Raw genomic sequence first — 57,671 nt, 5'->3', positions numbered from 1 at the left:
AGGACGTTGACAAGGGTATTTTCGTGCTGACGGAATGTGCGGACAGCGGTGATACGCTGTCTTGTTACAAGCTTGGAAAACTCTATCTGGACGGCAAAATAACTACACAGAATCTGGATAAAGCGGAAAAATATCTGATTGCGGCGGATGAGAACGAGTATGCTTTTTACGCGCTAGGCAAGTTATATCTGACAGAGGAAAAGCGTGATGTGCAGTGTGCCGTTTCGTATTTTGAAAAGTGTTCGAATATGAATACGTGGGCAAGTTACTGGTTGGGAAAAATCTATTTATTTGGCTGTGAAGAAGTTCCGCAGAATCGGGAAAAAGCGTTGCAATTTCTCACATTTTCTGCTGAACGGGGCAACGGATATGCGCAAAATATACTTGATAATATGGAACAGTATCAGTCCGAAATGTTGACAAATACGATTTTCAGCTTGTTTGTAAATCTCAGTAGGTGTCTTTCTGAGGACTACAATCAGAAATTTCAATCCGGCAGAATATCCGTGGATAAAAAGCTTCGCCGAATGATGCAGGAGAAAAAACAGGCACTTGGCATGAAGGAAGAACGCACGCAAACACAGGAGCAGTCTTATTAAGTGCCATATGCCCCGTGTCATGATGCCATGGGAATGTGAAGTAGAAAATAGAAGATAGTTTTATAGCAAAGAGGAAAATATATGAGGCGTACTGTTTTTGATTTCAGTACGCCTTATTTTTTCGTCAATTCCGCCCATTTACGTCACGTTTTTCGGGACAAGATCATGCGGTTTTTGCTATTATTATACCACATTCTGAGGAAATGTAAAGAGGTTTTCCAAATTTTTTTGTGAACAGGGCAACGAAAAGCTGTTTTTCACGTTAGAATCGGACGGTTTCGCCGTCTGAAAAATTGTCAGGAGGTTTTGCTTTATGGCTCGAAAAGGAAGTAATATTTACAAACGCAAAGATGGACGCTACGAAGGTCGTGTACCAATTGGTTATAAAGAAGACGGAAAACTGAAGTACAAATCTGTCTATGACCGCACACTATCTGGTGTGAAAGAAAAAATGACACAGTTCTACACTGTTCGTCAAGAGCGGACAGTTTCCAACTTAAAACTTACGGTTCGGGATGCGGCAGAACAATGGCTTGCAGCGGCAAAGCTGCGTGTGAAGCCGGCAAGCTATGCGAATTACGCAAATATCGTTGCAAAGCACATTCTGCCGACACTGGGCGGCGAATATTTTTCCAGCCTGACCACGCAAAAATTAAACAGCTTTATTCAAAGCAAGATGCAATTCGGTCGGCTGAATGGACAAGGGGGATTGTCAGCAAAGACAGTACGGGATATGATGCGTGTGTATCGCAGTATCGAGCAGTATGCAGTGCAGGAATACAACGTAAAATCTACAAATTTCACTATGCCCAAGGCGGAGAAGAAACAATTGGATGTGCTGAATGCGGCAGAGCGAAGACAGCTGGAACAATATCTTTTGCACAACCTTACCAGAACAAACTTAGGGATTCTGCTGTGTCTGTTCACAGGTTTGCGTGTGGGAGAACTATGCGGCCTGACTTGGGGCGATATTGATTTTGAAAACGGAACGCTTTCCGTGAAAAGAACTGTTCAGCGAATCAACAAGCGTGGCAGTTCCGAGGTGATTATCGGTTCTCCAAAGAGCATAACATCAATTAGAACTGTACCGATTCCGGCATTTTTGCTGGATTTATTATCACAGCAGAAAAAAGATAGCAAGCTGTTTTTGCTTTCTGGCACGGCAAAGCCTGAAGAACCGAGAACGATGCAATATCGCTTTAAGGCGGTTTTGAAAGCTTGTCAGCTGCGGAATGTACCGTTTCATTTGCTTCGACATACCTATGCCACGGTTTGTATTGCAAACGGTTTCGATCCAAAGACACTCAGTGAACTGCTGGGGCACGCGGACGCCAGCATTACTTTGAACCGTTATGTGCATTCTTCCATGCAGATGAAGCGGAGTTATGTAAGCAGACTTTGTTTGTCAGCATAAATTTATTTGCCGTCAGATTCTTGTCAGTATTTGTTTTGAAAGCAACGTGGTTTCTATGTATTTTCTTGTTTTATCCATGTATGGGCGGAATTGACGAAAGCTTGTCCTTTTCTTTTTAAATATTATACCATGCTGGAATTTGTTTATACAGCTTGATTTTTGGTTGATTTTGTGGTATGATTTGTAAAAAGAAAGAGGGGCAGATACAAAATGATTCGGATTGCTATTGTGGATGATGAAAAAGAACAGGTTGTAATGCTCTCAACCTGTGTGTCAGTTTTTTTTCAGGAAAGAAATCTGGAATACCGGATTTTTCCATTTTTTTGTGGTGAAGATCTATTGTCATGTAATATCCCGATCGATGTCGCATTTCTGGATATTCAGATGAATGGCATTAATGGGATTGAAACCGCGCAACGACTGCGTGCCTGGAATAAGTGGGTTGCGCTGATCTATATCACATCCTACGACAGCTATATCCAGAAGGCAATGACAATTCACCCTTTTGCATATCTGACAAAACCGACGGAGAAAGTTGCAATTTTTCAAGTGCTGGATGAGTATCTTAGTTTCCAGCGCAGCATTACAAATGCGATGCCCAAGGAATATTTTCAGCTGTCAACAGAGAACTCCTGTAAATATGTAGAAATGTCTGATATTTATTATTTTTGCTATGTGCAGGATCGCACGGTTCGGGTGCAAATGCGAAAAGAATATTATATCATCAAAGACAGTATCACAAATGTATATGGTATTATAAACCACGATTACTTTCTGATGCCGAATCCGAGTTTTTTGGTAAACATCCAGCATATTCGGGAGATTGACGGAAAAAATAAAAAGCTCGTCATGGAAAATGACGATGTGATTCTGATTTCTCGCAGAAGATATGGAGAAGTATTTGATGCGTTAAATCGTTATATGACAAATGGAGATTTTTAACTATGCAGTATATTTTAGATTGTGTGACTTTACTTTTGAATGTCGTTCTTTGCTTTTATTTATTATATGGGAAATATCCTGTTCGTTCCACCCACATGGTAAAACGAATCTTGCTGATCACAGCAGCAGTGATTTCAAAAGCTTTAATTGTGTATTTACAGATTTCACCACTGAATTTTATCTCAGGATGCTGCATTATTTTGCTAATAATTTGGCTGTTGTTTTCTTGCAATAAAGCTGCTTTATTTATGTATACAGCGTTATTTGCAATGCTCACATTAAGTGCAGATGCACTGGGTGTTATTGTTGTATCAGCATTTCACCAAAATACAATTTCAATAACATTAGGAACTACAGCGCTTGTCTGGCAACATCATATCTGGAACTGGATTCTCCAGATCGTCCTTACAAGAATTGCAAAGATTTTGATTCGTTCCAAGGAACAATTTAAGATCCGGTGGCACGAGGTCATGTTCTATGTGCTGGTGGTGCTGTTTGAAGTTGGGATTTTTGCATATTTTTCTGCTACAGCACAGGAAAAATCCTCCGGTTGGGCTATGCTGTTGTTTTTAGCGGGATTCTTAGGACTGGATTTGTATATTATTTATATATTCCATAAAATTTCTCAAATGCGGGAGAAAGAACGTCAGACTGACCTGATGCAGCAGCATCAGCAGCTCCAGCTGCAAATGTACCGGGAATTACAGAAGCTCTATCAGCAGACATGTGAAACGGCGCACGATATCAACCGTCACATTACAGCCTTACAGGCATGGATCGCGGGAAAATCCACACGGGATGGGGAACAATATCTTTCCGATCTGTCCGCGGCGGCGAAGCAACTACAGCCGAGAATTCGGAATCAGAATGCAATTTTAGAGATAATCCTGAATACAGCCGCTCGGCGCTGTGAACAAGAGGCGATTCAGCTCAGTCTGGAAATTGAGGATTTTCCCATGGAATTTTTGTCCGATATGGATACCACGACAATTTTTTCTAATCTGCTGGATAATGCCATAGATGCGTGTATGGAACTGGATCGTTCGGTAAAACGAATTGAGGTGGTTTTGTGTCAGAAGATGGGACTTCTTGCCCTACGAATGACAAATACTTGTCAGGCAGCAGCGGATCTTTCTCCGCGGCAATGGCATTCCACCAAAAAGGATCATATGGGAATTGGCTTATCCAATGTGCGGAAAACTGTGGAAAAATACCATGGTGTGGTATCCGTCAGGACGAAAGAAGAATTGTTTCAGGTTTCCGTGACGATTCCGATCAAATCTTGAAATGCCGGCAGGAAAGCCGGTATTTTTTTGTCCGTTTGACCATTTGACGTAAAAAAACGACCATTTGACGTAAATCTCTTGTATTTCCAAATCAGGCATGGTATACTGCATGTGCAAGATATCTTGAAATTATGAACAGGAGGTCATGAAAATGCGAGAGAAGAAAAGCTTGAAAAAAAGTTTGCTGACAGGTGTTGCTATGGCTGCAAAGAAAACTTCGCAGATCAGTGCCGGACAGGCTTGTATGTGGTGGGACTATGAACCGAAAATGCCGAAGTCTGTAAAGAAGCTACGTAAATTCTGATGCTGGAACATTTGTCTAAAAGGTTTGCAGGGAAATTAATCTGTGCTGGAATTATTTCCGAAGCAGATGCAGACGTGTACGTGTACGGATTTTTTCAGGGCATGATGCTGCTTCTGAACGTGATAACGACGTTATTGTTGGGCATATTGTTTCAAAAGCTTCTTCTCTGCATGTTGTTAAATGCAGCATACATACCAATTCGGATCAGCGCTGGTGGTCATCATGCAGACAGTCCCTTTCGATGCTATATCAATTCTACCATCATGATTGCGATTTTGCTTGCGGTAATTAAGTGGATTCCAATTAATCCGATTGCATCCGTTATTTTACTTGTGGTTGCAAGTATTGTCATCTGGATTCTGGCTCCGGTGGAAACGGAAAATAATCCATTAGATGATACAGAACAATACGTGTATCGTAAGCGAACAAGAATTGTTCTGGGAATTGAAGCGGCGGCTAGCATATTCTCTTTAATCTTTTTGAAAGAACAGATTGCCGCAACAATTGTACTGGGATTGTCTACAGAAGCATGGATGATTATCATCGGTGTTGCGATGAATCATAAAAGAAAAACAACAACTATATGAACGTAAAATGCAAGGCTTTATATCTATACTTTGGGTATAAAATCTTGCATTTTTTGAAACATGGGTTGTCGAAAAAAGTATATAACATGAAAATTAAAAAGGAGGATATTGATGGCTAAAAAGTTAACACGCACATTAGCCGGAGTCATGTCTCTCATGTTTGTCGGACAAATCATGGTTTTTGGTGACGGTGCATCTCAAGGCATTCTGCACGCGGATACTATCGCTTCTGCAGCAGAAGCAATTGAAGGCATGAAAAATGCTGATCAGTTGGCGGAAGAATTTGAAGAAGCGACAAAGGGACTTGGCGAGGTAGATTATTTTGAGCTGCCGGAATCGGTTGAGCAGAATATCATGACGTATAGCAGCCGAACAGAAGCACAGGTTGAAGCTGAAACTGAGTCTGCATCTGATTTTACATGGGATTTCACTGCAAAATCATATATTCAGTATTTGAAAGAAGCAACAGGCGTTCAGGATACATCTGCCTTAACTATTACCGGTAAAGTACAGAAAGGTACAGTAAACGGTCATGCTGCTTCCGACAATACACCGATTTATGTGCGTATTTTTGACGGAGATTGGAATGAAATTGAAAGCTGGGAGGTTTCCGAAGGCGAAGAATACACTGCAACTGTAACTGGCTCCGGCGTGCATCATGTGAAGTTTGAGTGCGATGGTTATCTGCCGTTTTACCTGAAGGACTTCGGAACAGGTTCGTTCCAGATTGGCTCTGGTGATTCGCTGGATACGGTAACACTTGTGCCCGGTGATACGATATGGAATGAGGACAATGCAAACCAATGGAGCGACGATGTAATCAATAGCAGCGATTTGGCATATGTGCAAAGCTGCTACGGCGCTTATCGTGGTGATCCTGGATTTAATCCAAGTATGGATCATGATGGAGATGGGATTGTAGGCGATGCCGATTGGGATTATTTTTATAGATTGTATGAAGAACTCGATGAAAATGAGTTCTATGATATGAACCAGTTGGATATATATCAATATGACTTGGATAATAACGGAGTTATTAACTACTATGACTTACAGTTAAAACAGAAAGATACAGGTGCAACAGAGGCGGAACTGGCTGATTTTGCCAGCATTGTTAAATCAGCACGGGATTACGAGTCCCCTGCATTTGTCTATAACCATTACTATACAAATGATGGAAAGGTAGATGCAGAGGACTACAATGAAGGCATTGACAAAATAAATGAACAAATTAAATTGAGAGATCGCTCCAGCAATTACTATGAATACATGGATAAGGACAACAGTGGCATCATTGACGATTTCGATATTAATTGGTTTTCAGATGCTCAACCAGAAACCGGAAGTTTGGACTGGGATCATGCATTTAAGAGAAATCTGACAATGCTGTCAGACGGTATGTTCCCCTACAGTTTCAATCTTCATGATACCAATTTTGACCTGAACGGCTGCGCTCTTTATGTTGCAGATTGTATGTCCTTCACAACCGATATGCCGCAATTCTGGTCTGGAAACGGCGCAACATTGGATATTAACGGAGGAGCACTTCTGATTGAGAATAATCTGGTATTTCGTACCGCATCGCCGGATGGCTGGGGTGGTAATACCGGTCAGCTGATGAATCTGAACGGCGGTATGGTTGCCATTGGCAACTGCTTTGATTTTGGTCAGGCAAACTGCTATGATACAATTGAGTTGACCAATAGCGATGATACCTTGATGGTCGGTGGAAACTGGACATACATCACATTGACTGACATGGAAGGCAAATGGACAGCCGGAAATATCTGGTTCCTCGGACCAACATGGGAAGTAAACGAAGCTTCCGGCGATAAGTCTATCTATTCTTCTGGTACACAGACAATTTATTTTGGTTATGCAGGCGGCAAACAGACTGTTCTTTGGGACAACTGTGAAACCTACATTAACAATGAAGATGGTTCGCTGAATACAGAGCGCACGTTTAATTTTGGCTATGTGGATGAAGAAGGTTATTGCCAGGGTATTTATTTCCTGAATGATTTCACAGAAGAAAACTACTGGTTCAGACCATGGTTCCGCCCGTATGATATTCCGGATTACACCCTCTACCGTAAGGGCTGGGAGATTGGCGATGGTGTCCATATTGCAACTGGCAATTACACAAAATCTTTTACAGATTTGAGCGTAACTTCTCCTGGTGTCACTTCCGATTTTGTCCGCACTTACAATTCCATGAGTGATGAGGAAGGCAGCTTTGGTATTGGCTGGGATTTCAATATCGATGTGAGTAAGATCGTAATTCCGGCACAGGGTTACTATCAGGTAGTTCTTCCAGATGGATCTAACACCACATTCAAGGATGATGGAAACGGCGGATTTGAGTGCCTGAATGCACACAGCACCATGACAAAGTCCGGCAATGAATACACCATCACAAATGCCGCTCAGTCTCAGTATCACTTCAATGCAGACGGCGAACTGGATTGGGTCAAGGATGCAGAGGGCAATATTCTGACCATCTCTTCCATGTCCAACAACCAGAGAATTGTAACGGATTCCACAGGCAGAACTTACACGATTACTTACAATGGCAATAAAGAACATTCTCGCATTACAAAAATAGAAGATACCACAGCAGAACGTACTGTCACTTACGAATACAACAATGATTTCCAGTTGGTATCAGCAACCAGCGTTTCTGGCGGTACTGAAACATATGAGTATGATGGGAACGGCAGACTTTGCAAAATCACCAACTGCTACGATGAAATGACAGACCAGATCGTGTACAACGAGAATGGTTCTGTGAACTGGCTGACCAATGCATCTGGTCTGAAACAGGTGTATACCTATGATAAAGTACAGAAACAAACAGGACTGAAAGAGTATGATGGCGATACGCTTATCAAGACTTTTACATATGATTATGATGAAAAATATGCCGTCAAGACAAATACTGTTGAAACTGATGGTCAAACATACGACGTAGATAAAATCACCTATAACATGATTGATGACGAAAACAAGTATGACGAAATGTCTGAAAGCGTTGACATCATGGGTAATACGACAAAGTACGACCGTGATGCGAATGGCAATGTCATCAAGACCACCAATGCAGATGGCACATACACACTTGCCAATTACAATGATAAAAACAGTGTTATTGCAGAAGTTGACGAATCTGGGAATGCAACTATCAAAGCATATGATTCGAATGGAACTCGGCTTTTGAAAGAAGCAACCAGTCTGCATCCATTATCTCAAACTGATATCAATACAGTTACAGCAGACAATTTTGATCCAGTGAAGTATCTTGCAGCGAATGAGGCAAGTTATGCAATCACGAGTCATGAATATTATGCTGATAGTTATGTGAGTGGAATTGCAGGGTTGATTCGTGCTACAACCGACCCCGAAGGTAATGTAACTGAGTATGATTACTACAAGGATGGCGTTGGAAAAGGACTGGTAAAATCCAAGACACTGAAGGATGGAAATACTGTTGTAAATACAGTTTCTTATGAGTATAATGCACAACTTCAAGTGTCAAAGGAAACCACCAGTTTTGACATTTCCAAAAATCTTTATTCTGTAAAGGAATATGAGTACGATAAGTTCAACAATGTTACAGTTACTAGAGATTACGGAACGGGAAGCACACCGGCGACTACCGTTGCAGAATATGATTTGCTGAGCCGCAAAACTGCGGAGTATACACCGAATTATTCTGCGGATAAGAGCCACGGCAGCTTGACAACTTATTATCCGGACGGAAACAAAAAATCAGAAACAAATGCAGAAGGTAATGTTACCTCTTATGTGTATGATGCGTATGGACAGGTAATCAAGAAAACCAATCCAGACGGCACAATGAATCTGACGGCGTATGATGGTCTTCAAAGAGAAAAGGCAACCTATTTCCAAGCAGGCGAAAACGGAATCAAGCAGATTCTTACTGCAACATCCTATGAATTTGCAGGGTACAATTTCGACATTTATACGGCTCTTGATACATCAGCTTCTCACTCCTGTAAGGGACTGAAAACAACCAAAACAACCTACATTACCGAGGACAAACAGGTTATTTCCGAAACGCTGACCGATATCAAGGAACATACAATTTACGAAAAAACAAATGGTGAAACTAAGCGGACTAGTGCATACTATGCCAACGGGCAGCTTGCTCGTCAGACAGATGCATTGGGCAACATCACGAAATATGAATACGGTTATCTGAACAAGGTTACTAAGACTTACACACCGTTCAACACTAAATCAGATGGTTCTGTCAACTACTCTGTAACGGAAAATCAGTATGACAAGAATGGCAATGTAACGCTGGCAAAGCAAACTGTTCAAAAGCAGGATTCGGATACAGTAAAGTATAGTGTAACTGAAAATCAGTACAATGCACAGGGGTTGCTGACACAGGTAACACTCAGCGGAACAGGATCTTCTGAAAAGAATATCACCAAGTATTTCTACAACAATGGCGGTATTCAAACCAAGATGGAAACCGGTCTGAACAGTGCAAATGATTCTGACTACATGACCACGAATTATGAATATGATGCGTGGGGACATTTGGTAAGAACGACTGACAGCACAGGCTATAACTCTGGTGCAACAACCTATGATCTGAATGGCAATGTGCTGACATCAACTGATGCCAACGGCAATGTGACGACCAACACCTATGACGCTCTGAATCGTGTGTTGACAGCAAATACTGTTTGCAGTGATACTTCCAAAAATGTATCGAAATCTTATGTTTACGACAATATGGGAAGAGTGCGGAGTAAAACTGCCAATGGTGTACAGACAAGTTATCAGTACGATTCCTTGGGACGTGTTTATCAGGAACTTAGCCCAAAATCTTTTAAGGGCTATTTCTACGAGGGTGTATCTCAGTATGCGAAGGAGCAGCTGGTTGGTATTAATCATCAAACAATGTATTCCTCCACGCAATATGAATACGATGCTGAAATGCGTATTGCTCAGGTAAAGGAAAGCGGTAATTTGACTGCAACTTATACCTATGATGCAAATGGCAATAAGGTTTCTGAAACACTTGCAAATGGTGTGGTATCGACCTATTCTTATAATGGATGCAACAAGGTGACAAAACTTGTTACCAAGTCTGGAAACTCCGACATATCCAGTTATGAATATTCGTACTATTTAGATGGTTCAGATGCTTGCAAAGTACGCAATGAAAGTGGTATAATAGAGACAACATCCTACGAGTATGATGGGTTGAAACGGCTGACGGAAGAATCAGTTTCCAATGGCACAACAATGGACACCTATGCGTATGAGTATGATGACTACGGCAACCGTTCCAAGATGACGGCTACTGGTACGGAAGAATATGAGACTGTTTATGATTACAATGATGCAAACGGTAATTATACCGCCTTGCTGCAAAAGGAAACCAAGACAGTCGAGGAAACTTCCAGTGCTACAACTGCCAATGGACTGGCAGCCAGCCCCACAGAGCTGATTACCAACTCTACCGCAGACACCGGTACAAAAGAAACGGTATATTCCTATGATGCCAACGGAAATCAGATCACAAAAACCGCAGAGAGTAAGACAGAGATAAATACTTATGACGGTTTGAATCAGCTGATCGGATTTACCGATGGAGAGACAACAGCGAGTTATAAATATAACGCAGATGGACTGCGGACGAGTAAGACAGTCGACGGCAAGACAATCAATCATATCTGGGACGGCAACAAGCAGATTGTTGTGGACATGGATGACAGCGACTGGTACAGCGCTGAGGTTTATGTTCGTGGTACAAATCTGCTGGCGAAATTCAGCAAGCAGAGCGGCAATGTCAAGACGGATTATCAGTACTATACGCAGAATGCCCATGGCGATATTGTGAACCTGACCGATGAAACTGGTGCGGTTGCGAAGTCGTATACGTATGATGCGTTTGGCGTGGAGATAAATCCGGACACAGGAGATGTAAATGTATTCCGATTCTGCGGTGAGTATTTCGATACAGAAACCGGAACAATCTACCTCAGAGCAAGATACTATCAGGCTTCTATTGGACGGTTTATTTCAAGGGATAGTTATACAGGTAAAAATACAGACCCTTTGAGTTTGAATCTTTATACATACTGTTGTAATAATCCTATTTTTTTAATTGATCCAAGTGGAAACAAATATATTCCGGAATGGGCACAAGAATGGAACTCGTCTTATAACATATATAATTATGATGTTTCTAATCCAGCAGAATATCTACCTCCAACAAGTATAGAAGCAATGCCACAGGATGTCTACATGGAATATCCTGATCAATACGGCCCTTATCCTGCTCTTAAAGATTATTATAATGATGATGGAACATATTCATTGTATGATGATCAAAGGGGAAAAATATATGACGGTCCTTTTCATAGTCAAGTATTTGCTTATGAGCAGGAAAGCAGTCCAGTGTTAGGATATTCTCCAGATTCTAATAGTTGGGGGCTAAGTGCTGGTAAACATAGCTTTTCAGCAATGACAGGTGGTTGGGAATGGGAGCACTTTGAACTTTCCTTATTTGATATGGGGACAGCAGAAGCTGCTGCTGGTGTGTCAACAGATGGAATTGAAGCTTCAGCAATGGTATCTTTTTGGTCTCCTTCTGCGACATTGAAACTAGGTGATCTAGACATTACATTAGGTTTAAATTGGATGGCTGCAGGGGCAACATTAACTGCAAGTAAAAAGGGCGTTAAAGTTGGTGTTGCTGATGTGTTTGGAGTAAATCTTGAATTGAGATGGTGATATTTGTGTTGAAAAAGACAAAAATGGCATTTGTTCCGGTAGTAAATTTAATTTTAATGATTGTTTTGATTTTCAAAATCACTTTTTCCGAAATTGACTACAAGAAGAAAATAATAATGGTTATTAAAAGCTTTATGTGCCCTGCTATAGGAATCGTTTTTATTGGATCATTATTTGAGAATGTTACTACTGAAAATATCAAAATGATTTGCAGTGGATTGATTTACATGTACTTGCTCCCATTGATATGTGACCTTATTTTGATTTACCGTTTTAATAAAATGTTGTAAAATCATAGAAATAGCATTAAAAACAGTAAATGATATACAGACTTGCTTCGGAAAGAAACTAAAATATTTGAAAATGATTTCGATGCTGCAACTGCAAATGATTTAGCTAGTAGCTCATTGGATTTGGCAAATGTTTTTTATGAAGATACTGGTGTTGAAAACAATGAGTATGCCTATGATGCCAACGGAAATCAGATCACAAAAACCGCAGAGAGTAAGACAGAGATAAATACTTATGACGGTTTGAATCAGCTGATCGGATTTACCGATGGAGAGACAACAGCGAGTTATAAATATAACGCAGATGGACTGCGGACGAGTAAGACAGTCGACGGCAAGACAATCAATCATATCTGGGACGGCAACAAGCAGATTGTTGTGGACATGGATGACAGCGACTGGTACAGTGCTGAGGTTTATGTTCGTGGTACAAACCTGCTAGCGAAATTCAGCAAGCAGAGTGGTAATGTCAAGACGGATTATCAGTATTATACGCAGAATGCTCACGGCGATGTTGTTAATCTGACGGATTCCACAGGTGCAATTACGAAGTCGTACAAATACGATGCGTTTGGTGTCGAGCAGAATGTCGATGATGCGGATGATAATGCGTTCCGGTACTGCGGTGAATATTTTGATGCAGAAACGGGTACGATTTATCTACGTGCACGGTATTATGATCCGAGTATGGGTAGGTTTATTTCACGAGATAGTTATGCTGGTAAAATCAAAGAGCCGCTGAGTTTAAATTTGTATACATACTGTGAAAATAATCCCATTTTGTATATGGACTCAAGTGGACATAATCCTGCAATTCCTTATTTTGGATATCTTCTCTTAGGCGCTATTTCTATATGTGCATTAACAATTAGTGCTCAGGTTGTAAGCAATCCTCAGACACGTCAATCGCTGACTGATGCATCAAATTCAATTAAATCAAATTTGTTTAATAGCTTAAATACTATAAAATCAGCAACGCAAATTCCTGAAATGGATGGGAAAACATCAAACACTAAGTCAAAATTTTCTACAGCTTATGATTCAACAGCCAACCCCTATCTTTCCAAGTGGTCTGATTCTTTTGAAAAGGCAAAGGAAAATGTTAAAGAAAAAGATATCACAATAACATCAAATAAGAAAAAGTATGACCCTGTTATTTTTCCAGAAAATCCTGATGATTTTAATCCGGTTGGAATGCAAAAATATCCGTATCCAACACCGAATGGGATGATTTATAAATGGGGATATTGTAAACAAACAGCAATATTTGAATGGGATGAGGACTATAAAAATGGATCGCATTATCATTGCATGATGCCAGAATGGAATAACAAACATGATGAAAGTGAAGAATCACATTTTAAGGCAGGCATGGTGATGCCAGAACCATGGGCATCAATGTACAGAGGATATTAATTTTTTATAATAATTTTCATGAGCTGACAAAAAGGAGGTTATGTTGATTTGATAGTTGATTATAGAAATTCGTATTTAATAAACCACATTAGTTTACATGATTTTGAATTTAAAGGGATAAAGCACGATTACGAAAAAAAATATATAGAGTTAGAAATAAAAAAAAAGAGTGCGGAGACAGTCCCATCTTCTTTAAGTTTTCAGGACGTGTTGTATTATGAAATGACTTGCTGCAAGTTTTGGGGAAGTGGTCATCATATAATTTGTTGTAATTTAATGGATACGACAAATATTTATGATAAACTTTTAAGACTTGAACAAGTTGAATATGCAAAATCAAACAGCATCGACAGGAGTCCAATGAATTTATTGGAATTTATAGGAGTGGAAATTTGGCTCAATTCTGGAGATAAATTAAAAGTGATTTGTAAAATCTTTGAATTTGATGATTTCTTGATTTGAAAAGTGTTTGAGTTTTAACTTTTGAGCCATGATTAACTATTTACATTAAGTAAACGGCAAAACGACCAACCACATTTGGGATGCAAACAAGCAGATTGTGGCAGACATGGACGAAAGTGACTGGTACAATGCCGAGGTCTATGTTCGTGGAACAAATCTGCTGGCGAAGTTCAGCAAGCAGAGCGGTAATGTCAAGACGGATTATCAGTATTATACGCAGAATGCGCATGGGGATATTGTTAATCTGACAGATGCTCAGGGTGCGATTACAAAGTCGTACAAGTATGATGCGTTTGGTGTCGAACAGAACATTGATGATTCGGACAGCAATGCGTTCCGTTACTGCGGTGAGTACTATGATGCGGAAACGGGTACGATTTACCTGCGGGCACGGTATTATAACCCGACGATTGGTAGATTTATTAGTCGCGACTCTTATGCTGGCGAGAATACTGATCCACTTAGTCTAAATCGCTACACTTATTGCGCAAATAATCCGATTTTCTATATTGATCCAAGCGGGAAAACATACTATTATTTTTACGGTAAAGATCAGAAAACTGCATATGAAATCAATAGTACTCAAATAAGGCGAATATATGGAGAAGATGTTCAAGGTATTTATGTAAACTCCGATTTAGATTTTTCTAGTGCTTGGAATAGTATAGATATGACATACTCTGATAGTGTAATAATCAATTTACATGGAAATGAAGATGGCGTTGCAAATATGAAGTTGGATGAAATGGATTCAAAAGAAATAGGTTATCTTTATCTTTTGTCTTGCCAATCAGGACATCAAGATGTTGAAAATAATGTAGCATCTCAACTTTTTGATCACTCAAGTATTAATGCACTGGTAGCTTGCGATGGAAAACATTATCGTGAACCTATAGGTGGAACAACAGTCGTTCATTCTGTTCCTGGCGATAATATATTTAGGTTTATAAAAAATGGTAATTTAGGTAACTATAGAGTTTCTCAAGGATTTGTGTTGTATACTGAACATGATAAAGCAACACAAACTAAATCATTGGGACATGTTTTTCCTTCAATAGTAAATATGATCAGTCAAACAAAGAAGGAATATGAGAAATCGGAGAACCATAAAACATTTAGTCACGCATCAACGGGAAATGAGTATTATGACAATTGGCGAAGTCGAACAACAATGCCGTAATATTATAGGTGATTAGAATGCGTAAGGTTATAAAGCGTACGGTTTTTTCTTTGACTATCATTTTTATTATTATAATGGTTAGCATTAAAAGTTGTACTAGGGATATTTACTCCATGAGTCAACTTGAAGAAATTTTGCCAATAAATTTGTGTAGTAATGAAGTAGAATTAAAAGGTAATTTTGTGGAAGATTACGTTGTAGAAACAAGGCTCGTTTTATTCTATGAAATAACTGATTCAGAATTTCAAAATAGAGATTACTATCAGTATAAAATTGACTATAATCCACTTCCTTCATATGATAAAGATAATAAATACAAAGAAGAAATTAAAGATTATCTTTTAAAATTTAATTTAAATAGTGAAGAAATCACTTATGTTAATTTTGTTTTTAGTCAATATCAAGGAATAGAATACGAAATAAGAATCTATGTTTTTTTGAAGAATAACGATGAGTCAGTTTATAGGATTGTATTACTCACTGATATCCCATCTAGATTAAATGTACAATTTTAAAATACAAATTGCCCCCCGATCTTACTGCATATATTTCCGTCAATGAAACTGTAACAACAGACATTGCGAACTTTCTGAACAATGCCAACATATCCTTAAGTTGTTGGCGTTGACTATCTGAAACCCCAATGCACCAAAGAATAAAAGACTCTAAGAGAGGAGTTGAAGTACATGAAAGAAGTTGAAAAACAACTAATCACAAAAATCATAACCCAAGACTTCGGAATCTCCATGCACCTAAAAGGCAGTCACTACATCGAAGAAGCTGCCATTTTGGCACTTCAAGATTCAAGCATTTTTGTAATGCAGATGTATCAAACCATAGCAGAAAAGCACAACAAAAGTGTTGCCAGCATCGAACACACCATACGTTATGCCATTGAAATCACCTATGACAAAAACAAATTGAATCACTTCTTTCCACATTCCTTCGGTCGGCCTTCCAATTCTGAGGTGATCTGGACAATTGCTGAAAACGTCAAAAGGGGCATGTTGATTCACAATATGTGTGCGGTGACTTGTTCAATAAGCGCAAGTTAGCCGCAAATCTGAGGTGAAAGATCAGCTTCTTCAAGCGAATTCTACCGATTGAATCAACTCAAAAGGAAAAACATGACCAACGATCTAACCTTCGGTCAGTTCATTTCTGAACAAAGACAAAAGCATTCTATGGAAAGTCAGGAGCTTGCAAAAGCGCTTGGGATTTCAGGCGCCTATCTTTCTCAATTGGAACGAGGTGTCCGGACGAATCCCAGCACAGAGCTTCTGGACAAAATCGCAATGGTTTTGTGTCTGAACAAAATTGAAACAGAAACGTTGTACGATCTGTATGCAAAGGTAAGCGGGCAAATTAGTCCTGATCTTGCCGTATATGTTTCCTCCAGTGAAACAGTGCGGCAAGCACTGCGGACTGCCCGTGATGCCGATGCAACAGAGGAAGATTGGAAACTATTCATAGAACAGCTGAACAAATGAACAATAATTTTGCGGAGCAATCCGCAAAATTATTGCAGTTGTTTTAGCTAGGTAGTTAAAATTGAGGTGAACGAACAAATGTGAAAGAAAGGCAACATAAATCACAGCATCAGGTACGTTGTCCGTTTTGTAATGGTAGGTTATTTGATATTGTGACAGATGAAAATTTGGCACAGCACTATGTGTCCTGCATGGTTGTAATCAAATGTTGGAAGTGCCGTCAAGAAATCAAAATCATATATTCTGACTTAGTACAGACACCACGTATATAAAATATAGAGTAGGAGTTTGACAAGCAGCTTTTAAAGCTATTGTCAATTCCTACTCTTTTTTGTTTTCGGAGAAACTCCGTTCTGCTTTAAAAGCGGGATGGAGTTTTTTATGCCCTTTTTTCAAGTATGGCAGTGCAGCATTGCCAAGTATCCATAGCCTTCGTTTGATTTAAAACCTTATATATCAAACGGAGGTGAGAAAATGAAGAAAAGCACAGTTCGTATTTATGATACAATTTCAAAAGAATATGTTGACATTGAAGTCAGTGAGGAAGTCTATACATATTACAATAGGTCACAATGGAATATGGATGACAATGATGATTCGTTCTATAAGCATGAAATTCAGTTTTCAGCGTTAATTGGCGGCAATGATGGTACGTTTGAGAATTTCAGAGAATTTAGAATTGAAAACAGCGTTGAAAAAGAGGTGATAAGTAAGCTTTTCACGGAAAAGCTTTATGAATGTCTCAATTTATTATCAGCATCAGATCGTCAACTGATAGAGATGCTGTTTTTTGAGGGGAAAACAGAACGAGAATGCGCAGCATACTATGGCATCAGCCAGAAAAATATCAACAAAAAGAAAAGGAGGATTCTGTGCGATCTGCACAAACTTTTAGAAAGTATAAAATAAAGGGTATCAAATTCCCGACTTCTTCCCCTATACAAGCGAAAGGAGATAAAAATCGAATTTCATGTATCTTGAAAATTGAATACACAGCATCGGGAATACATGAATCCTGCGGGCGGAATAAACCCCGTCAGCCGCAGAAGCCATACGCCACGACCTCAAAAGAGCGAGCGAGAAATATGCAGCTTCCAAATCCGGAATAGCTTTTCGGAACGGCGATGAAACGCAGGAGGATAATGCTACTTCCGTCCAGTCATAGCACCCCTTGGTCGGGGAATCAGGCAATGAGGGCGGCTCCGGGAGATCCTCGGAGGGATGAGATTTCCATGAGACTGATACGCTGTCAGTCGTTTCCGATGTTCCGCCGTGACGGGTGTTAAGAACAAATATCACGGAAAATCGTCTGAGGAATCAGACGAAGGCAAAACGTTAAAGTTATACCGCACTGTTTTTTGCTAAGGCAAATCAAATCTATCAGTGCGGATATAACGCAAGTGCAGGAGCATTTTTTCCTGCATTTGCGTTATATATAATGAATTGGAGTGTGGTAAGTTGAAAGAGAAGTTAAGCTGGAACGAAATCAGAAATCTGATTTTGCATAGAAGAAAAAAATTTCATTACGGCGAAAATTGCCGAAAATGTATCTGGGCAGATACAAGATCGGGAAAAATTTTATGTTCCAGGTACAAATGTGTAAAGGAAAGAGGAAAATGAACAAGTACGGACAAGCCGAATATGCCTATGGGATTCTCCGACAGATTTCAGAGAAACTGCTTGCCGAGGGAATTCTGACAGAAGAACAACTGAAACAGCTGAATGCGCTAAACAAAGAGGGCTGCTTTCGTCAGTTCTGCACAGCTTTAGCGGCGTGATTTCAGTGGGTTTGATGATACCAATTTTCAAGAAAAAGTGGTATTGTATGTAGTGAAAAAATCAGATTGGAGGGAGCAAAGTGAATCCAAACGTAACGGTAATTCAGCCGACAATTACATTGGAACAGGAGCAGAAAATCCGGGCTGCAGCATATTGTAGAGTCAGTTCCGATTCCACAGATCAACTGAATTCGTTCATGACGCAGATGCGGTACTATGAAAATTTCCTTGCTGATAGTAAAACGGAAACATTGATTTCGGTATACGCTGATGAAGGCATAACGGGCACCCGAATGGATAAACGTGAGGAGTTTCAGCGGATGCTCAAAGACTGCCGCAGAGGTAAAATTGATCGTATCATAGCAAAATCAATAAGTCGTTTCGCACGGAATACCAAGGAATGCCTGACCGTTCTGCGGGAACTAAAATCACTTGGAATTACGGTACTTTTTGAGAAGGAAAATATCGATACGGCGAATATTTCAGATGAAATGATGATCACGCTGATGGGTGGTCTTGCGCAGGAAGAGTCGGTATCGATTTCCCAGAATATGCGGTGGGCAAATCGAAAACGCATGGCAGATGGAAGTTATAAAATCTCCTGTCCGCCCTATGGTTTTTCCATCTGCAATGGACGATTGGAAATCAATGAAACAGAAGCAAAAATTGTCAGAAATATTTTCACATGGTACTTAAGCGGCTATGGAATTACGAAAATCGCAAATATACTGAATGATTTGAAAATTCCAAGCAGTATCAGTAAATCGGCGTGGTCATTTTTTAGCGTGAAATATATTTTGACGAACGAGAGATACATTGGCGATGCGGTTTTTCAGAAGACGTATAAAACGACAACTTTGCCATATATGAAGAAAATAAATCATGGAGAGTATGAAAAATATTATGTTTCTGGAATCAATGACGCCATTGTGGATAAGTTAGATTTTGAAAAAGTGCAGGAATTGCTGGCGATTCGGGGACAAAAAGCACAATCTGCATGCTGTGAACATCCGCTGTCCAGAAAGCTTATCTGCGTTTTTTGCGGTGCAACTTTTAAAAGGAAACGCTGTCGTGAAAAATATTACTGGGTATGTAGAACGCACAATGAGAATGCGGAAAAGTGCGGCGGACAGCGGTTGCCAGAATCAAAAATTTATGAAATGTTTATGCGGGTTTACAATAAGCTGAAATCGCAATACAGCATGATTTTTCCTCCTATAATTTCACAGCTTCAGGAGCTGAAAAACCGCAAATTCAGCGGCAATCAGCAGTACATGGAGATTGCAAAGGAAATCGCCAAACTTAAGGAGCAGAATCACGTACTTGCCCGGCTGAAAACAAAAGGATTTCTGGACGAAGCAAAGTACCTTGAGCAAATTGCTGAACTCAATTCCAAGATTAACAAACTCAGCCGTGAACAGCATAAAATCGTGCGCTCCGATGATGAGGACGATATGATAGATCAAATCAAGGATATCGCTTCAATCATTGAAAACGGCATGGAGCTGATGACGGAATTCAATGAGATCATGTTCGAAAGTCTGGTTGAGAAAATTATTGTGATTAACCAGAATGAACTGGAATTCCATCTGTACGGCGGTCTGAAATTTACTGAAAGGCTGGTGTAAAATATATGAAAAACAGAACAATCCCATTTGGCTACATGATGCGGAACGGAGAAATTCAGCCAAAGCCAACGGAAAGTAAAGCCGTGCAGAATATATTTCAGGCTTACTTGAACGGCAGTTCCCTGCTTGCCATTGCAAATTGGATGAGTAGTCAAGGCATTCCTTACAATGGCATCGATTTTGTGTGGAACAAAAACATGATAAAGCGGATTCTGGAAAATGAAAAGTATCTGGGCAGAAACGGCTATCCTGCAATCATTGATGAAGATATGTTTTGCAGAGCAAATATGCGGAAGAAAATTAAATCGACTACAGTCGTCGAGATTTCTGAGGAGCTTCAGGCAATCCGCAGTCTTACATATTGTGCGGAATGCGGTCATCGGATTTCAAGAATCGGCGGCAATACGCACTCTGAAAAATGGGACTGCCGCAATCCGGAATGCTCACGATTCAGCCACAGAATTACAGATCAGATGCTGATTGGAATAATCGTCGCTGTTCTGAATACAGTGATTGCAAATCCCAATTTGCTTGATGCTGATGCAGAAATCAGCAGATATACGCCGAGTATTGAGATAACCCGTCAGCAGAATGAAATCAGCCGCTTGATGGAAACTCCTGATGTTGATTTTGAAAGTGCGAAAGAAGAAATATGCAAGCTTGCAGAACTGAAATATGACTGCTGTACCTACAGCAATAAACCGCAGAAAACAACGCAGTTGCGAGAAGTTCTTGCAAGTCATGAACAACTGAATACGCTTGACATTGGCTTACTGCAATCCTGTATTTCACGGATTCTGGTAAGCCATTTTTGCACCGTTGAAATCGAATTTATCAATGGCGTTGTCATCAAAAATATCATAGAAAGGAAGATGCAAAATGACCACAGCGCCCAATGTCAGGGTAATTCCTGCAAAGCCGCAAACTACGGAAAACAGGGATAAATACCATCAGCTTAGAGTGGCGGCATACTGTCGTGTATCGACGGAACAGGAGGAGCAGCAAAACAGCTACCAGGTTCAGATCGCATATTATACGGATTTGATCAATCGCAAAAAGGAATGGACACTGGCTGGCATATTTGCCGACGAAGGAATTTCCGGCACTCAAGCAAAGAAAAGACCGGAATTTTTGAAAATGATACGGCTGTGTAAAAAGCAGAAAATTGACATTGTGATTACCAAGTCAATATCAAGATTCGCCCGAAACACTGTGGATTGCTTGGAGTATGTGCGGCAATTAAAAGACCTTGGAATCGGCGTCATCTTCGAGAAGGAAAACACATCAACAGCAAAAGTGCCGTAAATTCGCAGTTTACGGCACTTTTAGTTTGATATTGATGTTTAACTGGTGTTTGAATTTATGAAACAATAATAAACAAAATATCACATAAGTCAATATAGGGTATCTCTGCTGAAAATTTATAAATTTCTGAACCATTAGTTACCGCCATGTTTCTTTCATTTTGGTGCCACTTTGATATTCGTAATGATTGCTCTGTCTATGACTGGTTTTTTAAATTCATCTTGTTCCATAATTCCAAGTATATCAAAGGAAACCGAAGCATGAGGTCTTCTGAAACGAGCAATTGAAGCCCCTATTGTTCCTAAATAATACTCCTGATTATCTGACTTGATATATTTTATTATTTTAGGCATATAAATAATAAGAGGTATCTCTTTGTCGTAATATTTAAAAATTGTTTTCACACCAACATTATGTTCTCCCATGCTTTTTCCGTGACAAACCTTTGCATTATCGATATGCAAAGAAACATTAACTTTAGCAATACCATGACAAAGCCTAAAATATGCTTCTTCCAATGAATGATAACAATCATTTTTTTCTAAAGATTGCTTAAGTAACAAAGCTTCAATGCCTGTGCTTAATTTGCTTGAATGATATTTATTGCAATATGCAGGGTTTATTTTTACAAGTGCATCATAAATTTTATGGAACACAACCTGATTGGGATAATAATTATAATTTGCAAATACAGAAATACCGTTTTGATAAAAATATTCCAAAATAGCCGCTGCACAACCAGCACTTCTGCTCTGACCGTATTCGCACTGGCATATGATATTCATACCAATATCGTATGCACGGTAGATGAAGGCGGCAATATCAGGTGCTTCGGGGAAATAAGTATCGTATGTATATCCCTTGCGTCTCAGTACATCAAGGTCAAGGTCGTCCAGTTCGCTGTAAAAAACTGTATTGCAGACACCGCTGTAATCAACGTGGGAGTAGTCCTCGTCGATACGCTTTATCGCCGGATCGTAAAAGCTGATAACAGCAGTATTCTTCGGAAAGTTACCGGCTGCAATAATGAATTCGATGGCTTCTCTTGAATAAACAGATACGTTCATCAATACCTCCGATCATAAATCAAAACGCCAATTCTTCTTATTCTTTTTGATAAAAATTTCAGAAATCCTCATATTCCTGATATTCCTCACAGAATTTATTAAATTCCTCATCAAACTCATCAATTTTGATTTCTAAATCACTTGTTCCTGCATGATGCGGCAATGGAATGTAAAGAACGCCTTCGCTGTAGAAGCCGCCTCTGAATATACAAATATCGTATGTTGATATGGTGTATAGCAATGCTTTTGTGAATAAAATACAAGTCTGGCGTTCCCGTTCCTCTAAAGGTGTTTCATATAGTAATAGGTTCAGGATATCATTCAGATTGTTTATTAGCTGAATATCTTTACGATCCACATCAAAAAGTCCGATGTATCTTTTGAAGTATTTCCAAACATTTTTATAATACGTTTTGAAGCTGTCGAGTTCAAAGTCATCAATTAGATATTTGCCGTTTTCTAAGAGAGTGTTACGTATTTCGGTTCGTCCATGATCAGACGGAAACTGTGCATGGATATATGCCTTAGAAATTACTGCAAAATCTCCCCAGAATGAACGGATGACCAGCCGGCTACGCATTCCGCAGTTAGCTTCCTTCTTAGAAGAAGTCATCATGAAACGCTTACCCGACTCATAGAACCAATTGAAAAGCAAAATCAGCTCATTCTGAATCGCTTTCTTACGTGCAAGCTCCTGAATATCGTCTACCAACAGAACATCTGCCTGCATATACTTTTCACGAAACTGCTCCGCTGTACCGTCGTTTTGAAGAGTATTCACCAGCGAAGTTCGCATTTCTGCTGCTGTGGTGAGGATCACCGTCAACTTAGGCTCATTCTGCTCAATCATGTTTTTGACTGCATAGAGCAGATGCGTTTTGCCGGTTGCTGTACCGCCGAATAACGCTAAAGGCTTGGAATCAGCGTTCTCAGCAAATTTCTTTGCGGCATCAAAGGCTTTGCTGTTGAATTTGGTGACTTCAAAACCATCAAAAGTATACTGTCTGCCTCGTTTGATATACTGCATATTTTGACCCCCGATCAATTATCTTTTATTGTATATGCAGGATAAGCTGAATGGTACGGATATATCTCATTGCCCTTTATCGTATAAGCAGGATAAACTGAATGGTACTCATATATATCATTACCTTTTACCGTATAGGCAGGATAAGCCGAATGGTACGGATAAATATTCATAATAGACCACCTATAAAAACAGCTATATCATGATACCCATGCAAATCGCCTGTGATAAAAATCATATAATCAGCTCCTAATTAAACTTCATTATTTGATTGTAATACTTTGAAATCAAGTCGGCAGTTCAATGGAATTATTTCGGTTTCTCCATATTTGTTTTTAGCAATATTGCATTCTATAATGGGATCAAAATGATAGTAATGATAGTAAAATGGTTCACCGCATTTCGGATAAGAATTCCGATAAAGGAGCATCTCAATATCTACAAGTTGTTCAAGACCGATCCAGTTTCTAAAATCCTGCATAGACGGGCGTTGATCTGTACGATAGTCTATATTTCTGGGAAGTTGACATAAGAAGAGAACCGGAATTTTTCGTTCCTGTGAAAGATCATGCAGTTCTCTTCCAATATCAAAGAGCCAAGCAAGCCGTTTTTTGTGTTCGGATTCAGATTTTATCAACTGCAAGTAATCTATAATGACTAAATCTACATTTCCCAGATTTTGCAGTTTTTCTTTCATCTGTGATACTGTAAGATAATCATTAAGACAATTATCAATAATACGTATGGATGATTTACCTTGTATGTTATAATTGACATATAATTGTTTTTCATACATTTCAAGCGAAAAGTAAACAACATTCTTGTTGTAATGCTCTGCTTCATAAATTGCAATATTCATTGCAAGAGTTGTTTTTCCCACACCCGGACGTGCAGCCAATGCAATGAGAGCAGGTCTGTTCAGATGTGATGTGATTTTTTCTAAGTTTTCTATATGCATATATTTGGTTCTATTCATATGGCGTACACGCATCAATATTTCTCCAAGCCAATTCTTGCCCTCTTTTTCTCTGCATTTTTCACAGGTGCATCTTCCCCAGCGATTTTCATGCCAGTTATTGATCTCCTCCAGATAAGTGTCACCCGTAGACTCTAACATTTCAGCCAACTCCGGTACGGAAAACTTTGCACGAAGAATATCAAACATGATATCATAGGATATTTCGTCCCAGTTTGACGGAAGATTAGGCTCTTTCTTGCCCATTCGTTCGGCTTCGACAGGACTTTTCTGGAGTGTATATTTGATTCTGTCCGCATCCGAAGAACATTTCTGTGCCTGAAATGCTGCCTCTGCATTGGGATACACAAGTCCCTTGTAAGTGAACGGATACTGATAAAAGTTGGAGAGAAAGCGATGTGTATCTTTGAGAAAGCGATATGTATCTCTGAAAGTTGTGATCTGATTCATTGTAATTACTCCTTATAATAATGACTTCTTGTATTGAGAAACCGTTCTTTTCAAATAATCATTCTTCTATTTGCTTGTAATGCGGCATAAGCTGCGTTATGAGGTGAACCGCCGTAGCCGTGGATGTTTAATATTCCCATAAAATTTAATTTCTTAGAGCTTGATTTATTTTTCACTTTTTCCTTTGTAGTTGCAATACTCGCTAATTACACATTTCTCACACCGAGGACTTGCACAACAAATATTCTTTTCACCTTCCGCACAATAAGACCATAAAATAACGTCAATGTACCTTTCGTGTTCAGATGTTGCAACTGCAAAATCATGAATAACCTCATAACACTCTTGAATAGATGCCATTTTTCGGCTTGAAAATCCAAGTCTCTCGCTGCCAAGTATGCGTTGAATATGTCTATCCGGTTTAGGAAGATCAATACCTACACTCGGTAAGTATTCAGAAATAAGCGTGGCGCTCATTTCTTTTAAATTATTATCTAACGTCTTAACTAAGTCATACTTAGTCATTGAATGATAATAGGCATCAATGCTTCCATGTTCCTGCTGCATTTGCCGCAAATATGATATGTTATGCTTTAAGGCATACATTTGAAACTTGATTCTCATGTTACCACATCGAATGCTTTTGACTGACTTTATCAATTGTTCCGGATCGGCATTCATTAGTTTGTCTGCATCATAATTCATGAATATATTCTCAAGTTGACTTAAATGCTGTTTGATTGGTTCATAAGGTCGGTTAGCAGTTAACATTGCAAGTATCATGCATGCAACGTGTTCTGAGATGGAACGAATCTTGCCGTTATCAGAATCTGCCATTGTTTTGTCAATGCCTTTTTTGGTTTGAGGATTATTATGCTGTAATTCAAGAGCCTTTATAATTTTAACATATTCTTTCATTAGAATTTCTCCTTAAAATAATCAAATTCAATGCCAGCCTGAAACCGAACTTCCGCCGACATAAAGTTTTTATTACAGTTTTCACAGCCAAATTATTTTTATCATTGTAATTCAGAAACATTGAACCCTGACCTAAACCAATAAAGAAAGATAATAACGGACAACGATAACCTTGAACACGAACAAAGTCATATTCATAAGGAAGCGTGAGAACTGTAAACGGAATAAGTCTTAGATATTTATCTCGAATTCGACAGTGCTGTTAACCAGATCAAGCACTGTCTGAGCCTTTGCAAGCGTATCGGAAAGTTCGGCATAATACTTGCTGACTTCTTCGATGTCGTAATTAGCATATTTATAGTCGATGATATTGCCACCGCCGGAATAACCTGAGCTGACACGCACTTTCGGCATTGCATCTCTCATTTTAGAGAGGGTCGTACATTTCGCATTAAGCTGAGGAAGATATACAAGCATCTCGTCGATCGTAATATTAAAATCCGGAATAATCGTTGTTGTGTTGAACACGTTTATTGCGTGTTTTACTTTGCGGATCTTACACTCAACCTCTGCCTGAGCATCACGCATTTCCTTGAAATTGTACTCAGGACGTACAGATTCGACATCCTCCTGAATTGCGGCTACAAAGCTGCAGGAGTTTGCCTCTTTGAGCTGTAATGCTCTCAGTTCATCGTTGAACTGACGCAGCAATTTTGCTGCCTGTGCGGATGTTACTAACATAAGCATTTTCTCCTTAATAGATAGCATAATTTGACTGAAAATGTTTTTACCTCAACGCTCCCCACTTCTCATGTGCAGAGCATCCGCCGTTTGCCTGTCTTGTTTGCTGCCACGCACCTGACTTCTGATTCATGCACTTGCCTGTTGTCATTGGACTGCTGACCTCAAGTCTTGAGCCAAAATGATCGCAGATTTTCCGTTCGCCAGACCAGCAGGAACAGGTGGCACAATATTTTGAATCGCAAGTGTACTGATACATAAGCATACCTCCTCACTCTTTCTCTTTATGTTTCCATTATAGCACACAAAAATCTCAATTCCGAAGATTCGGGTGAAAATCCGAAAATTCTCCCTTTTGCACAAAAGAATGATGTCGTAAATGTGCAACACGACCAACGGACGGTATCAGCTGAACGTTCCCTTCCGTTTGTAATTCTATTATATCACGGTCGATGTACCAAAAAAGGGATACTTATGTTTCATATTTTTCAAGAGCGTTTCGCAGTGTTTCAGCAATCTGTTTGCGTAAACTTGCAGGCGATAAGACCTCAACAGCATCAGCAAACTGCACCGCCCAGTGAAGCATAGCAGATTCGCTTGCATAAACGTGTACTTTCATCATATCATCAGGCAACTCTTCTATATTGAGTTCAGTGCCGAAGCTGTCTGCAACATCGTTCATCATATATTGCTTACACTGGAACGTAATATGTGTGGGAACTCCACTCCAAAGATTGGGATGTGATTTGATATACTCCGATAGTCTGATACCTGTTTCAAAGCCTTTCAGCATACGAAGTGATCTGGAAAGCACATCTGTTTTACGGCAGTCCTTGATACGATCAATACGAAAATGTGTCAGATCATGGTATTCCGGCAGGTTGCAGATTAAATAAGAATGTCCGTTTTTTGATATGATCTGATAGGGATTGACGGTATACTGCTTTTCTTTCCCATTACTGTCACGCCTGATATTCGATTCACCATCAATACCACAGTCGGAATAATGAAATGTGACCTGTGTTCCCTCAGCAATGGCACTGCCGATTTCTTCAAGTGTCAGTATGATTTCCCTGTTTTCAATCCTGCCGTATATATCCATATCGATCTTGGATATTTCAGAATGAAAATACTTGCTCGACAGTCCCTCAATACGGCGGATCAAACTGATACGATCTTTTTTCGACAGACCGTCCGTCAGCAGGACACTATCTATCAGCAGACGAAGTTCGCCGTTTAGGAACTTGTGATCGTAATATATATTTGTCAATATTGATTCATCGCTGTTGCTGCCATATTCGATTGGATATTTGCATTGCACAAGTTTGATAATATTGCGGCTGATAGTTTTGCGGTCTACTTTCATTCCATATTCCGATTCCAATAATTCTTGTAAATCGTGCTGGGATAACCTGTGATCTTTATCAGAATGTTTCTTTAAAATATGCAAGATGTCAAGTATAATCATCTTCTTCGGCTGCATATCGATCATAAGCAATTCACCTCAAATTCGTTGGTTCTATGTCTGTATTATACATCAAATTGATAAAATTTGCAAGTGAAACCCTATATATCGTTTATCTTATATATTAATTTTAATAAAATATGCATCTTGTGTATTGCTTTGATAATAAATTTATAACTCTCCTACACACCATTGCTATTATCCCAAACCTGATTTATAATGTACCTACCAAATTCAAGGAGGTACAATTCAAATGAAAATCAATCTGCAAAACAGAACACGCAGGGAACTTGCCGACCATATCGGAGAAATCCTTGGAACAATTCCACGTTATCTGGGAGTCCCAACCTGTAACTATCAGATTGGCGACTGCATTCTGGAACGTGACGGAACGCTGACGATTTCCGATAATATTGATGCTATGACACTTCTCAATCATCTGAAAGAGCGTGGTTGGGAGAGCGGAGAAACAGACACAGATCGTTTTACAATCTCTGTTCCGAGAAATACACTTTCGGACGAGAAACTGACAATGCTTGAGAAAATCATTGCAGGCAAAGCAAGTCTGCTGAAAAAAGCAATCGGAACAGATACGCTTACAGTCAAAACCAGTGTGGAGAAAATCAGCTTTCCATGGTTTCCTTATACGCAGGATTCTGATGAAATCAGAGCCTATACAGAACTTGTCACCAAGCTGTGTGAAATGACAAACAGACAGAAAAGAGTGGGAACAGTTAAGGGAACCGACAATGAAAAATACACCTTTCGCTGTTTTTTACTACGGCTTGGTATGATCGGTACTGAATATAAAATTACCCGTAAGATTCTTTTGCGAAATCTTACGGGTAATTCTGCGTTTAGACATATAGACTAATAGAATAAAAAACGCTTTTAATTCAGTTTAAACAGCTTGACTGCCTCTGAACGCACCAGCTTGCCGTCAATGCGTTCCGAAGCAGCTAAACCAAGACAGCTTTCCTGTGCGTAAAGCTCGTTTAGAGGGCGTACAGCAAGGGGTTGACGCTCAATAAGCCAATAATAAGAAAGGTCTCCGAAGACAATTGTGCTGTCGTTAATGTAGTTGCTGATGACAACAGTATGGCTGAAAATCGTATCGTCCGTGCTTCTCCAGAGAAAATTTCCGGCACTGTCTTTCAGCATACGAAGTGTCATAGCAGTTTCGTCATTCATCACCCATACCGCATTTTTGCGATACTGCTTGTCCAGACTGAAGAACAATTCAATAACTGCATCTGCTGTGAGTGTACTTGCTGTAACACCAATTTCAGCAGAATGGAGCAATCCCTTTGGTTTAGTCTGCCCGATACCATTCAGGCATATATTTTCTTCCGCTCTACCGAAACAGTGACCGATTTCCCTGTAAACATAGCCTGCAAGGTCAAAACGTGTATCATCAACGAAGCTGCATGGAATCTTTCCTAACATTGCCAGTTTGTGTGAACGGCAGCGGAGACATGGATAACGCATTTCATGCGGAGAGGGATAAGACTGGTTCTCATCAATGATTTCAGGTTCCGGCATAACATCCATACATACCACAGTTCCTTCTTCAATTTCCGTGTGAATCACTGTTCCGAAACGGCGGAACAAATTTTCATGAGCAAGATGTTCTGTATAATCTCCCTTGAAACTATACGGTAATGGATAGCTGTTGTTTTTCAGCTTTGCAAGTTTGAGATTGTAATCGTCAACATCACCGAGTTGATTGGTTCTCAGGCGATTTTCAAATGCAACTCTGTAATAATCTTTTATCAGTAACATAGCGTGATTTCTCCTTTTGTTATTTTCAGTTTACTTTTAGACAATTTCGGTTCATAACAGGGTTAATACCATGTTTGAATATGTGTTTTTGTTTGTACTGCTGCCAGACGGTCAGCAGATGAATCGTTTTTAGCGATTTTTATGCCCCCTCGGGGTGGCTTAGGAATGCTGCAACCATGCTTTTCGCAGAAGTCTATCGCTTCTTTTCTGGTAGCAAAGAAACAGGTTGAGAACCTCTGTATAACGCACCAATTCATCGGAGAATCGGTCTTTTTCTTTAATATCAGTACAGGTTCTCCTTTCAATGTTTCCATGATAATGTGACAGTCATAGGCAGCATTAGATAAATCGGACGGTTTTAATAACATACTGCACCTCCTTTTCTCTTTGGTGGATATTCGGATGATAAACTGCTCATTTTAACCACACCCTTTCATACCTGCACTAATTACACCTTACCTACATCAAACCTACACCACACTTTTCTGCTATTCTGCGTGGTTTCAGTGTTTTTGGTGTAGTTGGTGTAGTTTTTCCTGAAATCTCTTTTCCTAAAATAAACCTTGTACTTTGTACCTATGTCAGATACAAGGTTCAAAGTTTTTTTCAGAATCTAAGAAGTTGCCAGAACCTACACCAATTACACCAAAGAGCAGAATTGTGGCTAAAATACGAGATTTTACAAGGTGTAGTTATGGTGTAAGTTGGGTGTAGTTGGTGTAGGCTTTCACCACAGAATTTCATCAAACCCATAGATTCTGCAATACTGCTGTTTGGTATCTACAGAAAGTGTATAGTTTCGGTATATGATTCCTGCCTTGGAACGGACAGTCAGATTTGAATAAGACGTATTTAAATACTCGGAAATGATGTTTCTGAACTCCTTTGCTGATTTGGCATAGCCACTGTTGTTATCCTGACACCACGCCTTGTAGACATCATAAATTTTACCAACTGTGGCTTTATCAGAAATCTTGTTTCTCTGCACCATGCACTCATTCCAGAAACTGACGACTGTATTATTATCACTCATATACTGCTCCCTTGCAACGGTTACAGACTTTGGCTCGAAAAAACGGTAACCATTACGAATAACGTTTTGAATTGCCAGAACTGCTTTGCGGACAATTCCCTCACGCTCTGCATACAGTTTATCCAGGAGTTGCTTGTCCTGTTTTTCAGGAGGTATTACATTTTTGCATTCCACCACCATAATTCTGTCATATACCCATTTACCATCATCACCGCCGAACTTCGGCAGACGATTCATACAGAACCATAGCAAACCATCATAGGTAAATTCAAATGCCTGCTGCCCCTTGAATTCTGCAAACAGACTGTCACCGCCAGTTATTTTCTTGAATGTTTTCAGTTCATCTACAGAGAGAAAACTCATATCGGAACTGCCTGCAAGTCTTGTTCCATAAATCGCACCCGTACCAAAACGGGCTTCGATTTCTTTGAGGTCAATACCGATAAAGTTCCCTTTGCCAATCAGACGCTCCGTTAAAGATTTCAGAACGGATTTACCTGTATCACCTGCACCAACAAGGAACAGAGATTTCTTCATTCTGTAACCCTTGATATTGGAGAGAACCACGCCCATAAATTCCAGTAAAAGCTGCTGTACATCACGATCGCCGTTTGTCAGCGTATGAAGATAGCGGTCGAAATTCGGTGTGGGGATCAACTCCTCTGTATAGTTGCAGGGAATCTGAATGGTTGTTAGAACATCGGGGGTATATGGAATCAAATGAACATCTGTGGCAGTCACAACAAGCAACCCATTCTGAAAATTGATGATGTCCTCACGGGCATTCAATGCGGATTCAGATATATAGTCGAGGTCTGTTGTCAGAATTGCGTATGTTTCATGTACTGCCCCCATACTGACAACATCTTCATCGTATTTTGCAATGATATTTTTTATCACGGCTTTGAACATATCGGGAGCGTAATACACATAAACGCCTTGCTCATAGACATATACACGCACACCTTCTTTGCCATTGTCACGGACGAGAATATATTTCACTCTTGTTTTTACTGCCTTTGCAAGCTTTGTCGCAGAGATACGAGGAATCCCCTTTTCGCTATAGGATATCCAATCAGGATGTGGCATGACACTCTTATGAAATTGTTCTCCACAAGCTTCTATTGCTCTTTGTATCGTCATTTCACGATAATCAGCTCTGTCCCATTTCTGACGATACAGAGCAGACTGACGGAATAGCGTATCAATCATTTCAGGATGATTTCCTGCACGAAAAGCAAGCATCGTGCAGAGAGCAAGGTCAGCTTCTGACTGACTGCCGTAATCGCTGAAATCTCCTTTATCAAATAGCTTGATAAACTTTGCACCATTCTTCTGTTTACGGAGGTTGCAGATGATATCAAAAGTTTCCCTGTCACCATCACGCTTGGCACTGTAATTTCTCGGTTGACTTCTTCGCATATCTTTATCAAGTGTTGTCAGTACAGCTTCGGTGCAATCACAAAGTGGGACATCATGCACAACATTGCCTGTAAATGTTGCAAAGCGGTTTGTCAGACCACCGAAATACAATTCAATCCCATTGTTCGGATTTTTCATATAGAATTGTCTGTCAAGTTTCTGTTTGCCGTCTTTATCTTGTGCCATAGGCAGCCTTGTCATATCAGCAATACCATAGATATGTAATCCATTTCCGCTCGGAGAAATCTCTGCATAGGAACTGAAGCGTTTCAGCATCATCTGTACGAATGGATTTGTCAGTTCCTGATGGTCGACATCAAGGAAGAAATACCCCTCCGGAATCACAAAGCCAATGCCATCAGCTTTCATGTGTTGCTTTGCCAATATGGCTTCATCATATGTTACCCATGTTTTTTGATACTCGCTGTTTGTACCTGTCGCACCGCCTCCGGCTGCAACAGGTTTTTTTGTTTTCTTTCCCTTAACTTCAATATAATTCCAGCAAAGCCAGATCTTCATTTGTTTCAACTTGAGCAAAATACACCCCTCCTTTCATCTTGAACAATATGATTAATTCCAAAAATCGTTCTCTTCCTGCTTTGCCACATTCGCCTCTAATGCCTGCAATTCCTCACACAGCTTATCATAATTGATAAGTGCTTTTTTACCAATGAAAATTGCCGGTAATTTTCCTGCTTTCAGCATTATTCGGAGAGCGTGTTCAGACATCAGCCCTGTTCCGGCAATTTCACGGATAGTCATCATTGTCGGTTGTTTCTGCATTTCTTTCATTGTAAAATTCCTCCGTTTCATCTTGACAAGTTTCGTTTCATCTGATATAATAATTATATCACAAGCAAAACAGAATGTCAATGAAAGCGAAATCAATTTAGAGAAGTTCAAGTAAATCGAAAATCAAAGGAGAAAATCATATGGCTGAACAAGTAACCGGATATGAGGGAACGTTCCCAACGATATTGAGAGAATTGCTCGAATGCCATCCAAAAACAGGCGAGAAAACCACACTCAAGGCTTTAGGCGAATATGTCGGCATCCGTCAGCAAACCATCAGTCTGTATAAAAATGGAACAACACAGCCGACACCGGAGAACCTGATCCGAATTGCAGAGTATTTTCATGTATCTGTTGACTATCTGCTCACAGGTATCAGCTCGGAAAATAAGGCTCTGCATGAGGAATTGGGCTTATCAGAGAGTGCAATCACGCTCATGAAATATGCAAAAAATACAGAGGGCTTTGAAAGTACCGCACCACTGATCAAACTTTTGGATTCACTGCTTAGTGACAAGGATTTCTACGCATTTTTGGAGGAACTGGAGTTCAAATCCACACAGGTCAGAAATGTGTTAAATGGGAAATTCGATAAAAGTAAAGTGGGCAATTTTAATATAGAAGGATATTTCATCTGGGATTTGCAGAAGTTTGTGGAAGAATTTATTCTGAAACAGTTGCAGAAGCGTGGCTTACAAATTGAGGACAGTACTGTTTCCGAAGAATAATCTGCACAAATTTCTCAGTGATATTTCTACCGGATAATCCACAATATTACTTGACTTTCAGCCGATTCAGAGCGAATATAGAGTAAGGCAACATCTGAAAGGAGGCTACAAAATGCCAAGTATTAAGAAACGAGGAAAATCTTTTCGTATCATGGTGTCAAGGGGCTATGATATGGCGGGGAAACAGATACGCAAGACCACCACATTTACACCGCCTGACGGAGTAACTGAGGGTAAGGCAGAAAAACTGGCGAGAGCATATGCCTATGAATTTGAGCAGCGATGCAGGGGCATGACGAATCTTGATGAAAATATTCGCTTTCATGAGTTATTTGACTGGTACTACGATCAGATTGCACCTCATAAGCTGAAAGAATATACACTGGAATCCAGCCGTTATATTCTCGAAACTTATGTGCTGCCATACATCGGAAACATGAAGCTGAAAGACATCAACACAGCAAGAATTGACGCACTGTTCAATGAACTGCATCGCCACGGCAGTAAGCGTGAAATGTACATTTTAAAGGATACTTCTTTGCTTGCTCACGGCTATCGCAGACCGCTTTCCCGAAAATCTGGAGTAAATATGAATACGCTGCGGGATATGGCGAATGGTAAGGCTGTGATGCGTTCTACAGCAGAAAAAGTTTCAAAGGCTTGTGGCAAGACGCTGAAACAGACATTCACACTTGCGGAAAGTAGTGGCGGTTTGGAGGACGGCACAATTGCAAGGGTACGCACTGCACTTTCTCCGATTTTTTCAACGGCTGTCAAGAAAGAATTGTTGCTGAAAAATCCAGTTATGAATGCCACCACACCAAAGGACACAGATACAAAGGAACGAGCGTATCTGAATGCAGAACAATGCAAAGAACTTCTGACTATCATCAATGAATTCAGTAATCCACAGCTTACAAGGCTTATCAGAGTGCTGCTGTTCACAGGAATGCGAGTAGGTGAAATCACAGGACTGCACTGGGCAGATGTGGATTTTGAAAATTCCACGCTGACAGTCAAATATAGTCTTTATCGTAGCAAAGGGCAGTACAAGCTTGGTACTCCGAAAACGAAAAGCAGTGCAAGAGTAATTTCACTACCGCCACAGGTTATGGAAACACTGGCAGAGCAGATGGAATGGCAGGAGCATAGAAAGCAGGATATCGGAAATCGATGGATTGACAGGGGTACGGTTTTCACAGGCGAGTACGGAGAGTACATGAATTCCACTTATGTAAATACAACATTTAAAGAACTGCTGAAAAAACATGATTTTCCTAATATTCATATTCATGACCTTCGTCATGCAAACGCTTCACTCCTTATCAATATGGGAGTTCCGGTTAAGGTGATTTCGGAACATTTAGGACATTGTGATACTCGCACAACGGAAAATATCTACGCTCATATTTTTGCAGAAACAAGAGCGAAAGCTTCCGATGCCATTAGTCAGGCACTTGGAACAGTCAATTGAATATATGAACAAACGCCATGCTGATTCGGACACAGAAATCCGTTCAGCATGGCGTTTATTTGGTGTTTGAACCCACAAAATGAGGGGATACGATATGCAGCGATACACATTTTTGGACATACGAATTTGGCGTAAACTCGGCACTTTTCAACGATACAATACGTTATGATAGCGATGGGGTGGTGTTTGAAAAGGAAAACATCAACACAATGACCATGACAAGTGAATTTATGATTGCTCTGTACGGCTCATTTGCTCAGGCGGAGAGTGAGTCCATCAGTAAGAATGTCAGCTGGGGCAAGCAAAAAGCTTATGCAGAAGGCAAGGTGGCGTTTCAATATTCCAAGCTTCTGGGATATCAGAAAGGTGCAGATGGCAAGCCGGAAATTGTTCCTGATGAAGCGGAAACAGTCCATTTGATATACGAATTATTTCTGGACGGATTGAGCTTCACAAGGATAAAGAATGCTCTTGAATCTAAAGGGAAACTGACTGCCATGGGCAATCAGATCTGGAGCGAATCCAACATCAAAAGCATTCTGAAAAATGAAAAATATGTGGGCGATGTGCTTCTGCAAAAAACATTTACTGCTGACTGCATTACCAAAAAGGTTGTGAAAAATAACGGTGAACGTCCCATGTATCTGGTGACAAAACATCATGCGCCAATCATTGATAGGGACACGTTCAACCGTGTTCAACAAGAACTTGCAAGGCGTTCCAGTAAGCGTAAAATCAGCGATAAAACGACTACCGAGCAAGGAAAATATTCCAGTAAATACGCGCTTTCCGAACTTTTGATATGTGGCAATTGCGGCACGCCATATCGTCGGTGTACATGGACGGCTGGCGGTAAAAAGCAGATTGTCTGGCGATGTATCAGCCGTCTGGATCATGGGAAAAAGTATTGTTCCGAATCGCCGACCATTCATGAGGACAAGTTGCATAGAGCGATTCTGAAAGCAGTGAACGAATATCTCGGCTGTGGAGATGAGATTGCTAAAATTTTGAAAGCAAATATCGGCTCGGTTCTAGAGTGCAAAAACCAACAGGAAATTTTGAATCTGGAACAGCGGCTGAAGGATTTAGATAAAGCCCGAAACGACTTGATATCGCTGATTACTGGCGGCGGATGTGATGAGAATAAGCTGGACTGCGAGTTTGAAAAAATTCATGCAGAGGAACAAGAGATAAATGAAAAGCTTTCGGAACTCCGAAAGAATGCAGAGATTTCAACGGATACGCAGAATAAAATCGATTCTGCCATGGAAATGCTGGCACATGAAAACTTTCAGGTTGAAGTGTTTGACAATGTGATTGTCCGCAAGCTGATTGATTGCGTGAAAGTGCTGTCGAAAGAGAAATTACTGATCGTTTTCAAGGGCGGCGTGGAAGTAAAAGCACAGATGGAAAAATAACGAAATATCAAGAAAAACGGCTTGCATTGCAGGTCGTTTTTTCATGGGAGATGAGAATTTGTCAGGAAATTTTGACGGGATTAAAACGCAAAAATTTGGCGTGGAAATTGAGTGTACCGGATTGACGAGAAACGCAGCCGCAAGGGCAATCGGCAGAGTATTTGACAGCGTGCCGGAGCACTTTGGCGGCAGTTACGATAAGTATCATATTTGTGATAGCAAGGACAGAAAATGGGCAGTTGTTTATGATTCCAGCATTCGGCGTGTGGACAAAAACGGCGGTAATGCGTCAAGAGAGTATGCCGTGGAAATCGTCACACCGGTGCTGGAATATAGCGATATTCCACTGTTGCAGGAAATTGTCCGGGCGGTCAGAAGCGCTGACGGTGTGACCGGAGCACAGTACAATTGCGGTATTCACATTCATGTAGACGGTGCACCTTATACGGCGCAGAGTTTGCGAAACTTGGTGAACATTTTTGCCAGCAAGGAAAACTTCTTGTTTGATATGCTTCAGGTATCGCCTATGAGAGAAACTTACTGCCAGAAGGTGGACAGAGATTTTCTGGAAATGCTGAACAAAGAGAAACCTAAAACTATCGAAGCAATCCAGAAATTGTGGTATAGAGGCGATATGGATGAGGTGCATCATCATTACAGTTCCACTCGCTATAAAGCTTGTAATTTACATAGTTTTTTTGCTAATGGGCATTGGAAGATGAGAGCCTGCAATAGTTCATTGCACGCCGGAGTTATTAGATCTTATGTGACTCTTGCGCTTGCCATTTCCAATGCTGCGCTGACGAAAAAATTCTGTTCGCCGCACATTTCAGAGAGCGATAATCTGAGGTACAGTGCAAGGGTTTGGCTGATTAATCTTGGACTGAACGGTGAGGAATTCCGCAATTGCCGCAAGCACCTGATTTCGCATCTGGACGGATGTATTTCATGGCGGCATCCCGAAGATGCAATTGCTCAGCGAGAACGGCTGAAAGAAGAGCGTATCGCAGCTCATGAGCATCCTGTAAGCGAAGTTCTGGAGCAATGTGAGAGTTTACCCGATGAAGTGGAGCAAGCCGCTGTGGACGATTTTGAGGAAGATTACGAGCAAGAAGAATTTGAGGAAAGTATGGACTTTTCCATATCAATGTAAAGGAGCTTTTTATGGCGAAAAAATTATATGCAGCTTACGGCAGCAACATCAATTTGGAACAAATGGCATATAGGTGCCCGCATTCAACAGTTGCAGGAACAGCCATGCTAAAGGGCTATGAGTTGCAGTTCAGGCATCATGCCACGATTGAACCGAATGAGGAAAGTGAAGTTCCTGTGCTTTTATGGGAGCTTGATTCGCAGGATGAAAAATTTTTAGATCGTTACGAAGGCGAGCCGAAGTATTATCGCAAGGAGAATATTTCTCTTGAACTTAACGGAGAAACTGTTGAAGCGATGGTTTACATCATGAACGGAGATACGCCGCTTGAAGCTCCCACAGAGCAGTACTACGGCATAATAAAGCAAGGCTACAAGGAAAACGGACTGGACACAAGATATCTGGAAACTGCGTTTGAAGAAGCGGTTCTAGCGGAAAATATGGAGTTTGAATCTAAATTCGGAATGGAGATATTTTGATGCTGTATCATGGATTTTATGTAAAAATTACGCCCTTGAAAAATATTCAGAGGGAGAGAAAAGACGGGAGTATCAGTGATTGCAACGGATTTCAGATTGAAATTTTCTCCAACCAATCGGAAGAAGTGACCGTGGATGTGTTTACTGCTGCGGTAGGATTTGAGATACTGAAAAATTCTGTTTGCGATGCAGAACAGTTTGCGATGGATGTCATTGAGTCGGAGGAAAAGGAATATTTGAGGTTAATCGATGAATATATATTAGAAAATAGTTGAAATTGACCATTTAACGTAAAAAAATGACCATTTAGTGCAAAATGGTTGATTTTTCTGATTTTTTATGGTACATTGAGTATATAAAAAGTCTGATTCATACCAATTTTGACATTTTATGCTATAATTTTATTTACAGCTAATTGTTTTCAAAACAACCAAATACTTGATTTCGATTTTGTGCATTAATACATAATTGATAGAATTTTTTAAAAACCGTAACTTTTTTGACTGTTTTTAGGATTATATATTATATGTTATAGAGAGCCATTGACATATTGACAAAGAAGAACCCACACGTTTTTACGTCTTCTTGAAATAGATCTTAAATAGAATTATTATGGTAAAATATGGTGAAAATTGACCAAACAATGCTGAAAAACGACCATTTAGTGCAAAAGTATTGATTTTTTTGTTTTTATGATACATTAAGTGTGTGAAAAAAGTATTTTATGCTAAAATTATACTAGAATGGCTATATTTAGCAAAATAGACAAATATTTGATTCCAATTTTGTTTATTGCTACAAACTTTATAGAGCTTTAGGTAACCGGACGAGTTTTAATTCGAAATATTGCTTATAACAGATAAATGTCTGTTAATATACAATTAAATTAAGGAGAATTTAAAATGAAATCACAAAAATTAGCAGCAATCCTTGCGGTTACAGTCCTAGGGACATGCAGTATGACTTTCGCTGAAAATCCCATAATAAGAATGAATTCTATTGAGGTATCGGCAGCTGATGTAGAGGCAACCTATATAGGTTCTGGATATCAATTAAATTATAAAACGGTGGATAATAACATTGAGATAACCAATTTTACAAAGACATCCAGTGCATCATCTGTAAGTGTTGTAATTCCAAGTAAAATCAATGGATGTAGTGTAACATCAATTGGTGCATACGCATTCAGTGGAAAAGATATATCCTCTGTTATAATACCTGATACGGTTGTTTCTTTAGGAAATTATTCTTTCTATAATTGCTCAAAATTAAAAACGGTGACGTTATCTAAAAATTTGAGTTCAGAAAAATCAGGCGGTTACCTGTTTTATAAAAGTAAAAATATTGAAATTGTAAATGTTCCCGAAAACATGGCAGATCCTTCGTTCGTTGATCACTTTAATTATTATACTAATACTGTGGTACAAGGTTCATCAGTTACTTCAGCGTATAAGCTGGACTATAAAATCTCAGATCATCAGATTGAAATTACTAGTTTTACAAAAACTACGAGTGCATCAGCTGTAGGAGTTATAATTCCAAGTACTATTAATGGGTATAATGTAACATCAATTGGAAAATTTGCTTTTTACTGTTGCGATGGAATATCGTCTATTGTAATGCCGGATACTGTAATTTCATTGGGTGATTATTCATTTTCTACTTGTTCGAACTTAAAAACGGTAACATTATCCAGAAATTTGAGTTCAGAAAAATCTGGTGGTTATTTATTTTATAATAGCACTAGTATCGAAACTGTATATGTTCCTGAAAATATGATAGATCAGACGTTCATCGACCACTTTAATTACCATCTTGATACTGTAATTAAAGGCTCTGTAAACAATTCACAATACAGATTGGATTATGAGATTCCTATAAAAGATCGCAATGCAACAATAACAAAATATAATGCAAACGCTAATGCCAGTGATAATGTAACAGTTACAATCCCAGATACAATTTTAGGAAGAAATGTTACCAAAATTGCAACAGGAGCATTTAGCAGTTCTAATGTATATCAGGTAATCATGTCCAATAATATTACAACCCTGGAAAGTTGGTCGTTTAATGGTTGTGCCAATTTGAAGAAATTAACAGTCTCTAAAAACGTTTCATGTGCGCAGAGCGGAGGATATTTATTTACTGGATGTAATAATCTTACTGATATTACGGTTCCTGCTGATATGGCAGATAGAGAATTCATTTCTCATTTTCAATACTGTATAGGCGGTGCGAAATTAATTAAACCAGATGTGGATGCCAAAGTAACCCAAGTATACAATAATTTGAAAAGTAAATCTGCAAATGTGAATTGGAATATTAGTGGACTATCTGGCAATGCAAAAGAAAATGCGAAATATGAAGTTGCAAAATATATTCACAGCCAGTTGGCGTCCAATCTCATTCGGTATGATGCTTCTTATTCTATGCCTCAAACAGCATATGCACTTGTTTCTGGAAAAGGTGCTTGTGCCGGTATGTCAAGATCTTATATTTTGCTTTTACTAAAATCAGGTTTTACAAAGGATGACGTTCAGCTTATCAGCGCTCCTGGGCATGCATTAGTAGGTATAAAGTTATATAATCAATGGTACTTTGTGGAATGCACAAATTCAAACCCAGAATCATTTGCTATGACATATCAAAATGAATGGTATAATGGGACTCCTGAAGGGCAGTATGATGGTTATATTATTCCTGGTACATATAGTTACTATTGTGATGCAGATGGTACAAGAGTTGTTAGTCAAGAGAGTGAGGCTTATTTAGCGCAGTGTTATAAGTCCAATTATAACAGGGGCGATGTGAATATGGATGGTGTTACAAACAGTTCAGATCTTTCCATATTAAACAATTATCTGAATGGTGGAAATTCAAGTATTAATCTTGTGAACGCTGATGTTAACTATGATGGCAAAATTGATAGCAATGATTACAATTCTCTAAATGATATAGTATCAGGGAAATTCACTTTTGCAGATATGATCAAAAAGGTATATGGCAGGATAATATAATCTACTGCACGTTTTTAAATTGACATTATGAAAGGAAAGCATTATGAACAAAGAAAACAATATGGAACTTAAATCGGAATATGTGGAAGTTGAGGTGTTAGGATATGGACTGCCTTTGTATAATGCAATAGGTAGTTCAGGAGATAAAGTGATATACGAAGGAATTGAGTACGATTCAACGATGATTAATGCATGGGAAGTGTTAACTGGCTCCAGTACAATACAAATTGGCGGACAATGCTGCAATCAGCATTGCACATCAAGCCATCCAGATGATCTCGTTGGAGCGCATGTTGTCTTATCACAGCCTACACAGGCTTTGCAGCCCGATGAGGAATTTTATATAGTTCCATTATGCAGAGGTTGTAACAGCAGCGGACCAGGAAAAAATATACAATTGAGGTGTGCGGTAAAAGCGGCTAGAATGAGTTGGATCGGAAAATGAATGGAGGTAATTCATATGAAAAATTTACAAGTAACAGAAAAGGTACAGTTATCCGTGGGATTGAAATTTACATTTATGGGAGTAGATCTGAGTTCCTATTACAAAAAGACAGCAGACGGCTATCAGATTTTCCTGGCACCTGCGAATGTTTCCAATGACGTACAGCTTACACTGAAGGAAATGATTGGTCAGTTTAACGGCATGGCAGGCGAAGGCGCTCTTTCTGAAGATGATGTTAAGAGCAAGATTGCAGAAGAGGAAGATCCTCAGGTTGTGAATGCAATTGATTTTGATTCTGTCAAGTTCTGCTTGAAAATGCTCTTCTTGAATATTGAATCAAAGAAAAACGGCGAAACGGAAGAAAAGACAGTCGAATACGCACTTTCACTGCAAATCAATGCAGAAGGTTTGATTCCAAAGGAAATCAAGATATTCCAGATCGACAGTTTAAGCTTCAATATCTGGAATACGCAGCGTCAGACTGTGCTGGAAAAAATGGCATTGATAACACCTGATTCATTTTAATTGATGAAAAAATCCGATATGGTGAATTCAATGGAAGAAAAAACATTTTCCATGAGCGTTGGTGTTCGTGGAACGATACTGGGCTATGAAGCAGCGGCATCATACAGTGTACTGCATGGCGAAAGCTGTTTTCAAGGGAATTTGAATATCAACAATGCTGATATGACTGCAATCGTTGCATTGATTGATTCTAAGCTGTCTGATGAATTACACACACTTCTTCCGGATTTTCTGACACATAGATCTGCTGAATTGCGTTTCAGTTATGCTTATGATCATGAGATGTTTTTTGTGGATATGCAGTCGTTCCGTGTTACAGCGATTCGATTAAAAAATTCAGATGGAAGTTACTCTGGCAGCGGATTCTTATGTGAAATTTCAGAACAAGAGAGTTCAGGGTTCGTTGCAGAACTTATCGCAAATGCCAAGCGTCTGATTGGCATTGATAATTTTTATCTGTATATTTCCAAAGGATTGCAGCCGGTCAATATTGGCAGGCTGTTAGAAACTTTTCATAATACGGAAACATTGCTGCCTCCTTCCAGATTCTACGAAAAAAACAGTTTTTGTTTGTATTCCGAATATTACTTTTCACAGGAATGCAATGGGCTGCTGGACCTGTTTTTTCATGAGCTGCTTGGTATAGAAAATCTGTCCTTTTTCGCGGGAAAAGGACAGCAAGGCGCATATTTTGTACTTTCCGTCCCACAGATCTCTAATGACATTATCAGCATACAAGAATTATTTCTGGAACTGGATACTGGTAAAGCTGACACGATCTTTCAGGCCTCCGGGATGTTTCAGTTAATGGCAATTTCCGAAATGTCTTTTTGCGTTGACTGTAAATTATCTTCCAGTTCACTGATGCTGTCGGCATCTGCCATTCCGAAAGAACCAATCAATCTTTTCGGTGCATTTTACCTCGGAAACACTTCTCTTACAATTGGATATAACAAGGGGTTGACATTTGGCATTGTCGGTGAAATTTATTTAAGAAAGTTGTATCTATTTGCGGCGATGCAGTTTTCATACGATGGAATCTTAAAACCGCAATTATTATGTTTTGCTACCAGTCGACTTTCCATATCGGATTTGATTGAAAACATCACGGGTCTTTTGATTCCAGGTATCAAAGCACTTGATATTATTTCTATCGACTACTTTGATTTTGAATGTAGAAATAAATTTCAGATGGAATGGTTTGAAAAGACTGATTTATCGCAGATTGCAGCATTTTTTAATGATAATATTACGGCATCTCAGCTTTCGATTGATGTAAATACAATTTCTATAGGACGAATACCGCAGGATGATGGATATGCGCTTGTGGATAAATATAGAATGCGTCATTATTATGTGGATGCAGACGGTGTTTTGTATCTGCGTCCACAATTTTATTATTCAGATGTGGCAGAACCCTTCACAATTGGTAACGGCATGGTTGTCAGTGCGGGAATATTCTTTTGTGCAAAAATTTGTGTGTTTCAATTGTCTTTGAAAGTTTTGTTTTCATTCCGTCAGCAGGAAGGTGCACTGGCGTTTGGCATGCTGTCGGATATTGATTTGGGAATAATCAAAATTACATCCTCTGATTTTCAACAGGAAAATCCTATCCCAATTCCGGAAAACAGCGTTCTGTCACAATTTCTGGATACGACAGCGAAAGGCGTTGCATTTTATCTGCAAGCATCTCAAAATGATGTGTCATTTTATTTTGACGGTAAAATATCAATAGCTGGATTGACGGAAAAACAGGCACAATTGTATTATCAAAAAGGCTTGATCATTATCAATCTGGAAAGTACATTCTGGGGCATGACAACGCATCTTTCTTTGAATGTGAACTATCAGAGTTTTCAATCGTTGAACTTTGATTTTCAGTTTTCTTTTGATACATACAAATTAGAAGAAACACTGACAAAGGTAAAAGATCGATTGAATCATGCGATCGAAGTTTGCAGAAAGAAAATTAATGACGCAACGCAATCACTGGAAGATGCAAAAACAAAGGTACGGAAATTGTACGATGAAATCTCATACCTGGATCATCAGATAGATGCATGCAGGAATAGACTCCGCAATATGGGATGGTTCAAAAAAATATTTTATGCGCCGATTATCGGATGTGAAATAGCAGGATATGAAATTGCAAAAGGAGTGCTTTATGCATCTATTTATGTTGCAGAAGCAGCACTTTCAGTGGCTCAGGCAGCAGTGCAGTTTGCCGGAATGCTCGGTGAAGGGGTACTTCAGCTTGTAAAGGGTGTCATCACATCGGTTGCATCCTTGTTCTTCATTCGCAGATTAGCAGCAAGATTATCAGCGAATCCAAGTGAATTGTATATGCAGTTAAGTATTGACTTTGTTGCGCTTGGAAAGGAATACAGTCATGAATGGTCAGTACAGAAAACGTTGATGCAGGATTCGGCGAAGGGAAGAGAGGTCATTTCTGACAACATGATGGAGAAAATAGAACCAGATGTAAAGGATCTGGAAAACGGCGTTGTATCTAATGTTTATCTAAAAGAGCGCTACAGGAATTGTGTTCAGTATCATGATCAGAAGTTTGATATATCTGAAGCGGCTCATGTATTGGAGCGAAATACAGAAATGATGCATTTTGTTCAGGATGCTTATATGCAGGAATTTGGAGAATCTTTGCCTGATTTCGATGAAATGGATAATCGGCTTCTTGAAAATATCGGAGTGATAGAATCCAATATCAATATTGCAGAAAGGTCTGCTTCTCTAAACGAGTTGAAAGAAACAGTAAATCAGCTTCGTGATATATCGGAAAACAGAAATAATCGAGTTTCTTATGAAGATCAATTGAAGATAGATACTGCGAAGGATGCTGTAGAGAAGTATGAAGAGGCGGTAAAGTTATCTGATGAAATGCAAAAGCTTTTAGCACAGATAACTGTATCAAGACGTTCTGTGCAAATGCATCATTTGGAACGAATGAATCATTCTCAGCAGCGAATGCGTAACCGAGGAGTGAAGCAGGAACGTTATGAAAGTAATATGTATTCATATGCAAAGATAGTAAAAGAAAAGCTTGAAGCTGTGTATGGCGTGCTTTCTGATGATGATTATATCAATCCCTGTAAGGATGAGCAGATTTGGAATACGATTGTACAGGCAGAGGATTATTTCAGAGTAAATAGTTGATTAGTTGAGCATATGTGATTATTTGATTTTATCAGCATAAATATTAAATAATTCTATGCACTGCTTCAGAATTTGTTTGTAGCTATGATCTTTTTTAGAATTTTAGGACTATATGTTTATGAGGATGCTTTTGAAAGCGTTTGATGGCACATGTTTTTACAACTGAAGATAATTGTATATTATTTTGCGTTAACCCTTATCTTATTTCTTGGATGCTTGACAGAAAGAATTTCTTTTTGTTTTGCCATAGCAACATGGGTATAAATTTGTGTGGTTGTGATGGAACTGTGCCCCAATAGCTTCTGTATGTAACGAATGTCAACATCCTCGTCAAGAAGCAAAGTGGCAAATGAATGACGAAACATGTGCGGCGTGATATGTATATCATACCCTGTCATAGCTGTGTATTTTCGAATGATTTCACGAACTGATTGCTCAGTGAGACGATGATGCAGTTTGTTGACAAAGAAGAATCCACACGTCTTTATGTCCTCTTGAAATAGGTCATAATAAGATTGAAGCGCCCTTAAAACATCGGTATTTTCAATCTGTATCATCCGTTCTTTAGAACCTTTTCCGAAAATTTTGATGGTGTGATTCGTCAAATCTACAGATGTGGGTGTCAGATTGCAAATTTCAGATACCCTGGCTCCGGTTGCAAAGAGAATTTCAAGAATTGCAATGTCACGAGTCGTGCAGCGTTTTTGATAATCTGTTTCAGCCTGTGAAAATGAATTGTAAGCACACGTTAGCAGACTGTTGATTATATTGAGGGGGATCGTTTTGGGAAGAATTGTAGGTTCTTGAAAGGAAACATCAATTTTGTTGAATGGATTGATTTCAATTACGTCTTCAATTAAAAGATAATGAGTAAACGCTTTGATGGAAGCGATTTTTCGCTTTACCGTCTTGGGCTTGAATCGTTCGTGAAGTATGTCGATGTATCGGCAAATCATCTCTTTGGAAAATGTGTTGTCTGTATATTCAGAGAATTGCCTAAGATCGATTCTGTAAGCCTTAATGGTTTTTTCATTCAGAGCTTTTCTGGACATGCAGTAGTTAAGAAATCGTTCTATTTGCAGGTTTAAGTTTATCATGATAGCTACTCCTTCGTTTGGGAATAATTCTATTATATATTGTAATACGCTTTTTGTCGAATAGTGTCGATGAATTTCTTGGAAAAATCTGCGAGATTATGTTGATTTTGAAGAAAAATGGGTGTATAATAGTATTATCAAAACTCAACGCAGGATAACTTCAAATTATCATGTGTTAATTTTCTCTTTATGATGATTCACATAAAATAGGAAGGTGGTTGGTAATGAGAATCCTGGTAAATAATATTAAAAGCACAAATTCAACACTATTAGTAAGGCAACTAAAAAGAATAAGAAGCTTCCCTGTTGATGTATGGGGAACTGACATATCCGCAGCTGGGCATATCGCATCAAGCAATTTTGTTGATCGATATTTTCAAGCGCCTAACATAAACAATGAAAAGGAATACTTGCAATTCATCAATGAATTATCAGATAAGCACAAGATAGATTATCTTTTTGTATCAACAGATAAGGAAGTGCGGTTTCTTAATCGCCACAAAGATGAAATAACAATACCGTTCGATAATTGCCCTTCGGATACAATTAATATATTCCAAGACAAACTAGAAGCAAATAGATCCATTGAAAAAATGGGAATTAAAGTACCAACTATTTATGATTCACTTTTTGGAAAAGATAAAGTGATATTTCGCAAAAGATGCTCCGTTTCAAGTCAGGGAATCTATATTGTTGATCTTTCGAAAGCGTCACATATTGAAAATCATTTTCATACAGATTGGTTTGCTCAGAAATATGAAACAGGTACAACATATGTAGTAGATATATTTGCCGATAAAAATGGAAGTCCCAAATTGATATTGCCCCGAAAATCACTTGAAAAACAAATGGGATCAGCTTTTCGCAGCCAAATAGTGAAACATGACAAGCTTATACAAATATGCAAACAAATCTATTCAAAATATAGGATACCGGGTCTATCTAATGTAGAGTTTATTGAGAATGATAGCGGCATTTATTTCATTGAAATCAATCTTAGAATAGGTGGTTCAGCAAGCGAAGGAATGATTGCTTCTTTTAATTACATAGAACAATATCTGGACCACTTTGTAAACGGGGCAAATCTTGAAAGCCTGGAATACTATATGAATTGTGTAGCATGGGACTCAATAGTCAGCAGATATTATGATGAGGTATTATTTAATGCTTCTCTTGACTCCTGACTTCAAAAATCAAACAGCCAGAAAGATAAATAACAGATATGGTATGGCTTTTTAATTCTTGGAATTAGGTGACGTGTCTTGAATGTTATCCCATCAATTCTCGCTTTAATGCAAGAACATTCCCCCTTCAGATTGACTGCTTGCTGGTAGTACATATCAGCCTGATCAATCATTCCTGCTTTTCTATATGCAATGGACAAATTATAATAAGCAGTACAGTGCATCAATTTACTTGGTTCTTTATTAATAAGCTCCAATGCTTGGTTTTTAAGAAGATCTAATCTGACAAAAGCATTATTCTCATAACACCACGCCAATTTGTTGATTATTACAGATAATTTATCGTAAGTCGAAACACTGTGTTGATCAGCAATGTTTAGATAATCCCAGACGGTACAATCAAATTCACCTGATAATAACAAATAGCCAGCCCAATTATTATAAATGCATGAAATGCCTTGATTTGAATTTTCCAGTAGTCTTTTAGCCTGCTTTATATTTTCTATCGCTTTTTTGTGCTTTCCAATGCTTGAAAGAAGCTTTGAATAGGTGATATACGATTTGCCTGCTTGAATATTATCGCCTTTTAGCTGAAAAAGTTTTATGCTTTTCTTAGCATTTTTAACAGCCTGCGATGGTTTAGTATAAATGTTTGTCAACCGTAAATAAAAGGCATATTCATCAGAATGCTTAAACCCTGGTATTTGGTTCAGTTCAATGTCAATATCGGTGCATGCCCTTTTGTCATTAAGTGCTATAAAGCTATTCAAAACAAGCAATTTCAACTTAATCCATGTATGGCTGAACTTTTCTATTCTAGACATAACGTTTTTATACTCCTGAATAACAATTTCGTGGTGATCTAATATAGAGAGAAACAATAGCTTAAACAGAAGTAGGTCATCATCTGATATAATATCAATGCTTCTTTCCATTAGTTTAATACACGAATAGCCTTCTTCATACAAAGATGCAATACGACATATCCTTAAGATTTGAAAATAAATTTTTTTAAATCTAGGAATATTGTCTTTTGTGCATTCTATCAATTTATTTAGATAATGCCATGTGCTGTCTCTTGATATATTTCTTAATGTATTTGTCTGAAAATCTGTAAGCAGCCCCATGATTTTTTCCGGATTATTGACCGAATAGATTTTAACTAGAATTTGCCAAGCAGCCTCTTTACTAACAACAGTCACTGTACCCTCATAAACCTTTGCGTAAAAAAGGCTCAAACGCTTATATACATCCTTGTCAATATCAACAAAATCAGAAAGGTTTTCTTTATATGCATCAAGAATACTTGCATGCATAAAAGAGATTTGTTCATTATCTCCATTTGTTTTGGTACAAATAACTTGGTTTGTAACCAGTTCAAGAAATAATTTATCCAGGTCATTTTCAGAATTTGAAAATTCGCTAGTCCAGATATTGTAAAAGACTTTTTTATTTATGCGTCCGCTATGATAATACAAAATTGAAACGATATATTGTGACTCTTGGCTTAAGTTTTTCAAGTTTAATAAAGTTGGCGAGGTCAATTCACCATTCTCTGTATGATCATCATACATTCTTGCATAATCAATAAGATCCCAAAGGTTTCCTTCAGAATAATCCTTATAATGTTTTTTCGCATTGATAACAAAGTGGATATCAGGGGAATGAACATTAAGCTGGGCTTCAAGGAGATCCGCAATATACTCGTCACGCATTTTTTCCAACCTACATAAATGTACATCTACTTCGGCAATTGATATTTCCCGTTGCAAATTTTTCACTGAATCCAGAGAATAGCCATCAGAAATAGTATATTCCAAAATGAATCCTTGATTTTTATATTTCGTTTCATTTATCCATTCAATGAGATATTTAAGAGATGTATTATCTATATTTTGAATATTATCAATTATCAAAAGAATATGACTTTTTTTAAACAGATAGTGGATATAGTCCGATTTTATGCACCTTGCAACAGGAGATATATTGTTTATTATAGAATGCAAACTAAAATCGCCTGTTTTTAATATCCTTTTTAATCCTATGCCACTCGATTTTTTTATAGATTCTTTCAATGAATTGGCTGAAATGAATTGATCGATGCTTTGGTCGATAAATACTTCTTTCAAAATTCTATTTTTATTGCTTGTTAAATAATTTTCAAAAGAAAAGTTTGAGTGTCCCTGCGCTTTGAAAAATTTCATTAAAGCTGTAAAAATCAATTCTAGGTATTCACCTTCCGAAACATTGTAATTTACATTTTGAGGCATAGTTTTAACATTTATAATATTCCAGTCAGCAAAAAAGTGATTTTTAGCTAATTTTGCAGAAAATGATGACTTTCCATATCCTGTTTCGGCGTATACAATATGTACTTGGGTACATTCAGCATGATGAAATAAATCAATTATTTGAGCAATATCTTTTTCACGATCAACTATCCTTGAGGTTGCTGCAAAACTTTTAATTTTCATTATACACTCCTATAAAATAAAAGAAATGAGGAATAATTATGGATTTAGGAATTCTAAAAGCAATTGGAAACACTCCTATGGTAGAGGTATCTGTTGGTGACACACATTTGATGGCAAAACTCGAATGCATGAATCCGTTCGGTAGCATGAAAGACCGAGCCGCAAAATCAACACTATTATCTTTATTATGTACAAACACGATCAATAAAGATACAACCATCGTTGAGTCTTCATCAGGCAACTTTGCTATTGCTTTATCAGGCGTATGTTCTGCCCTAGGGTTAAAGTGCTTATGTGTAGTGGATTCTAATATTACAAATGCGAATCTGCAAATAATAAAACAGTTTGGGAGCACAATTCATCAAATTGATATACCCGAAAAAAACCAATCTAATCAGGAGAAAAGAATAGAAACTGTAAAAAAGTTATTGCAAACTAATAATAATATGTACTGGACAAACCAATATAACAATCGATTAATACAAGAATCCTATTTTTCTCTTGCGGAAGAAATCCTAAGTCAATATCCTCAAACTGAAACGATCTACATTCCGGTGAGTACCTGTGGTACAATTTCAGGCGTATCAACTTGGATAAAAAAACAAAATCCCCAAATAGAGATAATAGCCGTAGATTCATATGGATCTCAGATTTTTGGAGAGAGGATTGCCAGAAATAGATTTACCGGAATGGGTTCAAGAATCAAACCTGGAAATTTAGGTAATGCAATTATTGATAAAGTTGTTAGGGTATCTGATTTGGAATGTATAATAAATTGTCACAAACTGCTTGAACAAGGTCTTTTTATCGGCGCATCAAGCGGTGCCGTTTTAGCAGCAATAAATAAAACAAAGGAATTTAATAGAAATATTGTTGCTATTTTCCCCGATCGCGGAGACAGATATCTTGATAATCTTTATAACAATGAATGGCTAAAGGAAAATATGCCTCAACTAATGAGCGAAGATTATAATTCTAATCACAGAGTATGATGTTTTTGCTTTTTTACACGATAATTTGAAGTTATCTAATGTTGATCTTATATGCGAATAATATGTGAAAATTTTTAATTGTTTCATCAATCTTGTATGATCAAGAATTAATGAAAATAATATAATTAAGGAGACTAATATGTTTACAGGATATAATTTGAAATTAAACGAAGATTTTTTTGACAACGAGCTAATGAGCTTTGATGAATATAAAATAATTGGTGAAAGTCATCTAAATAGTAAGGTTTTTGAATATAAAAACGATTTGAATCGTTATATCCGTAAAAGAACAATTAATGGAAGTGAATTACAGGACGATAATTTTCCTATTATTGATGCAGATGTTTTTATATCTCATTCTAGCAATGACGTGAGTCTTGCAAACGCTTTAGCAGGATGGATTCATAAAGAGTTCAAGCTAAAAGTCTTTATTGATTCAAATGTGTGGGGGTATTCACAAAAATTATTGGAAGATATCAATTCTGATTTTTGCAACAAGAAAAAAGATGAAAATTATGGATTTACATATGATCACAATGCTTGCAACAATGTTTCTCAACATGTAAATATAATGTTGTCAGTTGCATTACAAAAAATGATAGACAGAGTTGAATGTGTAATATTGTTGAACACTGACAATTCAATAGAAGTTTTTGATGATATAAACAAAACAATGAATATTACATACTCTCCTTGGATTTATTCTGAAATTGTATGCACACAAATTGTAAGAAAAAAGCCATTACTGTATTATAGGAAATATGCTGAGTTTTTTCACGCAAATGAAAGCGTGATACCTGAATATGCATTAATAGATTTAAAAATTTCATATAATATATCTTTGATACATTTGACTGATTTGGATAAAGAAGATTTAATGAAGTGGAATGAAAATTTTAAATGTAATTGTTATGAAAAGTATCAAGACTACCCTTTAGATGCTTTATATTGTTTCAAGCATCCTAAGGAGCTTGAAAATACAAAGACCTTGTTTCGCTATTTTAGTTGTGATTACATTGAATATTTTAAATCCGTTGTTGATGGAAATGTTGATTCCCAATATATGTATGAATTGTTTGAACGAGTATTTTTATGTGAATATGAAAAAAATAACTGTTCAATTTGTAAAGGTGAAAGATGTAAATGCATTTATAAACAAAGAGGTTTAAATGAGTAAAAGCGAATGAAGAAAGATTTTACATAAGTAAAATAAGTAATTGGATGTGCTGGTCATAGTCATATTGTTAATGCAGATGGTGTAAAAAAGAATTTGAAATAGCAGTTAAGAAGGGAAGAAGGATTATTCCCGTTGGAAGTACTGGATATATGGCAAAGGATTGTTGGATGAAGTTAAATCACAGCCGACAAAATATGTATACTTACAAAAATGTTATGTCCATATTGAAAAAGTAGCAAAGGGTAATGAATTTATTGACTTATTAATAAAATATTCAGTGAGCAGCAAATTATTTATGATTTATAAAATTTATAAAGGACAGGTGAGTGTTATGAGACAGGTATTTTTTAGCTTTGAATATAATAAGGACGTTTGGAGAGCATCGCAAATAAGAAAGATGAATGTTGTAAGTAAAAGTTCCACCTTTTCTGATAATGACTGGGAAACTGTTAAATCCAAAAGTGAAGCTTCAATAAAAAAGTGGATTAATGAGCAGATGGCCATGCGCTCATGCATTGTGGTTCTAATTGGTAAAACCACTTCAACAAGAAAATGGGTGAAATATGAAATAGAGAAGGCATATGAATTGAAAAAAGGTATCGTTGGAATATACATTCATGGTTTGAAAAACGAAAACGGCGATCAAACTGAAAAAGGAAGTAATCCATTTTATAATGTATTTACTAATAATGGTGAAAGACTTTCCAAGTATGTGACTTGTTATGATCCACCGTATAAATCAAGTAAATTTGTATATGATGATATATCAAATAACATTGATGATCTTATTGAAAATGCAATAGAAAACAAACCACCACAGTAATAAAATATTATTTTTCTGTGCGTTAAGAACTTGTTCTCATAGAGAAAATATGATATAATAAAGATATAACAAGCGAAAATAAAATAATAGGTTATCAAGTGATTTTAATGATAAACTGCTCTAGTCAAGTATCTTTGTAACACCATTTCTTAAATAATGATTCACTGTAATGAACCTCAAGGGGTGGTTTGTAATCATTATAAGAATGCGGATGGTACATATGCAATTCTTCAACTGCAGTATAGATTTCCTCTTGTGTATGATGATAATGATGACAGATAAATTCAAGACTGAACTTCCAAATGTGTAAATAATGACATCTTATACAAATTACCAACAACCGGCTTTGCCATTATATCTACAAGAATATAAAAGACAACAATAAATGAACGCACATGCGGACTTGACTTTTACATTCTTGTAGAATTCTGGCAATCAAGCGGTTGTTGGCAGTATTATGGTCGAATTAATAAAATATATTTCATAATCATACACTTTATTTTGTTGATAAAGCTAATTTTTGGCCTAGCAAAATCGCTTGTTTATTGGCATCATATCATTTTGCTAGGGGCAATTGTAATATAATTAGGAGTCAAATACATGAGTATTTATATTATAAATCCATCATTTATAATGAAAAATCATAGTAAAGCTCATTGCTTTGTAAAGGAGCTCAAAGAACAGTTTGATAAGTACGATATATCTTATTCTATGGTGAATAATGCAGCTAAGTATTTATCTAAGATTGAAAATGATAGTATAATAATAATTTTTAATGATGAGTCAGTTTCAACAGATGAAAATTTAAAAAAGCTGTTATATTTGGCTAAGAACAAAAAAGCGACCATATATCCGATTGCTATGGATAAGGAAACAAGAAAGCCGTTAGAGATTATTGCCGATAAGCAAAGCTATGATGTTTGGGAACAGCTCAGATGCAGAGATTTAAGTGATGATTACCTTCCATTGGCAGCTCGTTGCTTTGCACGAAAAGTTATTGCGAACATAATGCCGACTATGTATAGTGAAAGTGGTCTTATTTTTATAAGCCATAGACGTTTGGATGGTGAAGAAATTACAGCACAGCTCTGTGATACTCTTAGTGTTCAGTTCAAGGCGTGTGAAACATTTCGTGATGTTACTTCTGTAAAAGTTGGTGAAGAAGCACAAAGTGAAATAGATAAAGCAATGTCAGAAAGTGATGCATTTATCTTTATTCATACACCTGAGTCTGCCGATTCTAAGTGGATACAGAAAGAATTGAGATATGCTATTCTGAGAAACATTCCTGTTTTATGGGTGCAGATAGAAAATGCCGATATTCATAAATTAAAATTTGTTCCTTCAGAAAAGCCACACTTGAGTTATTCTTTAGATGAATTTAAAGATATCAAAAGATTAACTGAAATTACTGATGAAATTATGGAAAGAACATTTGACTTGATTATGACTAAATCAAATGTAGTGTTTGATTGTCATAATGCGTTGGAAGAAATGTTTGAAGATAAAATAAAGTGTATTGATAGCGAAAAAATGATCTTTAATATTGATGTAAAACGAAAAGGGTATAGATATCCACAACGAGATATAAATCAATATGTTCAGTTATTTGGCAGAACACCTACTTTATCAGATAAAGAAAATTTAAAAAAATACTTGAATAGAATGAATGATCATTACGATTCATCTGTTATTTTAACAGATAAAGTATTCACAAAGGAAGAAAGCGATAAAATAATTATTGAAACATATGAGGATTTTATGTTTCATTGGGGTAATTATCTTCAAAAGCCTGTTAGCAATAGAAATAGTGAAATAATTATTTCTGGAGCTTTTTCAGATGGTGAGGAAATATATAAGCAAACGCTTACGGATGCTCTTGTGATTTTTGCAAAATCAATTTTAAAATCCGGATATATTTTAACATTTGGTTCTCACCCTACCTTTCAAGAGTTGTTTTTTGAAATATCGAAGTTGATTTATCCTGAAAATTGTAAAGAGCATTTAAAAATGTATATATCAAAGTGGTTTGAGGATAAATATCTATATTCAAAAGAATATTATAATGAAAGTACTACTTTTAATGAAACAGAAAAGAATAATTCATTAAGTAAAAGCTTGACCACAATGAGAAAGCATATGATACAACGGAAAGAAGTTTCAGCTCTAATTTGTATGGGCGGTAAAATTAAGAAAAATAAAGCTGATGAAGGAATTCGTGAAGAAATAGCATTAGCTATTGAGAATGGAATACCAGTATTTGTAGTAGGCTCTGTTGGAGGATGTTCTTCTATCGTTGCTTCTGAATATAAGGCTAATGGTTGGCAGGGTTTAAACGATGCTCCTTTAGTAATGAATAATGAATTTGCAGAAAGCCTTGATTATGTTATGTTATCAAAGCAATTGTTAGATTACTTGAATGAAAAACAATGAGTTCATCACATAAATTTTTATTTTATGGATTAAAAAAACTTGTACCGATATGTTTATTATAGTATGGAGGTAAAAAGTATGTTTGTCACTTTTGATACAAAAATTGGAAATAAGGAAATGTTTAATGACTTCTTGACATCAGGCAAAGGTATATTTAGCAAGAATCAAAAAGATGTTCATAATACACTGGAAGAATACTTATTGAATGATGAAATAATTGATGGAGATGCAATATCGCAAGATTGGTTTCCAAATATAAATTCAAATATTTTTATATCTCATTCACACTTGGATGAAGAATATGTAATTGCATTTGCCGGTTGCAGATAATATTAAAAACACTGAAAGCACTTTATCTTCATGGATTTATTCAGAGGTTGAAATGACAAGATATCTGCGTGAAAAAAAACCGCAAAGAAAAGGTTATAGGTATCCAATAAATGCGGGTTTTCAACTTGAACATTCAGAATTGAAAATCAAATATCAAATTAATAAAGAACATATGAAAAAAATTAATGATAAAAGTTTAGAAGTATGGTTAACAAGCTGTTCAGACCATGAGCATCCCTTAGATACCTTATATAAGCAAGTTAATAAGATAGAGGAAAATGAGTATGGAAAGTAAAATAGAACATTTAAAAATGATACAAGGCATCATTACAAGAATGAATACGAATTCATTTCAAATAAAGGGATGGACGATAACATTGGTATCAGCACTATTAGCACTTTATGCTAATAGCAGAAAAGTTACATACATTTTTATAGCTCTTATTCCTGTATTAATCTTCTGGTTTTTAGATTCATATTATTTACAACAAGAACGTAAATTTAGAGAGTTGTATAAAGAAATTGTAAACACCGCCCATTATGGAACGGATATAAAAGAGTTTGAAATGCTAATAGATAAATACAAAGATTGTAAATGTTGTCTAGTTAAAACAATGACTTCTATAACGATTTTGCCGCTTTATTTGCTATTATCATTGGGATTGATTATTGGTGGATTTATTTTAAAATAGAAAGGAAACATGTATGGGAAGAAAAATATTTATATCATATAAATATGCCGATAATGACGTTGAAAATATTACTGATGATCCTGGAAAATGGTGGACTTGTACTGTTAGGGATTATGTTGATGTGATTGAAGAAACACTTAAATCTAAAACCGATCATATTTACAAAGGTGAATCAGATGGAGAAGATTTATCACAGCTCAAAGATTCAACTATTTGGGAAAAACTGAAAAATAGAATTCGTGATAGCACGTTAACAATTATAATGCTGTCAAAAGGAATGCGAGAAAAATTTAAAGAGGAAAAATATCAATGGATTCCGCAGGAAATATCATATTCCTTGAAAGAAGTTTCTAGGAAAGATAAAAATGAAAACCCAGTCAAGAGTAAAACAAATGCACTTTTAGCGGTTATTTTGCCTGATATAAATGGTATGTATGATTATTTTACATACAAAAAAACATGTTGTAGTAGTGGATGTCAATTTTATGATAGTAATTCAAGCTTGATTTTTAGTATAATGAGTGGAAATATGTTCAATCATAAAAATCCTTATGCGAATAGCTGTGATGTTGGTCATACAATATATCATGGAGATTGTAATTATATGTTGTGCGTGAAATGGTCAGATTTTGTTGATGATATGGAATCATATATTGATAAGGCGTATGAGATACAAGATAATCAAGATAATTATAATATTCAAAAGGAAATTTAATATTTTTACTTTATGTTAGAGTTGCTAACTTTGAACTTATAATTTTCAAGAAATGGATACTTACTCTGTTCATCTATTTCATAGTCACAAGACAATTTACAAAGAGGACTGCCAAATATGGCAGTCCTCTTTGCTTTTTTATATAATCTTTACAGAATTTATTTTTTCTTCTCTATAAATATATCTGCTAAAATAAAACTGAGCCAGCTGAGG

The 57,671-nt window shown here is 37.7% G+C and carries 49 protein-coding genes and 2 pseudogenes (1 of these 51 running past the window's edge); 39 read left to right on the top strand and 12 right to left on the bottom strand.

What is annotated here, in order from left to right:
• The 18 genes and pseudogenes from mobP3 to RUMCAL_RS05060 form a co-directional block, all read left to right on the top strand.
• On the top strand, nt 1–599 hold the 3' portion of the coding sequence (gene mobP3, locus RUMCAL_RS05140) for a MobP3 family relaxase (RefSeq protein ID WP_021681546.1). Its footprint begins 1,645 nt before the window's first position; only the last 599 of its 2,244 coding nucleotides appear in the window; its start codon lies off the left edge, out of view; its stop codon occupies nt 597–599.
• Between the two features lie 313 nt (nt 600–912).
• Entirely contained in the window at nt 913–2,013 is a 1,101-nt protein-coding gene (locus RUMCAL_RS05135; RefSeq protein WP_021681545.1) for a tyrosine-type recombinase/integrase, read from the top strand.
• Between the two features lie 210 nt (nt 2,014–2,223).
• Nucleotides 2,224–2,955 (top strand): LytR/AlgR family response regulator transcription factor, encoded by a 732-nt coding sequence (locus tag RUMCAL_RS14440; RefSeq protein ID WP_021681544.1) that lies wholly within the window; start codon nt 2,224–2,226, stop codon nt 2,953–2,955.
• Nucleotides 2,956–2,957: 2 nt separating this feature from the next.
• Nucleotides 2,958–4,241: a sensor histidine kinase gene (locus RUMCAL_RS05125; protein WP_040647093.1), complete on the top strand. Its 1,284-nt coding sequence runs from the start codon at nt 2,958–2,960 to the stop codon at nt 4,239–4,241.
• Between the two features lie 151 nt (nt 4,242–4,392).
• A complete protein-coding gene (locus RUMCAL_RS14985) occupies nt 4,393–4,545 on the top strand; it encodes a cyclic lactone autoinducer peptide (protein ID WP_169725985.1) in 153 nt (50 codons plus the stop codon).
• Nucleotides 4,545–5,132: an accessory gene regulator B family protein gene (locus tag RUMCAL_RS05120; RefSeq protein WP_021681540.1), complete on the top strand. Its 588-nt coding sequence runs from the start codon at nt 4,545–4,547 to the stop codon at nt 5,130–5,132. Before RUMCAL_RS14985 ends, RUMCAL_RS05120 begins: the two co-directional genes overlap by 1 nt.
• 111 nt (nt 5,133–5,243) lie before the next feature.
• The gene (locus RUMCAL_RS05115) at nt 5,244–11,909 is read left to right on the top strand and encodes an RHS repeat-associated core domain-containing protein (RefSeq protein ID WP_021681538.1); all 6,666 of its coding nucleotides are present in this window, start codon (nt 5,244–5,246) and stop codon (nt 11,907–11,909) included.
• Nucleotides 11,910–12,241: 332 nt separating this feature from the next.
• Nucleotides 12,242–13,615, top strand: coding sequence for an RHS repeat domain-containing protein (locus tag RUMCAL_RS05105; RefSeq protein WP_021681536.1), 1,374 nt, complete (start codon nt 12,242–12,244; stop codon nt 13,613–13,615).
• A 48-nt stretch (nt 13,616–13,663) separates the two neighbouring features.
• Entirely contained in the window at nt 13,664–14,077 is a 414-nt protein-coding gene (locus tag RUMCAL_RS05100) for a hypothetical protein (RefSeq protein WP_021681535.1), read from the top strand.
• Between the two features lie 106 nt (nt 14,078–14,183).
• The gene (locus RUMCAL_RS05095; RefSeq protein ID WP_021681534.1) at nt 14,184–15,257 is read left to right on the top strand and encodes an RHS repeat-associated core domain-containing protein; all 1,074 of its coding nucleotides are present in this window, start codon (nt 14,184–14,186) and stop codon (nt 15,255–15,257) included.
• Nucleotides 15,258–15,370: 113 nt separating this feature from the next.
• Entirely contained in the window at nt 15,371–15,772 is a 402-nt protein-coding gene (locus tag RUMCAL_RS05090) for a hypothetical protein (RefSeq protein ID WP_156902425.1), read from the top strand.
• A 171-nt stretch (nt 15,773–15,943) separates the two neighbouring features.
• Nucleotides 15,944–16,312, top strand: coding sequence for a sporulation initiation factor Spo0A C-terminal domain-containing protein (locus RUMCAL_RS05085; RefSeq protein WP_021681532.1), 369 nt, complete (start codon nt 15,944–15,946; stop codon nt 16,310–16,312).
• A gap of 72 nt (nt 16,313–16,384) precedes the next feature.
• Nucleotides 16,385–16,747 carry a helix-turn-helix domain-containing protein gene (locus RUMCAL_RS05080; RefSeq protein ID WP_021681531.1) on the top strand — a complete coding sequence of 121 codons (363 nt, stop codon included), beginning with the start codon at nt 16,385–16,387 and terminating at the stop codon, nt 16,745–16,747.
• Between the two features lie 474 nt (nt 16,748–17,221).
• A complete protein-coding gene (locus tag RUMCAL_RS05075; RefSeq protein ID WP_021681530.1) occupies nt 17,222–17,656 on the top strand; it encodes an RNA polymerase sigma factor in 435 nt (144 codons plus the stop codon).
• A gap of 707 nt (nt 17,657–18,363) precedes the next feature.
• Nucleotides 18,364–18,525 (top strand): hypothetical protein, encoded by a 162-nt coding sequence (locus tag RUMCAL_RS15395; protein ID WP_156902423.1) that lies wholly within the window; start codon nt 18,364–18,366, stop codon nt 18,523–18,525.
• Between the two features lie 80 nt (nt 18,526–18,605).
• Complete coding sequence (locus RUMCAL_RS05070) at nt 18,606–20,153, top strand: recombinase family protein (protein WP_021681527.1); 1,548 nt, start codon at nt 18,606–18,608, stop codon at nt 20,151–20,153.
• Between the two features lie 5 nt (nt 20,154–20,158).
• Nucleotides 20,159–21,097, top strand: coding sequence for a recombinase family protein (locus RUMCAL_RS14435; protein WP_021681526.1), 939 nt, complete (start codon nt 20,159–20,161; stop codon nt 21,095–21,097).
• A pseudogene (locus tag RUMCAL_RS05060) lies at nt 21,033–21,449 on the top strand (recombinase family protein); the annotation flags it as partial. The gene RUMCAL_RS14435 and the pseudogene RUMCAL_RS05060, both read left to right, overlap by 65 nt.
• Before the next feature lie 164 nt (nt 21,450–21,613).
• Here RUMCAL_RS05060 and RUMCAL_RS16210 read toward each other — a convergent pair.
• The 6 genes from RUMCAL_RS16210 to RUMCAL_RS05030 form a co-directional block, all read right to left on the bottom strand.
• Nucleotides 21,614–22,525: a hypothetical protein gene (locus tag RUMCAL_RS16210; RefSeq protein ID WP_021681524.1), complete on the bottom strand. Its 912-nt coding sequence runs from the start codon at nt 22,523–22,525 to the stop codon at nt 21,614–21,616.
• Between the two features lie 58 nt (nt 22,526–22,583).
• Nucleotides 22,584–23,552 (bottom strand): DnaA ATPase domain-containing protein, encoded by a 969-nt coding sequence (locus tag RUMCAL_RS05050; protein WP_021681523.1) that lies wholly within the window; start codon nt 23,550–23,552, stop codon nt 22,584–22,586.
• A 253-nt stretch (nt 23,553–23,805) separates the two neighbouring features.
• Nucleotides 23,806–24,978 carry a DnaB-like helicase C-terminal domain-containing protein gene (locus RUMCAL_RS05045; protein ID WP_021681522.1) on the bottom strand — a complete coding sequence of 391 codons (1,173 nt, stop codon included), beginning with the start codon at nt 24,976–24,978 and terminating at the stop codon, nt 23,806–23,808.
• Nucleotides 24,979–25,143: 165 nt separating this feature from the next.
• A complete protein-coding gene (locus RUMCAL_RS05040) occupies nt 25,144–25,896 on the bottom strand; it encodes a hypothetical protein (RefSeq protein WP_021681521.1) in 753 nt (250 codons plus the stop codon).
• A 231-nt stretch (nt 25,897–26,127) separates the two neighbouring features.
• Complete coding sequence (locus RUMCAL_RS05035) at nt 26,128–26,637, bottom strand: hypothetical protein (protein WP_040647091.1); 510 nt, start codon at nt 26,635–26,637, stop codon at nt 26,128–26,130.
• A 472-nt stretch (nt 26,638–27,109) separates the two neighbouring features.
• Nucleotides 27,110–28,129: a helix-turn-helix transcriptional regulator gene (locus tag RUMCAL_RS05030; RefSeq protein ID WP_021681518.1), complete on the bottom strand. Its 1,020-nt coding sequence runs from the start codon at nt 28,127–28,129 to the stop codon at nt 27,110–27,112.
• Between the two features lie 226 nt (nt 28,130–28,355).
• On the opposite strand from RUMCAL_RS05030, the gene RUMCAL_RS05025 reads away from it, so the two are divergent.
• The gene (locus RUMCAL_RS05025) at nt 28,356–28,976 is read left to right on the top strand and encodes a hypothetical protein (RefSeq protein WP_021681517.1); all 621 of its coding nucleotides are present in this window, start codon (nt 28,356–28,358) and stop codon (nt 28,974–28,976) included.
• Nucleotides 28,977–28,993: 17 nt separating this feature from the next.
• Here RUMCAL_RS05025 and RUMCAL_RS14430 read toward each other — a convergent pair whose 3' ends face one another.
• The 4 genes from RUMCAL_RS14430 to RUMCAL_RS05005 form a co-directional block, all read right to left on the bottom strand.
• On the bottom strand, nt 28,994–29,884 hold the full coding sequence (locus tag RUMCAL_RS14430; RefSeq protein WP_021681516.1) for a phage major capsid protein: 891 nt from the start codon (nt 29,882–29,884) through the stop codon (nt 28,994–28,996).
• 62 nt (nt 29,885–29,946) lie between these two features.
• The gene (locus RUMCAL_RS05015) at nt 29,947–30,252 is read right to left on the bottom strand and encodes a hypothetical protein (protein ID WP_021681515.1); all 306 of its coding nucleotides are present in this window, start codon (nt 30,250–30,252) and stop codon (nt 29,947–29,949) included.
• A gap of 359 nt (nt 30,253–30,611) precedes the next feature.
• Nucleotides 30,612–32,876 (bottom strand): phage/plasmid primase, P4 family, encoded by a 2,265-nt coding sequence (locus tag RUMCAL_RS05010; protein WP_084194346.1) that lies wholly within the window; start codon nt 32,874–32,876, stop codon nt 30,612–30,614.
• Nucleotides 32,877–32,909: 33 nt separating this feature from the next.
• Nucleotides 32,910–33,131: a hypothetical protein gene (locus RUMCAL_RS05005; protein ID WP_040647089.1), complete on the bottom strand. Its 222-nt coding sequence runs from the start codon at nt 33,129–33,131 to the stop codon at nt 32,910–32,912.
• 140 nt (nt 33,132–33,271) lie between these two features.
• On the opposite strand from RUMCAL_RS05005, the gene RUMCAL_RS14425 reads away from it, so the two are divergent.
• The 10 genes from RUMCAL_RS14425 (at nt 33,272) to RUMCAL_RS04955 (ending at nt 45,541) form a co-directional block, all read left to right on the top strand.
• Nucleotides 33,272–33,859, top strand: a complete 588-nt coding sequence (locus RUMCAL_RS14425) for a helix-turn-helix domain-containing protein (protein WP_021681512.1) — start codon at nt 33,272–33,274, stop codon at nt 33,857–33,859.
• Between the two features lie 112 nt (nt 33,860–33,971).
• On the top strand, nt 33,972–35,333 hold the full coding sequence (locus RUMCAL_RS14420) for a tyrosine-type recombinase/integrase (protein WP_021681511.1): 1,362 nt from the start codon (nt 33,972–33,974) through the stop codon (nt 35,331–35,333).
• A 179-nt stretch (nt 35,334–35,512) separates the two neighbouring features.
• A complete protein-coding gene (locus tag RUMCAL_RS04990) occupies nt 35,513–36,751 on the top strand; it encodes a recombinase family protein (protein ID WP_021681510.1) in 1,239 nt (412 codons plus the stop codon).
• 43 nt (nt 36,752–36,794) lie between these two features.
• A complete protein-coding gene (locus RUMCAL_RS04985; RefSeq protein WP_021681509.1) occupies nt 36,795–37,904 on the top strand; it encodes an amidoligase family protein in 1,110 nt (369 codons plus the stop codon).
• A gap of 11 nt (nt 37,905–37,915) precedes the next feature.
• Nucleotides 37,916–38,383, top strand: coding sequence for a gamma-glutamylcyclotransferase family protein (locus RUMCAL_RS04980; RefSeq protein ID WP_021681508.1), 468 nt, complete (start codon nt 37,916–37,918; stop codon nt 38,381–38,383).
• Nucleotides 38,383–38,658, top strand: coding sequence for a hypothetical protein (locus tag RUMCAL_RS04975; RefSeq protein ID WP_021681507.1), 276 nt, complete (start codon nt 38,383–38,385; stop codon nt 38,656–38,658). Before RUMCAL_RS04980 ends, RUMCAL_RS04975 begins: the two co-directional genes overlap by 1 nt.
• 627 nt (nt 38,659–39,285) lie before the next feature.
• The gene (locus RUMCAL_RS04970; protein ID WP_040647087.1) at nt 39,286–41,400 is read left to right on the top strand and encodes a leucine-rich repeat protein; all 2,115 of its coding nucleotides are present in this window, start codon (nt 39,286–39,288) and stop codon (nt 41,398–41,400) included.
• Nucleotides 41,401–41,443: 43 nt separating this feature from the next.
• Complete coding sequence (locus RUMCAL_RS04965; RefSeq protein WP_021681505.1) at nt 41,444–41,845, top strand: hypothetical protein; 402 nt, start codon at nt 41,444–41,446, stop codon at nt 41,843–41,845.
• A gap of 15 nt (nt 41,846–41,860) precedes the next feature.
• Nucleotides 41,861–42,370, top strand: coding sequence for a hypothetical protein (locus RUMCAL_RS04960; protein WP_040647086.1), 510 nt, complete (start codon nt 41,861–41,863; stop codon nt 42,368–42,370).
• Between the two features lie 30 nt (nt 42,371–42,400).
• A complete protein-coding gene (locus RUMCAL_RS04955; protein ID WP_156902422.1) occupies nt 42,401–45,541 on the top strand; it encodes a hypothetical protein in 3,141 nt (1,046 codons plus the stop codon).
• A 179-nt stretch (nt 45,542–45,720) separates the two neighbouring features.
• Here the strand turns inward: RUMCAL_RS04955 and RUMCAL_RS04950 are convergent, their stop codons facing one another.
• Nucleotides 45,721–46,638: a tyrosine-type recombinase/integrase gene (locus tag RUMCAL_RS04950; protein WP_021681502.1), complete on the bottom strand. Its 918-nt coding sequence runs from the start codon at nt 46,636–46,638 to the stop codon at nt 45,721–45,723.
• Nucleotides 46,639–46,862: 224 nt separating this feature from the next.
• Here RUMCAL_RS04950 and RUMCAL_RS04945 point away from each other — a divergent pair, with 224 nt between their 5' ends.
• Entirely contained in the window at nt 46,863–47,822 is a 960-nt protein-coding gene (locus RUMCAL_RS04945) for an ATP-grasp domain-containing protein (RefSeq protein WP_021681501.1), read from the top strand.
• 2 nt (nt 47,823–47,824) lie between these two features.
• On the opposite strand, the gene RUMCAL_RS04940 is transcribed toward RUMCAL_RS04945, so the two are convergent.
• Complete coding sequence (locus RUMCAL_RS04940; protein WP_021681500.1) at nt 47,825–50,296, bottom strand: tetratricopeptide repeat protein; 2,472 nt, start codon at nt 50,294–50,296, stop codon at nt 47,825–47,827.
• A 38-nt stretch (nt 50,297–50,334) separates the two neighbouring features.
• Here RUMCAL_RS04940 and RUMCAL_RS04935 point away from each other — a divergent pair, with 38 nt between their 5' ends.
• The 9 genes and pseudogenes from RUMCAL_RS04935 (at nt 50,335) to RUMCAL_RS04900 (ending at nt 57,458) form a co-directional block, all read left to right on the top strand.
• Nucleotides 50,335–51,288, top strand: a complete 954-nt coding sequence (locus tag RUMCAL_RS04935; protein WP_021681499.1) for a pyridoxal-phosphate dependent enzyme — start codon at nt 50,335–50,337, stop codon at nt 51,286–51,288.
• Nucleotides 51,289–51,427: 139 nt separating this feature from the next.
• The gene (locus RUMCAL_RS14415; RefSeq protein WP_021681498.1) at nt 51,428–52,465 is read left to right on the top strand and encodes a hypothetical protein; all 1,038 of its coding nucleotides are present in this window, start codon (nt 51,428–51,430) and stop codon (nt 52,463–52,465) included.
• A gap of 98 nt (nt 52,466–52,563) precedes the next feature.
• Nucleotides 52,564–52,614, top strand: a pseudogene (locus RUMCAL_RS16845) (hypothetical protein); the annotation flags it as partial.
• A 14-nt stretch (nt 52,615–52,628) separates the two neighbouring features.
• The gene (locus tag RUMCAL_RS04925) at nt 52,629–53,288 is read left to right on the top strand and encodes a TIR domain-containing protein (protein ID WP_341349360.1); all 660 of its coding nucleotides are present in this window, start codon (nt 52,629–52,631) and stop codon (nt 53,286–53,288) included.
• 600 nt (nt 53,289–53,888) lie between these two features.
• A complete protein-coding gene (locus RUMCAL_RS04920; protein ID WP_040647084.1) occupies nt 53,889–55,721 on the top strand; it encodes a TIR domain-containing protein in 1,833 nt (610 codons plus the stop codon).
• 78 nt (nt 55,722–55,799) lie between these two features.
• A complete protein-coding gene (locus RUMCAL_RS04915) occupies nt 55,800–56,051 on the top strand; it encodes a hypothetical protein (RefSeq protein ID WP_040647083.1) in 252 nt (83 codons plus the stop codon).
• Nucleotides 56,029–56,346: a hypothetical protein gene (locus tag RUMCAL_RS04910; protein ID WP_169725984.1), complete on the top strand. Its 318-nt coding sequence runs from the start codon at nt 56,029–56,031 to the stop codon at nt 56,344–56,346. Before RUMCAL_RS04915 ends, RUMCAL_RS04910 begins: the two co-directional genes overlap by 23 nt.
• Nucleotides 56,336–56,743 (top strand): hypothetical protein, encoded by a 408-nt coding sequence (locus RUMCAL_RS14410; protein WP_021681492.1) that lies wholly within the window; start codon nt 56,336–56,338, stop codon nt 56,741–56,743. The genes RUMCAL_RS04910 and RUMCAL_RS14410 overlap by 11 nt, the downstream gene beginning before the upstream one ends.
• Nucleotides 56,744–56,756: 13 nt before the next feature.
• Nucleotides 56,757–57,458, top strand: a complete 702-nt coding sequence (locus tag RUMCAL_RS04900; RefSeq protein WP_021681491.1) for a TIR domain-containing protein — start codon at nt 56,757–56,759, stop codon at nt 57,456–57,458.
• The last annotated feature ends 213 nt before the right edge of the window (nt 57,459–57,671 follow it).

Source organism: Ruminococcus callidus ATCC 27760 (genome assembly GCF_000468015.1).
GTDB classification, from domain to species: domain Bacteria; phylum Bacillota; class Clostridia; order Oscillospirales; family Ruminococcaceae; genus Ruminococcus_C; species Ruminococcus_C callidus.
This window is presented reverse-complemented; position numbering and strand designations above follow the sequence as displayed.

Bases quoted from the DNA above. Each gene is read 5' to 3' on its own strand.
- RUMCAL_RS05135 (WP_021681545.1), top strand. From the start codon at position 913: ATGGCTCGAAAAGGAAGTAATATTTACAAACGCAAAGATGGACGCTAC.
- RUMCAL_RS14440 (WP_021681544.1), top strand. From the start codon at position 2,224: ATGATTCGGATTGCTATTGTGGATGATGAAAAAGAACAGGTTGTAATG.
- RUMCAL_RS05125 (WP_040647093.1), top strand. From the start codon at position 2,958: ATGCAGTATATTTTAGATTGTGTGACTTTACTTTTGAATGTCGTTCTT.
- RUMCAL_RS14985 (WP_169725985.1), top strand. From the start codon at position 4,393: ATGCGAGAGAAGAAAAGCTTGAAAAAAAGTTTGCTGACAGGTGTTGCT.
- RUMCAL_RS05120 (WP_021681540.1), top strand. From the start codon at position 4,545: ATGCTGGAACATTTGTCTAAAAGGTTTGCAGGGAAATTAATCTGTGCT.
- RUMCAL_RS05115 (WP_021681538.1), top strand. From the start codon at position 5,244: ATGGCTAAAAAGTTAACACGCACATTAGCCGGAGTCATGTCTCTCATG.
- RUMCAL_RS05095 (WP_021681534.1), top strand. From the start codon at position 14,184: ATGGACGAAAGTGACTGGTACAATGCCGAGGTCTATGTTCGTGGAACA.
- RUMCAL_RS05090 (WP_156902425.1), top strand. From the start codon at position 15,371: ATGAGTCAACTTGAAGAAATTTTGCCAATAAATTTGTGTAGTAATGAA.
- RUMCAL_RS05085 (WP_021681532.1), top strand. From the start codon at position 15,944: ATGAAAGAAGTTGAAAAACAACTAATCACAAAAATCATAACCCAAGAC.
- RUMCAL_RS05080 (WP_021681531.1), top strand. From the start codon at position 16,385: ATGACCAACGATCTAACCTTCGGTCAGTTCATTTCTGAACAAAGACAA.
- RUMCAL_RS05075 (WP_021681530.1), top strand. From the start codon at position 17,222: ATGAAGAAAAGCACAGTTCGTATTTATGATACAATTTCAAAAGAATAT.
- RUMCAL_RS15395 (WP_156902423.1), top strand. From the start codon at position 18,364: ATGAACAAGTACGGACAAGCCGAATATGCCTATGGGATTCTCCGACAG.
- RUMCAL_RS14435 (WP_021681526.1), top strand. From the start codon at position 20,159: ATGAAAAACAGAACAATCCCATTTGGCTACATGATGCGGAACGGAGAA.
- RUMCAL_RS16210 (WP_021681524.1), bottom strand. From the start codon at position 22,525: ATGAACGTATCTGTTTATTCAAGAGAAGCCATCGAATTCATTATTGCA.
- RUMCAL_RS05050 (WP_021681523.1), bottom strand. From the start codon at position 23,552: ATGCAGTATATCAAACGAGGCAGACAGTATACTTTTGATGGTTTTGAA.
- RUMCAL_RS05045 (WP_021681522.1), bottom strand. From the start codon at position 24,978: ATGAATCAGATCACAACTTTCAGAGATACATATCGCTTTCTCAAAGAT.
- RUMCAL_RS05040 (WP_021681521.1), bottom strand. From the start codon at position 25,896: ATGAAAGAATATGTTAAAATTATAAAGGCTCTTGAATTACAGCATAAT.
- RUMCAL_RS05035 (WP_040647091.1), bottom strand. From the start codon at position 26,637: ATGTTAGTAACATCCGCACAGGCAGCAAAATTGCTGCGTCAGTTCAAC.
- RUMCAL_RS05030 (WP_021681518.1), bottom strand. From the start codon at position 28,129: ATGATCGATATGCAGCCGAAGAAGATGATTATACTTGACATCTTGCAT.
- RUMCAL_RS05025 (WP_021681517.1), top strand. From the start codon at position 28,356: ATGAAAATCAATCTGCAAAACAGAACACGCAGGGAACTTGCCGACCAT.
- RUMCAL_RS14430 (WP_021681516.1), bottom strand. From the start codon at position 29,884: ATGTTACTGATAAAAGATTATTACAGAGTTGCATTTGAAAATCGCCTG.
- RUMCAL_RS05015 (WP_021681515.1), bottom strand. From the start codon at position 30,252: ATGTTATTAAAACCGTCCGATTTATCTAATGCTGCCTATGACTGTCAC.
- RUMCAL_RS05005 (WP_040647089.1), bottom strand. From the start codon at position 33,131: ATGAAAGAAATGCAGAAACAACCGACAATGATGACTATCCGTGAAATT.
- RUMCAL_RS14425 (WP_021681512.1), top strand. From the start codon at position 33,272: ATGGCTGAACAAGTAACCGGATATGAGGGAACGTTCCCAACGATATTG.
- RUMCAL_RS14420 (WP_021681511.1), top strand. From the start codon at position 33,972: ATGCCAAGTATTAAGAAACGAGGAAAATCTTTTCGTATCATGGTGTCA.
- RUMCAL_RS04985 (WP_021681509.1), top strand. From the start codon at position 36,795: ATGGGAGATGAGAATTTGTCAGGAAATTTTGACGGGATTAAAACGCAA.
- RUMCAL_RS04980 (WP_021681508.1), top strand. From the start codon at position 37,916: ATGGCGAAAAAATTATATGCAGCTTACGGCAGCAACATCAATTTGGAA.
- RUMCAL_RS04975 (WP_021681507.1), top strand. From the start codon at position 38,383: ATGCTGTATCATGGATTTTATGTAAAAATTACGCCCTTGAAAAATATT.
- RUMCAL_RS04970 (WP_040647087.1), top strand. From the start codon at position 39,286: ATGAAATCACAAAAATTAGCAGCAATCCTTGCGGTTACAGTCCTAGGG.
- RUMCAL_RS04965 (WP_021681505.1), top strand. From the start codon at position 41,444: ATGAACAAAGAAAACAATATGGAACTTAAATCGGAATATGTGGAAGTT.
- RUMCAL_RS04960 (WP_040647086.1), top strand. From the start codon at position 41,861: ATGAAAAATTTACAAGTAACAGAAAAGGTACAGTTATCCGTGGGATTG.
- RUMCAL_RS04955 (WP_156902422.1), top strand. From the start codon at position 42,401: ATGGAAGAAAAAACATTTTCCATGAGCGTTGGTGTTCGTGGAACGATA.
- RUMCAL_RS04950 (WP_021681502.1), bottom strand. From the start codon at position 46,638: ATGATAAACTTAAACCTGCAAATAGAACGATTTCTTAACTACTGCATG.
- RUMCAL_RS04945 (WP_021681501.1), top strand. From the start codon at position 46,863: ATGAGAATCCTGGTAAATAATATTAAAAGCACAAATTCAACACTATTA.
- RUMCAL_RS04940 (WP_021681500.1), bottom strand. From the start codon at position 50,296: ATGAAAATTAAAAGTTTTGCAGCAACCTCAAGGATAGTTGATCGTGAA.
- RUMCAL_RS04935 (WP_021681499.1), top strand. From the start codon at position 50,335: ATGGATTTAGGAATTCTAAAAGCAATTGGAAACACTCCTATGGTAGAG.
- RUMCAL_RS14415 (WP_021681498.1), top strand. From the start codon at position 51,428: ATGTTTACAGGATATAATTTGAAATTAAACGAAGATTTTTTTGACAAC.
- RUMCAL_RS04920 (WP_040647084.1), top strand. From the start codon at position 53,889: ATGAGTATTTATATTATAAATCCATCATTTATAATGAAAAATCATAGT.
- RUMCAL_RS04915 (WP_040647083.1), top strand. From the start codon at position 55,800: ATGTTTGTCACTTTTGATACAAAAATTGGAAATAAGGAAATGTTTAAT.
- RUMCAL_RS14410 (WP_021681492.1), top strand. From the start codon at position 56,336: ATGGAAAGTAAAATAGAACATTTAAAAATGATACAAGGCATCATTACA.
- RUMCAL_RS04900 (WP_021681491.1), top strand. From the start codon at position 56,757: ATGGGAAGAAAAATATTTATATCATATAAATATGCCGATAATGACGTT.